Genomic DNA, 54,392 nt, shown 5'->3' with positions numbered 1-54,392 from the left:
GACCTCGTCGCTCTCCCGCCCCCGCTCCAGGAACCACGGGCTCCGCTCCCACCAGGGATGCTCCGACAGCCCGGTGTCGGGCAGGGCGACGGTCACGGCGTTTCCCGCGGGGCCGTCCGCGGCGGGAGCGGGCGCCGGGAGGGCGGCGCACGGGAAGGGGCGTGAGGCGGGGCCGCCGAAGTACAGCGGCTGGCCCCTCAGGACGTGGTTGGGGGAGGCCCGCAGGCCTCGCGCCCGCACCGAGGCCACCAGGTCGCAGACGTCCACGCCGGGGGAGAGCCGCACCCGGTAGATCCCCCCGGCCTCGGTGACGGCGTCGGCCCAGCGGGCGGTGGCCGCCAGGCCCGGGGCGTCGGTCAGCAACTGGCCCTTCCGGATCAGGGCGGGCGAACCAGGGATGGGTTCGACCCGTTCGATGCCGATATCCATGTGGTCCTCCGGAAACGATCGCCGAATGGCGGGGTTCTCTTCATTCCCGGGAAAGTCCCGGTCAAGTGCCCGCGCCGCAACATCTCGGTATGACCCCCCTCTGGTGCCAGGTCGCGACCGACGGTAGTCTCTCCTTCAGTCACTTGTGATCATCCTGGAACGAGGCCGTTGGGGAAGGCGCACCTCGTACCGAAACGGGAGGTCCGGTGTCTGCTCGTGGCGTGCTTTACGTCCACTCGACTCAGCCTGCGCTGTGCCCGCATATCGAATGGGCGGTCGCAGGTGTCCTTGGCGTACCCGTAGACCTGACCTGGACTCCACAGCCCGCCGCGCCCGGCCACGTGCGCGCACAGGCCGAGTGGGAGGCCCGCGTGGGTACGGCGGCGGCCATCACCTCGTCGCTGATGGGCTGGCAGCGCATACGCTTCGAGGTCACCGAGGACGCCTCGCCGGGCGCCGACGGGTCCCGGCACGCCTACACGCCCTCCCTGGGGGCCTTCACGGCGGTGATCGGCGCCTCCGGGGACATCCTGATCCCCGAGGACCGGCTGCGCTCGGCCATGCTGATGGCCCGCCAGGGCCGGGTGGTGCTGGAGGAGGAGCTGGACCGCATGCTGGGCAAGCAGTGGGACGCCGAGCTGGAGTCGTTCCGGTACGCCGGAGAGGGAGCCCCGGTCCGCTGGCTGCACGCCGCCGTCTGACCCCGCCGTCCGGCCCCGCCGTCCGATCCCGCCGTCCGATCCCGCCGGCTTCCTGCCGGTGAGAGGAGCGAGAAGACCGAAGGGCCCCGCCGACGAGGTCGGCGGGGCCCTGGGGCGCGTGCCCGTGCCGGCGTCGCCGAGGGCGTCGCCGGCACGGGCCTCCTGTCAGACGGTGGTGAACGCCACGGCGACGTCGTGCCCGCCGAACCCGAAGGAGTTGTTGATCGCGGCGATCTGGCCGCCGGGCAGGTCGCGGGGCTCATCGCGCACGATGTCGACCTCGACGCCGTCGTCCAGGTCGTCCAGGTTGATCGTTCCAGGCGCGCGCCGCTCGTGCAGCGCCAGGACGGTGAAGACGGACTCGATGCCACCGGCGCCGCCGAGCAGGTGCCCGGTCATCGACTTGGTGCCGCTGACCAGCGGGTGGTCGCCGATGACCTCCTTGATCGCGATCGTCTCCACCACGTCGCCGGCGGGGGTGGAGGTGGAGTGCGCGTTCACGTGCTTGATGTCGGCGCCGGTGAGACCGGAGTTCTCCAGGGCCCGGCGCATGGCCAGCATGACCCCGGCGCCGCTCGGCTCGGGCTGTGCGATGTGGTGGGCGTCGGCGGAGTACCCGACCCCGGCGGCGACCGCGTAGATCGTGGCGCCGCGGGCGCGGGCGTGCTCCTCGGACTCCAGCACGACGATGCCGGCGCCCTCACCCAGCACGAAGCCGTCGCGGCCCTTGTCCCACGGCCGGGAGGCGCGCTCGGGCTCGTCGTTGCGGGTGGACATGGCGCGCATGGCGGCGAAGGAGCCGATGTTCAGCGGGTGGATGGCCGCCTCGGTCCCGCCGGCCACGACCACGTCGGCCCGGCCCGAACGGATCATGTCGATGGCGTACCCGATGGACTCGGCGCCGGTGGCGCAGGCGCTCACGGTGGCGTGGACGCCGGCGCGGGCGCCGACCTCGATGCCGATCCAGCCCGCCGCGCCGTTCGGCATCAGCATGGGCACGGTGAACGGTGAGAGCCGCGTCCAGCCCTTCTCCTTGAAGGTGTCGTAGGCGGCGAGGATCGTGGTGATGCCCCCGATGCCGCTGCCCACGACGACGCCGAGCCGCTCGGGGTCGACCTTCTCGATCGCGGCGTGCGCCCAGGCCTCGCGGGCCGCGACCAGCGCGAACTGCTCGGCCCGGTCCAGCCGTCGCGACTCGGGCCGGGGCAGCACCTCGGTGGGGTCGACGGCCGCGAAGGCGGCGAACTTCACCGGGACGGAGTCGACCCACTCCTCGGTGATGGTGCGGACCCCGGACCGACCGGCGAGGAGCGCCGACCAGGTCGAGGCGACGTCTCCACCGAGGGGCGTCGTCGCGCCGAGCCCGGTGACGACGACACGTGCCTGGTCTGTACTCACTGCTGCGCTCCTTGTGTGTCGCTGGTCTGGCGGAAGGCCCGGACGTCTCAGTTCTGGATGAAGTTGATGACGTCCTTGACGGTCTTGAGGTGCTTGAGCTGGTCGTCGGGGATCTCGACGCCGAACTCGTCCTGGGCGGCGACGGCGATCTCCACCATGGAGAGCGAGTCGATGTCGAGGTCGTCGACGAAGCTCTTCTCCGGGGTGACCTCGGCGGCCGGGATTCCGGTGATCTCGTTGACGATCTTGCCGATGCCGGCGAGGATCTCCTGCTCGGTCAGAGCCATGTCGGTTATTCTCCTTGGATTCGTTTTCTTCTGGTTTCCCGCGCGGCGGAGCCACGCGGAAGTTTTAGGGAATCTCGATGATCTGGCCCGCGTAGGTCAGGCCCGCGCCGAAGCCCAGCAGCAGGGCGAGCCCGCCGGAGGGGACCTCACCCTGCTCGATCATCCTGGACAGGGCGAGCGGGATCGAGGCGGCCGAGGTGTTCCCGGCCAGCACGATGTCCTTGGCGATGACGGCGTTGTCGGCGCCGAGCTTGCGGGCGATGGTCTCGATGATGCGGAGGTTGGCCTGGTGGGGCACGAACGCGGCCAGGTCGGCCGGGTCGACCCCGGCCCGGTCGCAGATCTCCTTGGCCACGGGGTGCAGCGCGGTGGTCGCCCAGCGGAACACGGTCTGTCCCTCCTGGTGCAGGAAGGAGTCCCGGTCCTTGATGATGATCGCGTCGAACTTGTCGCCGGCGCTGCCCCAGACCACCGGGCTGATCCCCGGCGTCTCGGAGGGGCCGACGACCGCGGCGCCCGCCCCGTCGGCGAAGATCACCGCGGTGGCCCGGTCGGTCCAGTCGATCCACTGCGAGAGCTTCTCGGTGCCGACCACGAGCACGTGGGTGGCCGAGCCCGCGCGGACCGCGTCGTTGGCGACCGCGAGGGCGTAGCAGAAGCCCGAGCAGGCGGTGTTCACGTCGAACGCGCCCGGGGCGTCGATGCCCAGGCGGGTGGCGACCCGGCCGGCCGCGTTGGGGATCTGCGTCTCCAGCGTGCAGGTGGCGACGATCACCAGGTCGATGTCGGCGGCCGACAGGCCGCTGGCGGCCAGGGCCTTGCCCCCGGCCTGCACGGCCAGGTCGATCTCGGACTCGCCGTCGGGGGCGATCCGGCGCTCCTTGATGCCGACGCGGCTCTGGATCCAGGCGTCGTCGGTCTCCATGGTCGCCGACAGGTCGTCGTTGGTGACCACCTGGGAGGGCTGGTAGTGACCGAACGCCAGGATCCGCGCGCCCGGCGCGCCCTGAGAGATCTTCATGCGTCGATCACCGCTCCTCATCCGACCCGAGGGCGGCTCGCGCGGCCTCCAGGTCGTCGGGGGTCTTCAGGGCGACGGCCGTCACCCCGCGCAGGGCACGCTTGGCCAGGCCGGTCAGTGTGCCGCCGGGGACAAGCTCGATCATGGTGGTGACGCCGCGGCCGGCCATGGTGGCCATGCAGGCGTCCCAGCGCACCGGGCTGGCGACCTGGGCGACCAGGCGCTCCAGGAACTCGGCGCCGCTCGGCACCGCCTCGCCGTCGCGGTTGGACAGCAGCGTCACGGCCGGGTCGGCGGGGTCGAGGCCGGCGGCGGCCTCGCGCAGCCGGTCGACCGCGGAGGCCATGTGCTCGGTGTGGAAGGCGCCGGCGACCGCGAGCGGGATCACCCGTGCACGGGCGGGCGGCTCGGCCTTGAACGCGGCCAGCTGCTCCAGCGTGCCACCGGCCACGATCTGCCCGGCACCGTTGATGTTGGCGGGGGCGAGGCCCCTGGCGGCCATGGCCGCGAGCACCTCCTCCTCCACCCCGCCCAGCACGGCGGACATGCCGGTCTCGGTGACGGAGGCGGCCTTGGCCATGGCCAGGCCCCGTTCGCGGACGAGGACGAGGGCCTGCTCGGGGGTGAGCACCCCGGCCAGCGCGGCGGCGGTGAACTCGCCCACGCTGTGCCCGGCGACGATGCCGGGCGAGGCCCCGAGGACCTCGGCGACGGCCAGCCCGGCGGCCACGAGCAGTGGCTGGGCGACGGCGGTGTCACGGATCTCGTCCGCGTCCGCGGTGGTCCCGCAGGCGATCAGGTCAAGGTCGATCAGATCGGACCAGGCGGTCAGCCGGTCGGCCAGACCCGGGAGATCGAGCCATGGACCGAGGAATCCTGGGGTCTGGGCGCCTTGGCCCGGAGCGACGATGACGAGCACGAAATCCAGCCTGCCCTGTAGGAGTCCACTACTCGGATGGGGATCCGGACGAAGTTGGTCCCCAGTTCTTTGTAGGGTATCTACAACGGGAGTTTCACGGAGATTAAGTAAAGGACGCTAGATCGCGGTTGTTTCGGACAGTCGGCCCAGGATCAGTCCCACCTGGAGGGTGAACGCGGACCTGCCCTCGGTCGGCTGGTACCCGGTCAGTTCGGTGATCTTACGCAGACGGTAGCGCACCGTGTTGGGGTGGACGAACAGCAGCCGGGCGGTCGCCTCCAGGGAGGTGCCCTGTTCCAGGTAGGTGGCCAGGGTGTCCAGCAGCGGCGTGCCGATCAGGGGCAGGTAGACGTTCTCGACGAGCTGGGCCCTGGCGTCGCCGTCACCGTCGATGGCCCGCTCGGCGAGCAGGTCCTCGGCGTGCACCGGCCGGGGGGCGTCGGGCCACCCGGCCGCGGCCCGGAGCCCGGCCATCGCGGCCCGCGCCGATCTGGCGGCCGAGTGCAGGTCGGCCACCTCGGGCCCGATCACGACCGGGCCGGGACCGAAGCGCGGCACCACGTGCCTGGCCGCCGCGGTGACGCTGTCGGCGCCGCCGACGATCACGATCAGCCGGTCGCCCTGCACGCCGGCCAGCATGTCCAGCCCCGACCTGCGGCCCCGCTCGCGCAGTGCGTCGATCACCGCCTGCGGGTCGTCGCCGGGCGTCTGGCCCGCCAGCACCACGACGGGCGCGGAGGTCCAGCCGAGCGCCGCGGCCCAGGAGTGCAGGCCGTCGTCGACCTCCCCCCTGACCAGGGCGTCCACGATCAACGCCTCCAGCCGGGCGTCCCAGGCCCCCCGGGCCTCGGCCTCGCGGGCGTAGACCTGCGCGGCGGCGAACGCCACGTCGCGGGTGTAGCGGAGCATCGCCTGCTGGAGCTGGTCCTCCCCGCCGGGCGCCGCCAGCTCCCCGGACTGCGCCTCGACCACCTCGACCACGACCCGCACGATGTCGACGGTCTGCTGCAGCGAGATGGACCGCTTCAGCTCCCGGGGCGCGGTGCCGAAGAACTCGATGCTGGGGGTCGGGCGGCCCTCGCCGGCGTGCTGGAACCACTCCACGAACGCGGCGATCCCGGCCTGGGCGACCAGCCCGACCCAGGACCGGTCCTCGGCCGACAGGGCGCGGAACCACATCAGCCGGTCGTCCATCCGGGACATGGCGGCCGTGCCCAGCGTGCCCATGGCCCGCTCCAGCCGCCGCGTGGTGTCCTGCCGGACCCGGTCGGACTCGGGATCCCTCCCCGGCCCCGCCGCGACGCCGTCGTGTCCTGCCGCCTGCCTGCTCCGTTCCCTCACGTCACCAAGGGTGCCAGGTCGCGCGGGATGCGTCGGCCACGGTTCCGTACAACGCGCGGCCCCCGATCTTGTGGGACGCCACCGCCGTCCCCGTCACGCGGGCCGGCCCGCCGCCCGAGTGCCGCGGACCGTACGCGTTCCGTGGGTCGCACGCGTCCACGGGTCGCCCGTGTCCCGTCGGCCGTCCGTCGCTCCCGCGAACGGCGGGAGCGACGAGGACGGCGGGGACCGTGCTCAGACGACCGCGACGGCGGTGATCAGGCCGATGGCCAGGTGGGTGACCGCCAGCAGCCGGGCGCCGGGCTGCAGGTCCGGCTCGGAGACCAGCTGCCGTACGGAGATTCCCGCCACCTTGTCGAAGACGATCATCCCCACCGTCTGCATGGCGATGCCGAGCAGTCCGAAGACCGCGGTGGCGAGCAGGCCCTCGTGCAGCGCCCCGCCGGAGGACCAGATGGAGGCCGCGACGATCAGCCCCACCGCGGCCAGCCCCGAGCTGGTGAGCAGGGTGGCGTTGGGGTTGCGGGCATCCTTGATCAGGTGGCTGAGCTTGCCCGGGATGGCCAGGTCGATCACGTAGAAGCCGATGACCAGCAGGATCACCCCCAGGACGGCGTAGGCGGCGATCGCGAGCGCGCCGCGCCCGAGGTTCTCGGCGAGCGAGAGCGTCTCGGCCCCGGCGGGGGATGGGGACGTCAGGACCGACGCGATGGTGGGACTCATATGCCGTTTCTCTTTTCGGGACTCAGAGCTCGATGCGGTGCGGGACGAATGACGACGTGTCGTCGGTGATGAACCCCGAGGTCTCACGGATGCCGAGACCCGCGGCCTCGTCGTGGACGACCCAGGCGCCCAGGACCGGGCGCCAGCCGTCGAAGACGGGCAGTGCCTGGAACTCCTGGTAGACGTGACCCTCGGCGCCGTAGCCGCCCCCGGTCTCCAGGTGCTCGGCGGGAGTGACGATCCGCATGTTCGCGCCCTCCCGGCCCAGCAGCGGCTTGGAGATGTAGGAGGACATGCCGCGCGGATCGCCGAGGTAGGCGGGCAGCAGGTTCGGGTGCCCCGGGTACAGCTCCCAGAGCACCGCGAGCAGCGCCTTGTTCGACAGCAGCATCTTCCACAGCGGCTCGATCCAGGTCATCGAGACCTGCTGTCGCACCGCCCGGACGCCGAACGGATCGGCGATCGCCCACTCCCAGGGGTACAGCTTGCACAGGGTACGGATCACCCTGCGCTCCATGTCGACGAAGCGCAGGTTGAGGCCGTCCCAGCCGATGTCCTCCATGGCCACCGCGATGGTGGCCAGCCCGGCCTGGTCGGCGGTCTCCTGCAGGTAGGCCAGGGTCATGGCCTCCTCGCCGGAGGTGTCCATGTTGGTCCAGGCGAAGTGCGCGGGCCCGGTGGGCAGGCCGGCCGCGATCTGCTGCCACCTGGCGATCAGACGCTCGTGGATGGAGTTCCACTGGTCGTCGTCGGGGTAGCGGTCGCGCAGCCAGAACCACTGCACCACCGAGCTCTCCAGCAGGCTGGTGGGGGTGTCGGCGTTGTACTCCAGCAGCTTGGCCGGGCCGGTGCCGTCGTAGCGCAGGTCGAACCGGCCGAACAGGTACGGGTCGTTCCGCTCCCAGGAGGCCGCGATCTCCGGCGCCACCCAGTCGGGGATCGCGAACTCGGCGTACCGGCCCTTGGTGACGACGTGCTCCACGGCGTGCAGGCACATCCGGTGCAGCTCCTCGACCTGGTTCTCCAGATCGAGGACCTCGTCCATGGAGAAGACGTACTGGACGGCCTCGTCCCAGTACGGGCGGTCCAGTCCCTCGGGATGGGCCGAGCGATGGTAGGCCAGGCCGTGCCCCTCGATGATCCTCTCCCAGCCGTCACGGGGGAGCGAGGTCTCGCGTCTCATCTGCTGCTCATCCGCCGCTCATCTGCGCGGGCTCAGCTCCCGCTCGAGCCACGGCCGCCGAAACCGCCCCGCTGGATCACGGAGCCCTTGGGCGAGGTGATCCTGACGTCCGAGGGGCGGACGGTGGTGCCCTGCCGGATGCGCGCGCCGCTCCTGACGCCGCCGTAGTACCAGCCGTAGGCGCCCCGGGAGCCGTGGTAGTAGGTGCTGCGCCCGTCGTCGTCGCAGTAGTCCTCGTCGACGACCGCGTACGTGCCGTCGGGCAGGCGGCTGTTCATGTCGACGCACTCGGCGCCGACCTCCTCGTAGTCGTTCTGCGCCGAGCAGTAGCCGATCAGCAGCAACGAGACGACACCGATGCCGGTCAGGGTCACGACCTTGGACGCCATGCCCTTGGAGGACTTGGCGGGTGGTCTGGGCGGCAGGTTGCCCCCGGCGGCCAAAGGGTGTTTCGGTGGTCCGGACATCGAGCTCCAATGAGATGTGTCGCCATAGGCTATCGATGGGGTTTTGTCTGTTCAACAGCGCTATCCATCTTTGATGGTATGCACCGTCGTGACGGTGTGCGGCGTGGTGATCGCCGATCTTCGGACGAGCCCGTGGGCGCTTCGGCGGACGCGCCCCGGAGCGGCCCGGAGGGCGGGGCTCCGGGCGGTTTCGCGGGCGCCCTCGCCCGGGTCCTCGGGCAGGCCCCGGGCGGTTTCGCGGGCAGGCCTCAGGCGGGCCCGCGTGCGGGGCCGGAGCGGTCCCCGAGCGTGAGGAGCACCTCGCGCAGCAGGTCGGCCAGGGCCCGCGCGGTCTCGTCCGGGACCCCGGCGAGCAGCTCGGCGTGCGCCTCGCCGGTGGCCAGGGCCAGCTCCTCGGCCCGCCGCGCGCCCCGGTCGGTCAGCCGCACCCACGAGCTCCGGCCGTCGTCGGGGTCGGGCTCGCGCTCGACCAGCCCGGCCGCGGTGAGCCTCTGCAGGATGTTGCTCGTCCCCCCGGTGGTGAGGGAGGAGCGCGAGGCGAGCCTGCTGGGCTTCAGCCGGTAGGGGGCCCCGGCCCGGCGCAGCGTGGCCAGCACGTCGAACTCGGCGTAGGTCAGGCCGTACTCGCCGAGCACGCCCTGGGTGACCTCCTCGACCAGGGACTTCAGCCGGCCGGTGCGCTTGACGATCTCCAGGTGCACGGTGGCGGCCTCGGGCAGCTCCGCCCGCCAGCCGTCCATCACCTCGTCGACGCGGTCACGCCGCGCCGTCTCCCGTGCGCCCATGGGGTTGAGGGTACCTGCTCACGCTGATAGCTTTTCAGAAAGCTTTTTTAATTGCTTTATGAACGGAGACATCCCCGTGCGCATGCTCATCACCGGTGCGACCGTGATCGACACCGAGCCGCGGCCGCTCGTCCTGCGGGGCGCCGACGTGCTGGTGGAGGGGGGAGTGATCGCCGCGGTCGGGGGCGCCCTCCGCGCGGAGGGCGCCGAGGTCCTCGACGCGGCCGGCGGGATCCTGCTGCCCGGCTTCGTCGACACCCACCGGCACGTGTGGCAGAGCGTGCTGCGCTCGGTCGCGGCCGACGCCACGCTCGGCGGCTACCTCGACCTCGTGCTGGGCAGGCTCGCCCCCGCGTTCCGCGCCGAGGACGTCCACGCGGCGAACCTGTGGGGCGCGCTGGAGGCGCTCGACGCGGGCGTCACCACGCTGTACGACTGGTCGCACATCCAGCTCACCCCGGCCCACACCGACGCCGCCCTCGACGCCCTGCGCGAGGCCGGGATCCGCGCCGTGTTCGGCTACGCGCCCGCCTCGCCCGCGGACGGCGCGCGCCGCGAGGACGAGGTGCGCCGGGTGGCCTCCCTCGCCGGCGGCTCCGGCCTCCTGACCCCCGCCCTGGCCGCGTGGGGGCCCGTCTACGGTTCCGCCGCCGCCGCGGAGGCCGACTGGCGGCTGGCCCGCGAGCTGGGTCTGCCGATCAGCCTGCACGCGACCGGCGTCGGCGCGGTCGAGCGGCTGCACGCCGCCGGCCTGCTCGGGCCCGACGTCATGTTCGTGCACGGCAACGGCTTCTCCGACGAGGCGGTGAGGCTCCTGGCCGCGAGTGGCGGCACCGCCTCGGTCGCACCGGTCGTGGAGGCGCAGATGGGGCACGGGTACCCCGAGTCGGGCAGGTTCCGCGACGCCGGCGTCCCGGTCGGGCTGGGTGTGGACACCGTGACCGACGCGCCGGGGGACATGTTCACCGTGATGCGGGCCGCCTTCGCCGTCGAGCGCCTGCGCGGCGGGTCGCCGTCCGCCGCCGACATGCTGAGGATGGCCACGCTCGGGGGCGCCGAGGCCCTCGGCATGGCGGACCGGATCGGATCGCTGCGGCCGGGCCGGCAGGCCGACCTGGTGATCCTGCGGACCGGCTCCCCGGCCATGGCACCTGTCCACGACCCGATCGGCGCGGTGGTCACCGCGGCCGGCCCCGGCGACGTGGACACCGTGATCGTCGGGGGTCGCGTCGTGAAGCGCGGCGGACGCCTGCTGCACGCCGGCCTGCCGCGGGCCCTCGACCTGGTGTCCCGCTCGGCCGCCCGTCTCGCCCGCGCCGCCGGGCTCACGGTGGCGGGCTGACCGGCCGCCGCACCCCGGCGAGGACCCGCCTCGGCCGCCCGGATGTGTAATGATCTGGCAAAGCGCGCTGAACGAGGGGTCCGCGGTGCCGGAGATCAGACCGTTGCGGCCGGGGGATCCGCCGCGACTGGGGGAGTACTCGCTCCAGGGCAGGCCGGGGGAGGGCGGTCAGGGGGTCGTCTACCTGGGGGAGTCCGACGGCGGCGAGCGTGCCGCCGTCAAGCTGCTGCACGTGCGCTTCACCGGGGAGGCGCACGCGCGGGCCCGCTTCGCCCGGGAGCTGGCGGCGTCCCGCAGGGTGGCCGCCTTCTGCACCGCCAGGGTCCTCGACGCCGACCTCGACGGCGAGACCCCCTACATCGCGAGCGAGCTGATCGAGGGCCCCTCGCTGCGCCAGGTCGTCGAGCGCGACGGGCCGCTGTCGGGGGAGTCGCTCGAACGGCTCGCCGTCGGCACCGCCACCGCGCCGGCCGCGATCCACCACGCCGGGATCGCGCACCGCGACTTCAAGCCCGACAACGTCCTGCTCGCCGCCGACGGCCCCAGGGTCGTCGACTCCCCGTGATCGCCGGCCGGCGGCCTGGAGTTCGTGGACGTGGGTCTCAACAGGGAGGAGGCGATCGAGACGGGGAAGGTCGACCTGGTGATCTCCAACTTCTCGATCGAGAGCGCCGACCGCGAGCGGGTCGCCTTCGCCGGGCCGTACTACGTCGCCCACCGCGACGTGCTGGTCCGGGCCAGTTCGAGGATCGACACGCTGGGGGACCTGCGGGGCAAGGGGCTCTGCCTGCCGGGAGGCCAGACCACCGGACAGATGATCCGTGACCGGGGCGTCGCGTTCGTCCGCGTCGACGCGGACGACTCCTCCCAATGCGCCTCCCAGGTGGCCGACGCCATGCCCGGGGAGGACCTGCTGATCGCCGGTTTCGGAGCCCGCCTCCACGGCATCAAGCTGGAGATCGCCGGGCTCAGGCTCACCACCGAGCGGTACGGCGTGGCGATGAGGCACGGCGACCCGGTGGCCTGCCGCAGGATCAACGAGGTGATCGCCTCCATGTACGGGACCGGGAGCATGAAGCGCCTGCTCAAGAAACACCTGGGCAGGGTCGGTTTCCGCTTCGAGACCGCGCTACCCCGCCTGGAGGCCTGCCGGACGTCCGCGACCTCCGAGGAGCCCGCCGGGCCGGTGACCGGGACGCGTGAGCCGTGAGGACCCTCCCGGATCGGCGGCCGGGACGCGCGCGAGGGCCCGTACCGGCCGCGGGTCCGCCCGCCGCCTCACCGAGGGGCGGGCGAGGGCTCACGAACCGACGCAGGTGACGCCCTTCGCCGGGACCTTCCCGCCGATCAGGTAGTCCTCGGTCACCTTCTTCACGCACGCGTCCCCCGACAGGTAGGCGCCGTGTCCCTCGCCCTTGTAGGTGACCAGCACGCCCGTGCGCAGCTCGGTCGTGAGCTTCGGCGCCCACTCGTAGGGGGTGGCGGGGTCGCCGGTGCCGCCGATCACCATGATCGGCGCCGAGCCCGAGGCGTCGACCCGCCGGGCCGCGTCGCTCCCGGGGACCGGCCACATCGAGCAGATCAGCCCCATGCCGGAACCGCCGAAGAGCGGCGAGATCTTCAGCGTCTCGGTCTCGATCGCGGCGATCTGGCCCGGGGTGGGCCGCTCGGAGGTGTCCACGCAACTGATCGCCGGGAAGCTGCTCATCAGGGTGGTGTAGTTCCCGTCCGGCAGGCGGCCGTTGTAGCTGTCTGCCATCGCCAGCAGGATCCGCCCGTCACCCTTGCGCGCCTCGCTCAGCGCCTGGTCCAGCAACGGCCAGGTCAGCTCCGAGTACAGCGCCGCGGCGACGCCGACGCCCGCCAGCCCCTGCGTCAGTTGCCGGTCGCCGACCTTGAGCGGTTTGTCGTTGAGCTCGTCCATCAGCGCGGTGACGTTCTTGCCGGCGATGGTCGCGTCGGCGCCGATCTCGCACTCGCCGGGCCGTTTCACGCAGTCCCGCAGGAAGGACTCGTAGGCGTGCTGGAACCCCTTCGTCTGGACCCTGGAGCGCTCGGCCATGGAGACCCTCGGGTCCAGCGGGGCGTCCAGCACGAACCGGCCCACGTTGCGCGGGAACCTGGTCGCGTACACCGCGCCGAGCTGTGTCCCGTAGGAGATGCCGAAGTAGTGCAGTCTCTGCTCGCCCAGGGCCACGCGCAGGCGGTCCATGTCGGCGGCGGCGTTCACCGTGCCGACGTGGGGGAGGATCTTGCCCGAGCTCTGACGGCAGGCGGCCGTGAACCTCCCGATGATCTTCTGCATCTCGGCGCGCTCGGCGGCGTTCGCGGGCAGCGTGTCCATCGAGGTGTACTCGTCCATCACCGCCTTGTCGCCGCACCTGACGCCGGAGCTGCGGTCCACCCCGCGCGGGTCGAAGCTGACCAGGTCGTAGCGTTTGTTCAGGTCGGCGAAGGCCTTGGCGGCCTGGGCCAGGGTGTCGACGCCCGAGGCGCCGGGGCCGCCGAAGTTGAACACCAGCGAGCCGATCCGCGTCCCCGGCCCCTGGGCCTTGATCCGGATGACGGCGATGTCGATGGCCTCACCGGCGGGGGCGGCGTAGTCGAGCGGCACCCTCAGACTGCCGCACTGCTGGGCGGGGTCGGGCCTGGCGGGGGTCTGCTCGCCGGGCCGCTTGATGTCGGTGCACGGACCCCAGGTGATCGCCCCCGCGGGCACGGGCGTGGACGCCGCTGAGGACGGGGAGGACGATGGCGCCGAGGGGCTGGACGAGGCCGGGCCGACGGCCGGTCCCGCCGGGGCCGCGCCGTCCCCGCCCCCCTCGCCGCTGCAGGCGGCGAGCGCGGTGGACAGAACGGCGATCGTCGTGGCCGTCCTGAGGATTCTTGCCATGGAACAGCTCCCCTGGAGTCGTCTGCCGGGGGAAGCGATTCCACCCTAACCGGGCGGGCTCCCCAGGAAAAGGAGAACCCGCCCGGACAGGATCACACACCCATGGACTGGGTGTCGTTGCTCTCGGCGCCTCCGGCCTCGGTCACGCCGTTCTTCAGGTGGTACATGGCGATGGCGTCGCCCAGCACCTCCGGGTCGAGCTCGCCGCGCCCGACGAGCTGGGTGAGCACGGCCAGCGTGATCGACGCGGCGTCCACGTGGAAGTGGCGGCGCAGCGCCGAACGGGTGTCCGACAGGCCGAACCCGTCGGTGCCGAGCGAGCTCCAGTCGCCGGGCACCCACTGGGCGATCTGGTCCTGGACCGCCCGCATGTAGTCGCTGACGCCCACGAACGGCCCCTGGGCCTGCGAGAGCGCCTGGGTGACGTACGGCACCCGCTTCTCGGCGTCGGGGTTGAGCAGGTTGTGCTCCTCGGCGGCGAGCGCGTCGCGGCGCAGCTCCGCCCAGGAGGTCGCCGACCACACCTCGGCCGCCACGCCCCAGTCCTCGGCCAGCATCCGCTGGGCCTCCATGGCCCACGGCCCGGCCACGCCCGAGGACAGGATGTTGGCCTTCGGCGCCGATCCGGACACGGCCGGAGCCGCGGCGAACCGGTAGAGGCCCTTGAGCAGGCCCCGCACGTCCAGGCCCTCGGGCTCGGCGGGCTGGGGGTAGGGCTCGTTGTAGACGGTCAGGTAGTAGAAGATGTTCTCCGGCTGCTCGCCGTACATCCTCCGCAGGCCGTCCTTGACGATGTGGGCCACCTCGAACCCCCAGGAGGGGTCGTAGGAGACCGCGGCCGGGTTCGTCGAGGCGATCAGCGGGGTGTGACCGTCCTCGTGCTGCAGGCCCTCGCCGTTCAGCGTGGTACGGCCGGCCGTCGCGCCGAGCAGGAAGCCCCGGCCCATCTGGTCGGCCATCTGCCACATCTGGTCACCGGTGCGCTGCCAGCCGAACATCGAGTAGAAGATGTAGATCGGGATCATCTGCTCGCCGTGCGTGGCGTACGACGAGCCCACCGCGATCGCCGAGGCCATCGACCCGGCCTCGCTGATGCCCTCGTGCAGGATCTGACCCTCGGTCGACTCCTTGTACGACAGCAGCAGCTCGCGGTCGACCGCGTCGTAGGTCTGCCCGTGCGGCGAGTAGATCTTCGCCGTCGGGAAGATCGCGTCGAGACCGAAGGTGCGCGCCTCGTCCGGGATGATCGGCACGAACCGGTTGCCGATCTCCTTGTCGCGCATGAGGTCCTTGAGCAGGCGGACGAACGCCATCGTGGTGGCGACGTTCTGCTTGCCCGACCCCTTCTTCAGCTGCGCGTACGCGGCGTCGCCGGGCAGCGTGACCGGCTTGGCGCGCACCACCCGCTTGGGCAGGAAGCCACCCAGCGCGGCGCGGCGCTCCTTCATGTACTGGATCTCGGGGTCGTTCTCGCCCGGGTGGAAGTAGGGCGGGAGGTCGGCCTCGAGCGCGGAGTCGGGGATCGGCAGGTAGAGCCGGTCGCGGAACTCCTTCAGGTCGGCCTTGGACATCTTCTTCATCTGGTGCGTGGCGTTGCGCGCCTCGAAGTCCTTGCCCAGCGTCCAGCCCTTGATGGTCTGGGCGAGGATGACCGTCGGCTGGCCGACGTGCTCGCGGGCCGCCTTGTAGGCCGCGTACACCTTGCGGTAGTCGTGACCGCCGCGGGAGAGCTTGCGGATCTCCTCGTCGGACAGGTGCTCGACCATCTTGCGCAGGCGCGGGTCGTCACCGAAGAAGCTGTCCCGGATGTACGCGCCGTCCTCGACCGAGTAGGTCTGGAACTGCCCGTCCGGGACCGTGTTCATCTTGTTGACGAGCACGCCGTCGACGTCGGCCGCCAACAGCGGGTCCCAGTCGCGGCCCCAGACGACCTTGATGACGTTCCAGCCGGCGCCCCGGAAGTACGACTCCAGCTCCTGGATGATCTTCCCGTTGCCCCGCACCGGCCCGTCCAGGCGCTGCAGGTTGCAGTTGATCACGAAGGTGAGGTTGTCGAGCTCCTCGCGGGCGGCCACGCCGATCGCGCCGAGCGACTCGGGCTCGTCCATCTCGCCGTCGCCGAGGTAGCACCAGACGTGGCTGCGGCTGGTGTCCTTGATCTTCCGGTTCAGCAGGTAGCGGTTGAACCGGGCCTGGTAGATCGCCCCGATCGGGCCGAGGCCCATGGAGACCGTGGGGAACTCCCAGAAGTCGGGCATCAGGCGCGGGTGCGGGTAGGAGGGCAGGCCCTTGAACCCGTGCGAGAGCTCCTGACGGAAGGCGTCGAGCTGACCCTCGTTGAGACGGCCCTCCAGGAAGGCGCGGGCGTAGATGCCCGGCGCCGCGTGCCCCTGGAAGAAGACCTGGTCCCCGGACTCGCCGTGGTCCTTGCCGCGGAAGAAGTGGTTGAAGCCCACCTCGTAGAGCGAGGCCGCCGAGGCGTAGGTGGCGATGTGCCCGCCCACGTTGGTGCGGGCGTTGGCCCGGGTCACCATGACGGCCGCGTTCCAGCGCGTGTAGGCGCGGATCCGGCGCTCGACGTACTCGTCGCCGGGGAACCAGGGCTCGCGCTCCGGCGGGATGGTGTTGATGTAGTCGGTGCTGCGCAGGCCGGGCACGCCGACCTGGTGCTCACGGGCCCGTTCCAGCAGCCGGAGCATCAGATAACGGGCTCGAGTCCGGCCTTCCGTCTTGATGACGTTGTCGAGCGACTCGAGCCACTCCTGGGTCTCACTGGGATCGACATCAGGGAGCTGGCTGGGTAGGCCGTCACTGATGATCGAGAAACGCTGGCGTCCGGAAGCCACTGGGTCTCGCCTTCCGAGGATGGACTTTTGTCTGGTGTGGGTCGTCTTCCATCCTGGTCGCTTACCCCGGAAAGTGCATCTCTACTTGCCGGTAACCAGGAGATCCCTGCTGGCAGGGGTAGGAAAGTGGCCTAGACCACCGATGGTAGGACGAATTGCTACCAAAGGTTACATCGAGGTTCCCCCTTTTTTACAGGTCCCCTCCCTGGGAATCTGTCTCGCCCCGCCCGGCCCCCTTCCAAGGCGGCCCGCCGAAACGACCGGCCGGACCGGCCGGACCGGCCGGACGGCCGTCACGAGCGCCAAGGCCTCGCCCCGTTCTTTCCTTATATATGTAACGAACGACTCTCGGCCGTCGTGCCCGTCCGGACGCCTTCCCCGCCCGGACGGGGCCGGGAGCGGGCGGTACGTCGCCGTACGAGGGGATACGGCCGGTCGGGCGCGCCGGGAAGGAGGGCCCCGGCGCTCCCGTGCCGGGGCTCGGCCGTCACCGCAGCTCAGGATGGATCGTAGGATCGGTATGTGAGATCTCAGACGATCGAGGTGGTAACGGGTTCCCGCGAACGGGTGCACGACATCACCTCCGAGTGCGAGAGCTTCGTCCGGTCATGCGGGGGCGACGGGCTGCTGAACGTCTTCGTGCCCCACGCGACCGCCGGAGTCGCCCTGCTGGAGCTGGGCTCGGGCAGCGACGACGATCTGTTGGCGGCCCTGGGGGTCCTGCTCCCGGTCGACGACAGATACAGGCATGCGCACGGATCCAGGGGGCATGGACGGTCGCATGTCATGCCGGCCCTCATTCCGCCGTACGCCACCGTCCCCGTGCTGTCGGGACGGCTCGCGCTGGGAACCTGGCAGTCCATCGCGGTGGTGGACCTCAACGTCGACAACCCGGAACGCCAGGTCCGTTTGTCATTTTTGTCGGACTGATTCATACGTAGCCCAGTCGTTGCCGTGGCGACCGTTGACGACTGAGGGTCACAGCGTGTGGACTGTGCCGAAGCACTCTGAGCACCGTGTGAATGCGGGGCCATCCAAGCAGGAGGGACAAACGTGAGCGCGACCGCGGGTCAGGCGCAAGGCGAACGCGGCCTGGCCGAACGGCTCGGCCTCAAGCCGGGTCAGGTGGTGCAGGAGGTCGGATGGGATGAGGACGCCGACGACGATCTGCGCGACTCCATCGAGGAACTGACCGGCAACGAGCTGGTCGACGAAGACTTCGAGGACGTCGTCGACATCGTGCTGCTCTGGTGGCGCGACGGTGACGGCGATCTTTTCGACGCCCTGAGCAGCGTGGTGACCAACCTCACCGACGGAGGCCAGATCTGGCTGCTCACTCCCAAGGCCGGCCGGGACGGGCACGTGGAGCCGAGCGACATCGGGGAAGACGCCACCACTGCGGGTCTCTCGCAGACCAGCAGCATCAGTGCCGCCCCCGACTGGTCGGGGACGCGTCTGGCGACGCCCAAGGCGCGCCGCTAAGGGTCCGCCCTGCCGTACGGCTCGCATGGAGCCGTACGGCAGGATGATGACGCGCGCCTCGCGCCGTCGCCGTCGAAGGAGCCGTCGTCGTCGGAGGAAAGGACCCTGCCATGGTGATCGAGGTGGGGGCCCGGGCTCCGGACTTCGAACTGCGCGACCAGCACGGCACCCCGTTCAGGCTCTCCGCCCACCGAGGCGGGAGAGTCGTACTGATCTTCTATCCCCTCGCGTTCAGCGGGGTCTGTGGCGGCGAACTCGACGCCGTCAGGGACGAGTTCCTCCCCGCCCTGCCCGGTGACGTCACGGTGGCCACCGTCTCGGTCGACTCGATCTTCGCCCACCGTGCCTGGGCGGACCGGCAGGGTTACGACTTCCCGCTTCTCTCCGATTTCTGGCCACATGGACAGGCCGCTCGGGCATACGGTGTCCTCGACGAGGAGAACGGCGTCGCGGGACGCGGGACCTTCGTCGTCGACGGCGAGGGCGTGGTCCGCTGGCGTGTCGTGAACCCGGTCTCGAAGGCCCGCGACGTCGCCGAGTACCTCAGGGCGCTCGCCGAACTTCCCTAAGCGGTGATCCGGTGGCCGCCCGCGAGGCGCCCGCCGGTCCGACCTCTCGGAGGCGATCATGCCCTGCTTCTCCTGCGGGGCCAGGCAGACCGACCCCGTACGCGGCGCCAGCCCGTGGACGCGCGGGGTACGCGACGAGACCCAGGTGCTCGTCTGCCCGGACTGCCGGCACACCCACGACGTCGATCTCGACACGTGTGCCTCGTGCGGCTCGGCCGCGCTGATCTGCCGGCTCGGCGAGGTCGAATGCCGCTCCTGCGGCGCGGTACGGCTCGCCCGGAGCGGCGCCGGCGCCGGCCGGCCGGTCGCCTCCTGCGCCCCCGGCCTGGCCGACGAGGTCGAGGCGGCCCTGGCCCGGGTCCTGCGCCGCGTCCCCTGACCGCCCGCCGCTCCTTTCCTCGATCGGCCGGGGTCGTCATCTCCGTGAGAGGGCGACCCCGGCCGATCGAGGAAAAGGACATCCGGCCCCGGGTGGCCCGCCGGGGGTGCGCTAGGGTCGGGCTCGGTCCGCCCCTTCGACCCGCTGGATGGGTGCATGAGCTCCTTCGTCGTTGCCCTGGACGTCGGTGGGACGTCGATGAAGGGCGGCCTCGTCACCCGTTCCGGCGAGATCGTCCGTACGGGCCGCCGGGCGACCCCGCGGGACCGGGGCCCGGCCGCGGTCATCGCGGAGATCCGCTCCTTCATCTCCGACCTCGCCGCCTCGGGCGGCGGCACCCCCGCCGGGGTGGGACTCGCCGTCCCCGGCCTGGTGAACGCCGACACGGCCGTCTACTCCGCCAACATCGGCTGGCGCGACGTCCCCGCCACCGGCCTCGTGCCGCTGGACGTCCCCGTCCGGCTCGGCCACGACGTGCGCACCGGGGGCCTGGCCGAGAGCGTCCTGGGCGCGGGCCGGGAGCTCGGGGACTTCCTGTTCCTGCCCATCGGCACCGGCATCGCGGGAGCCACGATCCTGCGCGGCGAGCCGTACGGCGGGACCGCGGGCTGGGCCGGCGAGATCGGCCACATCCCGGTCCTGCCCACGGGGGAGCGGTGCGCGTGCGGCCAGATCGGCTGCCTGGAGACCTACGCCTCCGCCTCGGCCGTGGCCCGCCGCTACTCCGCGCGCCTGGCCGCGTCGCCACCCCGCCCGGACACCGTCCCCGTCCTCTCGCCCGTTCCGGGGGCGGTCGCGGCCACCGGCCCGGCCCCCGTCACCGCCGAGCGGGTCGCGGCCCTGACCGCCGCCGGGGATCCGCTCGCCACCGAGATCTGGGACGACGCGGTCGAGGCCCTCTCTCTGGCCCTGGCCACCTACACGCTCCTGCTGGATCCCTCGGCCATCGTCCTGGGCGGCGGCCTCGCCGAGGCGGGCCCGCTCCTGTCCGTCCCGCTGGCCGAACGGCTCGGTGCCCGCCTCGCCTTCCGGGACGCCCCGCCCCTGCGTCAGGCCGCCCTCGGGATGTCCGCCGGGATGCTCGGCGCCGCCCTCCTGGGCTGGCGCGCGGCCGGCGTCGCCGACGCCGGCGATAGGTGGTCCGTCGATGTGCTGAAGTCCCCTCCGGTGGCGTAAGGTGTTGTCCCGTCTATCCGATGGGACCCCCGGGGCGCTTAGCTCAGCGGTAGAGCGCTCGCCTTACAAGCGAGATGTCACTGGTTCGAACCCAGTAGTGCCCACCTGTAAGCAGTGCCCACCAGGAAAAACGTCTCCCCTCTCGCCTTGGAGACAGGGCGAGAGTGATTACCGGGTGACCAACTCCTGAAGGCTTCGCCTGACTCCTCCGTGCCTGTAGGTGCGCCAGTCTGATCTACATGCGAGATGTAGCTTCGTGATGGCCGCGTTGCGATGATCGACGAGGTGCGGGGTGTTCTCGACGGGACGCTGGGCCAAGCCGGGCTGAGCGAACACGGCGAAGGCGCACCCACAAGCGTTGTGATCGGTTGGCATGGAGGGGTCTCCGATCGCGTCCTCACCTGGGTACAGTCGGCCGCTCGGGCGACTCCCACAAGATTCCTTCTCTGGGCCACTCGTGATCCCTGCCTCGAGATCTTCACATCAAGAGGAGAGGAAGGTTTTGTGGCTCTGGCAATACGCTGAGTTGCCAAAGCTCCTCTTGGATCGACATAAGAAATTTATTATGCTTGAGTGAACTGGCAGATAGTGATCGTTCCAGAGGTCCGCGACTGGCTTCACGATCTACGGAGGGTAGATCGGCAGACACTCTTGTTGGTCGCTGCGGCCTTGGATCGGGTCGCCGAGGAAGGTCCCGGTCTGGGGCGGCCCTTGGTGGACACGCTTCATGGATCAACCATCCGTAACCTCAAGGAGCTGAGGCCTGGATCCAGCGGGCGGAGCGAGGTGCGCATGCTCTTCGTCTTCGACCCTTGGCGCCAAGCTGTGTTCCTGGTCGCTGGAGACAAATCCGGCGACTGGAGCGGTTGGTATGACGTGGCGATCAAAGCAGCAGAGGTGCGTTTTACCCGGTACCTCACGGAGAGGGAGCGATGAGCGATCAGGCGGTGACATGGGAGGAACTACGTGCCGAACTTGTTCAGCCCGGTGATGAGCAGGAGGTTGCCCAACTCCGCGATGGACTCGTAGCTCGCCAGCGTGCCTATCAACTCGCTGAAGCCAGACGCAAGCTCGGTCTACGGCAGGAGGATGTCGCTCAGGCGATGGGCGTGTCACAGGCTCGTATCTCACAGATCGAGAGCGGAGTGATCAGCGAAGTGGCCACTCTGGCTGCTTACGTGACGGCGCTCGGAGGTCAGCTCAAGATCGTGGCCGACTTCGGAGACTCGGCCATGGTGCTCGATACGCCTCGCGGCCGACGTACGGGGTGATCGTGCTCACGATGGATGCCGTGGTTCCGGTGTTCTTCTCTGCCCTGTGGGCTTTCACGTTGTTGCCGCGCCGCCTGGTCGCGCCTCATATCTGAGTGACCAACCGGGTGACAACGACCCCGCACGGGGCGGATGGGCTCGGCTGATCTCAGGCGACCTTGACGGAGTGTGGGCCGACACTGATCGTCACCTCGACGCGCCCACTTGCCTGTCTTGTCTCCGGCCACGAGGAAGACCGCTTCTCTGTCGGGATCGAAGATGAAGATGATTCTAATCTCTGGCCGCCCCCGCGAGCCTGGACGGAGCTCCTTCGGGTTGTTCAGGCCGTTCGTCCTCCAACGTGTCCGCCAAGGGGCGTCCAAGGACGGGGCCGACCTCGGCGAGCCGATCGATCGTCTTCTCGACGAGGGCCGCCGAGCCCGGATCGCTCTCACAGAGTTTGAGGAACCAGGACTCCACGGGTTCCAGTAGGACGATCTCCCACGCCATCTTCAGGATATAACCCCTGCCTCATATCCAGGGCGGGGCTTCAGCCGGACCGGAGAGCCTCGTTCACAAGGCCGACTGGTCCGTTTGCATTACGGGCGCCGAGGGAATTCGCCGACGATGCGCCTGAGCAGCCACCAGGACGACAGGCTGTTCAATCGGATCGGGTGTCACGCCTCCGCGCTGTGGAGCAACGGCCGGGACGTCTGGGCGGAGGAGCCTGTCATGCCTCGTGCGCCTCCTCGTCGGCGCCTTCGATGCGGTCGGGATCGCGGGGATGATCCAGTCGTCCCCGCGATCATGAGCGCCATGCCGGTCCAGGCGGAACTCGTTCCCTCAGGTGACGCCAGGTCTCGTACGAGGACCATCGTGACGCGGGCGGGGCTCCTCGGGGAGGGACGGCTCGGCGACGCAGGGAGGGAAGGGGAGCTGTGGCACCTGGCCGATCGATGGCCACAGTGGGCCGAACAGGTGTCACGGGCGGCCGCTGCAGGTGAGGGAGGGGGGCGACGGCGTACCGCCGGCCAGAAAGCCGAAGGTCGTCGTGCCGGACGCCGGGATCGAGCCGTTGTAAGAGGCGTTCGTCACCGTTACGGCGGGGCCGTCGGCGGCCAGCGTGCCGTTCCATACCTGGCTGACCGTCTGGCCGTTGCCCGGCGTCCATCCGACGGTCCACCCGCCGATCGCCGAGCCGCCCGCCGTCACCGTGACCTCACCCTGATAGCCGCCCGGCCAGGAGTTCGTGGTGCGGTAGCTCGCGGTGCAGGCGCCCGCGGGTGGAGTGACCGAAGGCGAGGGCGACGGGGTGACCGAAGGTGAGGGCGACGGGGTGACCGAAGGTGAGGGCGACGGGCCGCCTGGCGGCACGTAGGGGCACTTGCCGCGGTACATGGAGATGCCGGTGGAGTCCATCAACGGACACAGGAACTGGGTGTACCGGGTGTCGTTGTCAACAAAGATCTTCAACCACGGGATCAGCGTCCGCATCTCGGTCGTGTTCGCCCGCGTCGCGAACAGGTGGTCCGCGCCTGTTATCTCCACCCAGGCGCTCTGTGCCGTGGCCGGGAGAGTGCCGTACAAGCCGTTGAGGTAGGACGGCGTGACCACCGTGTCCCTCTGTCCGGAGATGAACATCGTGGGCACCCGGTTCTCGGCCAGGCTCAGGTTCCCCACGGGCGAGCCGGGCGCGAGTCCGACCGCGGCCTTCAGCGAGGGCCGCCGGAGCGCCGCGGTGAGGGCGCCGGCGCCACCCGCGGAGTGGCCGACCACCGACAACCGGCCGGGGTCGACGCGGTCGCGTACCGGGCTCCGCTGAGTGAGATAGTCCAGGGCGGTGAGCAACTGGGTCGCCCTGGCGTCGGCGCCGTCGGTGCGGCTGTTGGTCTCGATTCCGATGACGACGAAGCCGAAGGACGCGAGCCAGGGGCCCATCCAGGCCTCTTCGTCGGCGAACAGGGCGGAGTAGCCGGGCACGATCGCGACCGCGCCGAAAGTCCCCTGGCCGGTGTCCGTCGGATAGTAGATCACCCCACCGCCGAGACCGTTCCCGGGCGGCACGCCGATCTGCGCGGTGGCGAAGCTCCCCCTGGTGGCGGCCACACTGGCCGAGGTGGGATCGGGGCCTCGCTGATAGGGATTGTCGGCGGCCGACGCCGGCCGGGTCGCGACCGTCACCGCGAGCAGTCCGAGGACGACGACCGCCGCAGCCATCGCACGCTTCACCCACCCGCCCTGCGGCCCGGGCTCTGATCGGACCCTCCCGGCGGCACGAGGCGCCGGGGTCTCACTCACACGTCGTCGCACTGTGGTGTTCCTTCTCTCCCGGTCGGCCCCTCGTCGGGATCAGGGCGTGACGGCCGTCGCCGAGTGGTCCTCGGCGCGGAGGTTCCGCTCCACGCCGGTCGCCTCCTCGTCCCGGCACGGGAACACACGCCGTGAGGGCGTCGTGATCGGCGGCCCCTCCATCACCACCCGGCAGTGAGGACCGCTTCGGGGACTCAGTGTGGAAACATCTTTGAAACGTGTCAATATCTGTGTAAAAGTTTCGGCGGCTCTCTCCGGCATGTATGCGTCATGTGGTGTGTCGGGGCAGGACACCGACGATGAAAGCGCCTGAAACTTTCACCACGATCTTGGAGTCGTTCGGGTGCGGAACGCCGCCGGCCGAAGGCACGCACGGTGACCGGAGTTCTGTGAACCACGGAGCCGGGCCGCGTCCACGGAGGCGGTGTGCGGGTTTTCACGGACAGCGGGTGCGTCACCGCGAAACGAGGGCGCCCGTCGCGTGATCCCGCAGGCCGCCGGCCCAGGGCCGAAGGAGCACGGAACGGTGGCCGGACCGGCCGAGCGCGCGGGGCCGCTTCCCGGCGGGCGCGGCGTCACGTGGACGCGTCCGCCCATGGGTCAGCGAGGCCGGTTGCCCCGCTTTTTGCGGCCGGTCGGCGCGGCCCGGCGGCCGGAGCCGTTCTGCGCGGGTTTCTGTGCCCGCCGCTGCGCCGGTTTCTCCGCGGGGGCGGCGGGGGTACGGCCCCGCGAGCTGTTCACCGTCCGGCCGCGGACGATGCCGATGAAGTCCTCCACCAGGTCGGTGGTCGCGTCCGCGAGCCAGCTCAGCGCGACCTGGGACTGCGGCGCGTCCGTCACCGGCCGGTACGTGAGGTCCCTGCGGTCGTGGAGGCGTGCCAGCGACAAGGGGACCACGAGGATCCCGGTGCCGGTCGACACCAGCTCGACCGCGTCCGCCGTCGTGGCCGGGCGGGTGAACGCGGGCAGCCCGGGTCGGGCCGTCCACTCGACGACGTCGTCCAGGGGGTGGAACACCTCGTCGTCGGCGAGGTCGGCGACGGACACCTCGTCGACGGCGGCCACCGCGTGGTCCTTGGGCACCACGACCACCGTGGTCTCCACGTAGAGGGGGATCACGCTGAGCCCCTCCCGGTCGACCGGCAGCCTGACGAGTCCGGCGTCGGCGCCGCCGTTCCGCAGGAGTCCCACCGCCTCGGCGGCCGGAACCGCGGCCAGGACGACCGGCACGTCGGGCGTTCTCTCGGTCCAGACGCTGACCCACTTCGCGGGTGTCACCCCGGGCACGTAGGCCAGTCGGAACGTCCTGCCGGTCTCTCCGTCGGTCACCGCCTCAGAGTACCGATGTCAGGGGAACCGGTTCCGGCTGGCTACCCTTGACGCCATGACCTCGTCCAAACCGAAGACCATCCAGACGATGAAGCCCGCGACCGCGGCCAAGAAGCTGGGTGTCCCCCTCTCGGCCACTCCCGCCGAGTTCCAGGCGGGTGTCGTCTCCAGGGACGAGCTGAACGAGTTGCGGTCGACGCCACCCGCCTGGCTCGTCGACCTGCGCCGCGACGGCCCGCACACCAAGCAGGTCATCGCCGCGAAGCTCAGGGTCTCCATCGCCGGCCTGCTCAGGGGCGGGATCACCGGACCGCTCACCACCGCCGAGATCGACGCGCTGAAAGCGGAGAACCCGGAGTGGCTGATGCGCGAGCGGTCCCTGCACGCCGAACTGCGCAAGGAAGCGTCCCGTCCCAGGCAGGGCTGACGAGCGGAGCCGGCCGGCCGAGATCCCGCGCGTCTCCGGCCCCGGACGCGCCGGCCGGCCGCCGAAGAGGCCGACCGGGACTCCGCCCGGTAGCGATCAGGATTCCACGGCGTACCGGTTCCACCGCGGATCGATCAGTGCGACGGTCCCCTCGCCGGCCAGGTTCCGCAGCGCGGAAACGAGGGTCTCGCGAGACAGGTGTTCATGACCCATGGAGTCTGCGAACATTTCCACCCTCCATGGATCGAAGATGAGCGAGCCCGGTCGAGGACCGAGGTCGACGTCGATCACCGCCCGTTCGGGGAAAGCGGTCGTCATGCGACAGCCGATTCCGTGCACGTGATAGTGCACTCCATCGGGAAGCTGCCAGATCCTGGGAGCACGACGCTGAACGACGGCCCGATGAAGCGCCCACAGGTCGTCTCCACCGGTCTGGTCCGCCATGGCCGTTCCGACGTGCCGTGACAGCTCGTCGGCACGGACCGCGAACGCCCGTACCAGCTCGGCGGCGTCCACAAGCGATCTCCCTCGTCCTCCGGGAAGCGGTGTTCCATCCCGCCCCGTCCGCCGAACGTACGGCTTCTCCGGGAGACGTGGAAGGGTGCCCGCCGGAAGCAGCGGGCCGGCGGGTGCCCGGGAGCCCGGGTCCGGGCCCGGCCCTGGACCAGGTCTGGCGCGAGGACATCGAAGGAGCGGCGGCGCGTGCGATCACCCAGGCGGTGCCCGCCGGGCAGGATCACGGCAGGCCGCTCTTCACGACCGGTTCGGGGACGGTCTTCGTGCTCTCCTGGTGGTACCTGCTGCCCGGCGAAAGCGGGGGACGGCGACGTCCCCGGCCCGGTAACCCTCCGTGCGAAGTGAGCGATCATAGGGGGAGTGCGTTCCGTACGAGGGAGAGAGCGTGCGTGTCGAGGATCTGTCCGAGGCCGAGCGCCGGGTGTGGGAGGCGTTCCCGCACGGGGAGGAGGTCGACTTCACGACGGGAGGGCCGGACGGGGACGACGTGACGGCGGGTGCGGCCTGGGGAACGGAGCGGACGGTCCGCGCCCGGGTGATCGCCGCGCTGTTGATGAACGAGCAGGTGCCGCGATCACACCGGATCCCGGCCATCCGGATCAAAGGTGCCCGGATCACCGAACGGGTGGACCTGGCCTACTCCACCATCCACCACTCGGCGCGGTTCCTCGCCTGCTTCTTCGAGCGCGCGCCGAGCCTGTACTGGGTGCGATGCCCGCAGATGAGCTTCAGGAACTCCTTCCTGCCGGGCCTGTCGGCCTCCAACGTGCACATGGACGGGCATCTGCGGCTCGACGGGTGCGTGGCCACCGGCCTGCTGGAACTGCGCGGGGCCCAGCTCGCGGGAAGCCTCACGCTGAACCGCGCGCGGATCTCCGCACCCGATGTGGCGATCGACTGCGACCGGCTCCAGACCGGGCGAGGACTGTCCGCGAAAGGCCTCCGGGTCACGGGCCAGGTTCGGCTGTCCAGCGCCCGGGTGACCGGCACGATGATCCTGGACGAGGCCGACCTCGCCGATGAGGCCGGACTGCCGCTCGACCTGGACGACCTGGTCGCCGACGGGAACGTCTTCTGCCGGAGGACGGCCGTCGCCGGGATGGTGAGCCTGCGCAACACCCGGGTGGCGGGATCGCTCAGCTTCACCGGGACCACGATCGACCATCCGGGGCAGATGGCTTTCCGCGGTTCCCGGATCACCGCGGAGGGCGGGGTGTACCTGAGCAGCGGATTCACCGCGACCGGCACGGTACGACTGGCCGACTCGAGGATCGGCCGGGAACTCAGCCTGAAGGGCGCCCGCCTGTCCACCCCCGGCGGCCACGCGCTCCAGGCCGCGGAGCTGCAGGTCGAGGGGAGCATAGACGCGCGCGGGCTCATCGCCGAGGGGCGGGTGAAGCTCTCCCAGGCCCGCGTCGCGGGATCGCTGAACCTGGCCGGCGCGAGCCTGTCCGTCACGGACCCCGACGCGCCCGGCAGGGTCACCCTCGACGCCGGCGGCATGAGTCTCGGTGGCGGGCTGTCGTGCACCGAGGATTTCCGCGCCGACGGCGCGGTTCGTCTCGTCGACGCGCGGATCGGCACGTTCGCCGATTTCGGCGGCGCCCGCCTGAGCAACCCCGGTGGCCGGGCACTGGACCTCTCGGGGGCGAGTGTCGGCGGCGGACTGGAGTGTGGGCGCGGCTTCAGCGCGGAAGGCGAGCTCACCCTGAACGGGGCCCGTCTCGGACGGCATCTGGACCTCGACGACGCGACCCTGCGCGCACCCGGCGGTCAGGCGCTGGCCGCCAGGCAACTGGAGGCTCGCGAGCTGTACCTGCGGCCGAAACGGACGCCCGAAGGTGTCGTCGATCTGCGGTACGCCCGGATCGGCGTCCTCTACGACGCCCCCGCCACCTGGTCGCCACGCCGCCAGAACGGTCTCGTCTACGACGCGCTGGACCCGATGCTGCCCGTCGCCCAACGCCTGACCTGGCTGAAGAACGACCCCGACCGGTACGTGCCGCAGCCGTACGAGCAGCTCGCCGCCATCTACCGGCGGCTGGGGCACGACGTCGACGCCCGCACCGTCCTGCTCGTCAAGCAACGGCGGCAGCGCTCCAGGCTGCCGTGGTACGCCCGCGCCTGGGGCTGGCTGCAGGACGTCACGGTCGGTTACGGCTACCGTCCCGTCCGCGCCGCCCTGTGGTTCCTGGTCCTGCTCGTCACCGGCGCCGTCGTCTTCACCCTGAACAACCCGCCCCGCGCCGAACCCGGCAAGGGTCCTGTCTTCAACGCCTTCGTCTACGCCCTGGACCTGCTGTTCCCGCTGATCGACTTCGGCCAGGAGAAGGCGTACCAGCCCACCGGCGGCGGGCAGTGGGTCGCCTACGGCCTCGTCATCGCGGGCTGGGTGCTGGCGACCACCATCGCCGCCGGCATCACCCGCTCTCTCTCCCGTCAGTGATCCCGGGACAGGTCCCGGGACGCGGTATCGTCGGGCGCTCCTGATCCCGTCGAAGAGCCGCGTCGCTCCCGGACGCCCGGTTCGTGAGCCGCGCGGGCCGGGCCGAACGCCCGGGGAGGAGAGAGCGAATGTCCGAGGAGCCTGTGCGGTACACCTCCCCCGAGGAGGACAGCGCCCGATGGGACGGGTTCCCGTTCCGGCGGGGCGACATCGTGATCAGCACGCGTTCGAAGAGCGGTACGACGTGGATGCAGATGATCTGCGCGCTGCTGGTCTTCCAGACCCCTGAGCCGCCGGCACCCCTGCCGGAGCTGTCGCCGTGGCTGGACCACCTGATCGCCCCGAGGGACGAGGCGTACGCGCGGCTCGAGGCTCAGCGGCACCGCAGGTTCGTCAAGACGCACACGCCGCTCGACGGCATTCCGATCGACGAGCGGGCCACCTACATCGTCGTGGCCCGCCACCCGCTCGACATGGCCGTGTCGCTCTACCACCAGGGCGGCAACCTCGACCGCGAGCGCATCCGTGTGCTCACGAACGGGCCGGAGCCCTCCGGCCCGCCGTCGCCGGCGCCGCCGTTGCGCGAGTGGCTGCTCCGCTGGGTGGACAAGGACGTCTCGCACCTGGCGGAGATGGACTCGCTGCCGGGGGTGATGTGGCACCTGTCGGACGCCTGGTCGCGTCGTGCCCGGCAGCCGAACGTCGTCCTGACGCACTACGACGACCTGCTGGACGATCTGGACGGCGAGATGCGCAGGCTCGCCCGGGTGCTGGGCGTCAAGGTGCCGGAGGAGGACTGGCCGGCGCTGGTCGAGGCCGCGACCTTCGCCAGCATGCGCTCCCGTGCCGGTCGGCTCGCCCCCGACCCCGCAGGCATCCTCAAGGACACCGCCGCCTTCTTCCGCCGGGGCACGTCCGGGGCGGGCCGCGAGCTGCTCACCGGCGACGAACTGCTCCGCTACCACGAGCGAGTGGCCCGGCTTGCTCCACCGGATCTCCTGGAATGGCTGCACCGCCCCTGACACCGCCGCCCGGCCGGTCGCTCCCAAGGACGCCCGGCCGGTCGCTCCCGGCGCCGCCCGGCCGGTCGTCTGAAAAATCTTGACGTCACCTGTAGTGGAGAGCCCTCCCCGTTCGTCATCCGGGTGAAGAAAGGGAAAGAAGAGTGCTCACGGACATGATCACCGCGACGACCACCACCGGTTCCACGACGGGAGCGACCCGATGAGATACCCGATGCTGGTCTGCACCGACCCGGCGTACACGCCCGGCCAGGACGACGGCGTCCCGGACGTCGAGGCCATCGACGTCGCGTCCAGGCACCCGATGGCGTGGAGGGGGATGATCGAGCTGCGGCCGTTCTGGCCCGACGGCGAGGACTGACGGTCACGACGGGAGGCGGCCGAGGCCTACCGCGCCGCGCTCGACCTCGCGCCCACCGACGCCGAACGTCGCTTCCTGCGCGAGCGGTTACGGGCCTCCCGCTGACGGCACGCGCGGCCCCCGCCGTCCCGGTCGTCCGCGCCGTTCGCGCCGTTCAGCCGTTCGCGCCGTCCCCGCAGTCCGTGCCGTTCGCGATCGTGTGTCCGTGGCCGGCCCGAGGACGCACATCGCCGTACGGCCGCCCGGGAGGAATACCGGGCGGCCGTACGGGACAGGTCAGAGCGGGGCAGGGGGATCAGACGGGGTTGAGGTACCAGATCTGGTTGCCGGCGACGATGCCGAGACCGGAGTCGGTGTTGCCGGTGATGGTCTGCTGGTCAAGGGTGGTGCCGCTGCCGGGCGGCAGGTCGAGCACCTTGCTGCTGTGCCGGTTGACCAGGTAGAACGTCCCGTCGGCGACCCGTTTGAGGGTCCACTGCTGGCTGTTGGCGCTGCCGCAGGTCGCCTGCCTGATCTGGACGCCGTTGGAGGTGCTCGCCGTGACGAGGTCCAGGCACTTGGAGCTGTTGACGTTCAGCAGCTTCCAGTACGACCCGGTGGCCTGGAGCTGCCAGCGCTGGCTGGTGGCGGTGGTCGGCGTGCTGTGCGTGACCAGCGCGCCGGACGCGGTCGAACCGCCCACGGGCTCGGCGTTGTCGCGGCTGCCGAGGCCCTGCAGGTAGTAGACGCTGTTGTTGGTCGGCGTGATGCCGGTGACCTGGTTGAACACCCACTTCTGGTTGGCCGCGCCGGTGTAGGTCTCCTGGGTGACGGGCGCGGGGTGCGCGCCGCCCGCGGTCAGGGCCAGCCCGGACAGCCAGTCGAAGATCGCGAACGTGTTCCCGCCGGTCGGCAGGTAGGCGAAGCGCATGCCGTCCTGGCCGGCGCAGGGGTACTGCAGGAGCGGCGTGCCGGGCGTGGTGCCGCTGTAGGCGCTGTCGGCGCACAGGCGGCTGCCGACGTTGATGAACTGCAGGCCGGTCGTATAGCCCATCAGCCACTTCTGGCTGGGGGTGTCGACGCGGGTGCGCTGACTCAGCTCGGTCAGCGGCGCGGTCGAGCCGCTGATGGGCTCCAGCGCGCCTCCCGTGGAGGAGTTCGTGATGACGTAGGTGTTGCCGACCTTGGGATGCGGATCGCTGTCGGCGCTGCCGCCCGCGATGAGGTAGGCGCTGTTGGCGGTGTTCCAGTGGGTGGCCAGGTAGCTCCCGGCGGTGGGGGCGGCGTTGTAGTAGTCGTCCCGGTTGCAGTCGGGCAGCCGGTAGTCGTTCCACTGCAGGCAGCTCCACGAGGGCGTGCCGCCGTAGCACATGAGGTCCCACTGGTCGAGGCAGTGCCAGCTGCCGTCGGAGTGGGGTGCGCTGATCTGCACGGCCCCGAAGGTGTGCCCCAGCTCGTGGGTGATGGCGTTCGCGCCGAAACAGCCGGGGACGGCGTCCACGCGGGCGTAGGCGCGGCCGTTGTTGAGGTTGCCGGACCCGGTCGTCAGGTCGTCGCCCTGGATCTGGCCCACGCCGCAGACCGCCGTGCCCTCGGTGAGCATCAGGTAGTGCCGGTCGTTGCTGGTGTAGCCGAGGGCCTGCACGGCGCTGATGCTGGAGTTGAAGTCGGCCAGCGAACCGGCGGGGACCACCAGGTTGCGCACGACGGCGGCGCAGCCACCGGACACGGCCGTGGTGACGTACCGGATGTGCCTGCTGCGGTTGGAGGTGGCCGCGCCGTCGTTGAACGCGTCGTCGGCGTTGGCCAGCCAGGCGCGGAACATGGGCAGGAACTGCGTGTAGCGGTTCGGCATGGACGCCTCACGCACGTACAGCACCTCGACCCGCTTGCCGCTGGTGCCGTCACCGTCGCAGGCGACCACCTGCGGGCTGACCTTCGCCTCCGTCATGGCCTTGCTCGGCGCGAGGGCCTCGGGGCCGACGCGCTGGCCGAGCTTGGCGCCGGGGAAGACGTCGGACACGACGTGGGGGCCGCTCTTGTCGGGGGGTGGTTCGGCGGCCGACGCCACCGAGGGGGAGGCGACCAGGCCCGCCGCGATGAGGCACCACGCGGCGGCCAGGGACAGGTTTCGCCTGAGCTGCATTCCGATGAACTCCGATCGGTACGAATACGCCCGTACTGGACGACTCATCGGCAATGATCACATTATAAAGATGCGATTAAGGTGGATTGTAATATTTGTCACATAGCGTTGACCTTATGAATTGTGGGCGTTCTGTCAGGCGGGAGTTACCGGTTGTAATAAATGCAGTAAATACAAACAACTATCTTTATTGGTATTGCGCACTGGTTCTGCTGTCGCGCCGGTACCCTCGCCAGGGGCAGGAGGGCGGGGCCGGGTGGTATCGCCGGTCACCGTGAGATCGGTGTCCGGTCCGGCCGCTCGGAGCCCCGACACCGTGACGATCTTCGGCGGAGCACGAATTCCGCTTCGGTGCCCTCCTTAATTCCAGGATTCTGTTTGTTAAATGCTTTTGCGTCATTTTCGGACATCGTCCTGTCGGCCGGACGGTGGATGAGGACGGCTCGGCGACGGACGCGGCCCGGGGCGCCCCCGGAGCGCCGTGACCCGGGCGTGATCGCGGAGCCGTCGTCCGCGTCGCGCCCTCCGCCGCGCCCGGCGCTACCATCGACGGATGGTCGAGCCGCCGTCGGGGCCGTCGGGGAGGCGCCGGACGGCGCGGTGGGCGCGGTGGGCGCGGCGGTCGCTCGCCGTCGTGATCGGTCTCTGCGCGCTGGCGGGGGCGGTGCGGCTGGTCGTGCCCGCCACCGCCGGGACGACCGGCGAGCCGCCCGGGGTGTCGCGGCAGCTGGCGTTCCTGCGCTCGGCGCTGGACGGCGGCGCCGGGGACGAGGCGCAGCGGCTGTTCCCCGAGGGGTACTTCTTCCTGCACGCCCTGTACGGGCTGGCCTGGGTGGAGCTGGGGGCGCGCGAACCGGCCGGCGGGCGGTCGGCGGCGCTGCGGGAGGCGCGCTGGGCGCTGGAGCGGCTGGAGTCGCCCTCCGGCCGCGCCCCGTTCAGCCCGGACCTCGTCCCGCCGTACGGCGTCTTCCACCGTGGCTGGACCAACTGGCTGCGCGGCGGGGTGCTGAGCCTGCAGCCGGCCGGGCGGCGCGATCCGGCCGAGTCACGCCGGTTCGCCGACGACTCCGCCGCGCTCGCCGAGGCGTTCGACGCCTCGGCGTCGCCCTACCTGGCGGCCTACCCGGGCCAGGCGTGGCCGGTCGACTCGACCGTGGCGATGGCGTCGCTGCGGCTGCACGACACGCTGCTGCCGCCCCGGTTCGCCGGCACGGCCGAGCGGTGGCTGGCCGGGGTGCGGGGCCGGCTCGACCCGCGTACCGGGCTGATCCCGCACCGTGTCGATCCCGGCACCGGCGAGCCGGCCGAGGTGGCCAGGGGGACCTCGCAGAGCATCGTCCACCGGTTCCTGCCCGACATCGACCCGGCCTTCGCCGCCGAGCAGTACCTGCGTTTCCGGGACCGGTACGTCACCTTCCCCCTCGGCCTGGGGCCGGCCGTCCGGGAGTACCCCGAGGGCATGGACGGCCCGGCCGACGTCGACTCCGGACCGCTCCCGCTGGGGGTGAGCCTGTCGGCGACCGCGGTCACCCTCGGCGCGGCCCAGGTCCACGGCGACGCGCCGCTCGCCGGGGCGCTGGCCGGGTACGGCGAGCTGGCCGGCCTTCCGGTGGACACCCCGTGGACCAAGCGCTACGCCTTCGGCCTGCTCCCGGTCGGGGACGCGTTCCTGGCCTGGTCCAAGACGGCGCGGCCGTGGGTGGCGCGGCCGCCGGACCCGCCGCCGGCGAGCGTCTCACGGTGGTGGCGGGTGCCGTTGCTGTCGATCCTCGTCGCGGCCGGCGTCGCGCCGTGGCTGCCCGCGCCGGTACGCCTCCACCGGCGCCGCCGGACCCGGTGAGTCACGGGGCCGTCTCCCTCCGGCCCTCGCGGGCCGCCAGCGAGAGCACGTCGGCGACCGACCACTGGTCGTAGGCGTGCTCGCCGTACCCGCACGCGATCACCCGGCCGTCGGGGGCGATCAGGAAGTCGGCGGGCAGGCCGAGCCGCCCGCCGTGCACCCGGCGGGCCGGTAGGCGCTCCCGCCCGCGGGCGACCGTCCACAGGCCGCGCGCGATGGCCCTGACGATCGCTCCCCACACCCGGGGGTCGAGCAGCGAGCGGGGGGCCGACTCCACGCCGAACTCCGCGTACAGCCTCTTGCCGGGGTCGGCGACGACGGCGAACGGCAGGCCGGTGACGTGCCCGGCCAGTTCCTCGGCCGGGGAGTGGAAGACCACCACCTCGCGGACGCCGGCCGCCTCGATCGCGGCGTTCCCGGTGACGAAGGAGCGCAGGTGCAGGTTGCAGATCGGGCACCCGGCGAAGCGCCGGAACTGCAGGTGGACCAGGCGCGTGCGGTCCGGCAGGGAGACGGCGGGGCCGGTGACGGCGGGCAGTTCGCGAAGGGGGACGACGGAGCCGGGCTGGAGACGCATGGGGACTCCCTTTTAGGTGTACGGCATACGCTTACCATTGTAGGCGTATGTCGTACACTTTCAGCCGTCATGCCACGACCACGTTCGCTCACCCGGGACCGGATCGCCGGTGCCGCCCTCGCCGTCATCGACCGCGACGGCCTCGCCGCGCTGTCGATGCGCGCGGTCGCGGCGGAGCTCGCGATGAGCACGATGGCGCTCTACCGCTATGTCGACGACCGCCAGGAGCTGGAGGGCCTCGTCGTGGAGCTGGTGCTCGGCGGTGTCGACGTCTCGCCGCCGCCCGGGGCGTCGTGGCGTGAACGGGTCGCGGTGCTGGTCGGCAGGGTGCGCGACCACGTGGGCGCCCACCCGGGCGTCGTGCCGCTGACGATGACCCACCGGCATCGCTCCACCGGGATACTCCGCTGGTCGGAGGCGGTGCTCGGCGTCCTCGCGGAGGCGGGTGTGGACGGCCGTGCCCGGGTCGTCGCGCTTCGCGGCCTGCTGGCCTACGTGGTCGGGGCGATCCAGCTCGAACACCTGGCCTCGCTCTCGGGGCCCGGCACGGCCACCCTGGCGGGACTGCCCCGCGAGGAGTTCCCGTACATGGCCGAGACCGCGGCTCACGCGCGCCTCGTCGACGCCGACGAGGAGTTCCGCGGCGGCCTCGACCTCGTGCTGCGCGGGATCCGCGGGAGCCGCGGGGCCTGACCGGCCAGGTGTACCGCGACGAGGCCGGCCGGCTCAGAGGAGCAGGCATACCGCGGCGAGACCGGCCGGGTGTGCCGCGGCGAGGCCGATCGGCTCAGAGGAGCAGGCGAACCGCGGCGAGCACGGTGAGGCCCAGCGTGATCCGTTCGAAGAGGGTCCGGTCGATGCGGCCGATGACGGCGCGTCCCGCCGCGGCCCCGGCCAGGACGACCGGGGCGCCCAGTGCGGCGAAGACCATGGTGGAGGGCGTGATCAGCCCCAGGGCGACGCTGAACGGCACCTTGAAGGCGTTGACGGTCAGGAAGAACCAGGCGCCGGTGCCCAGCAGGCCCAGCACGGGCAGGCCCGCCGCCAGCAGGTAGACCGACATGATGGGGCCCGCGGCGTTGGCCGTCATGGTGGCGAAACCGGCGAGCACCCCCGCGAGCGCCGCCACCGGGCGGTGGTTGGCGAGCGAGTCCTCCGGCGCCCGGCGCCGGTTCCACAGGTGCACGGCGACGATCACCAGCAGGATCGTCCCGAGCAGCCGTCTCATCTGCGCGTCGTCGACCTGGCGTACCACGCCGGCACCGATCACCACCCCCACGGCGACCCACGGGAAGAGCCTGACCAGCCGGGGCCAGTCGGCGTGACGCCGGTAGGAGACCACGGCGGCCAGGTCGCCGACGAGCAGCAGCGGCAGCAGCATGCCGGTGGACTCCCTGGTCGGCAGCACCAGCGCGAACAGGGCGATCCCGACCGTCCCGGCACCGGAGACGCCGGTCTTGGAGAAGCCCACCAGGAACAGGGCGACGGCCAGCACGACCCACTGGAGGACGTCCAGGGAGGGCATCAACGGTGCCGGCGGGAGAGGGGGAGAGCGCGCGTGGCGGGAGAGGTCACAGACGACGGTACATGATGTGCAGGCCCACGAATCCCCTGGCCGGGTGCTCGAAACCCTCCGGCAGGGTGGCCACCACCTCGAACCCCAGCGCGGTCCACAGCGCCACCGCCCGGGTGTTGGTCTCCACGACCGCGTTGAACTGCATCGCCCGGTAGCCCTGGGCGCGCGCCCAGTCCAGCGCGTGCTCGCCGAGGGCCCGCCCGACGCCGCGGCCGGAGTGGACGGGGTCGACCATGAAGCTCGCGCTGGAGATGTGCGACGCGCCGCCCATGTGGTTGGGGTTCATCTTGGCGCTGCCCAGCACGGTCCCGGCGGCGTCGACCGCGACGACCGTGTGCCCCGGAGGGGCCTGCAGCCACATCCCGCGGGCCCGCTCCTCGCCGGTGTCGCGATCCCAGGTGAAGGTCTCGCCCGCCGCGACGATCTCGCGCAGAAAGGGCCAGATCGCCGGCCAGTCGTCCGCGGTGGCCGTCCTGATCATCACGCGGCCAGCATCACAGCACCGGCTCGCGGACCGCAAATCCTTTTCCGCGGGTGGTCACGCGCCGCCCCCGGTGACCGGACGGGGACGGGCCGCCAGACGGGCGTCGGCCTGGTCGGGGGCGTACACGTGCTCGACCACCGTCGTGGCGGCCCCGGCGAGCGCGGCGTGCCCGCCCAGGCCGGAGGTGACGATCTGGAGGTCGCGGGTGACCCGGGGCGGCGCCCGCCGGTACAGCAGCTCGCGGACCCCGGTGACGAAGTGCGTCTCGGCCAGGTCCCCGGCGATCATCAGGACGCCCGGGTTGAGCAGGGTGACCACGGTGACGAGCACCTCGCCGCAGCGCCGCCCGGCCTCGCGGGCCAGGCGCCCGGCGTCCGGGCAGCCCGCGTCGAGCCGGGCGCGGACGTCCGCGCCGGACGCGGCCGGCACGCCGATCGCGCTGAGCCGCCCGGCCAGGGCGCGGCCACCGGCGACCGCGGCCAGGCAGCCGTACGAGCCGCACGCGCAGCGCACGTCCGGCCGGTCGTGCAGCCGGATGTGGCCCAGGTCCCCGGCGCCGCCGTCGACCCCCCGGAAGATCCGGCCCTCCACGACGACGCCCGCGCCGATCCCGTCGGAGACCTTGACCAGCACGAACGCCGGGCAGTCCGGGAACGACGCGCGCTGCTCACCCAGGGCCGCCAGGTCGGCGCCGTTGCCGGGCAGGACCGGGACGGCGGCGTCCACGCCGGCGCGCAGGTTCAGGCGGTGCCGCATCCGCTCCGGGATCGGGTGGCCGTCCCAGCCGGGCATGACCGGCGGGCGCACGACCCTCCCCGAGGAGGTGTCCACCGGTCCCGGCAGCGCCAGGCCCACCCCGCAGACCGCCTCGGGAACGGTCCCGGCCGTCTCCAGCAGGCCGGCGAACCGGACGGCCAGCCGGTCCAGGACGCGTTCGGGGCCCTCCTCGACCGGCAGGTCCTCGGAGTGCCCGGCCAGCACGCCGCCGGCCAGGTCCAGGACGGCGGCGCGGGCCCGGGTGGCGTCCAGGTCGGCGGCGAGGACCACCGCGTGCCGGTCGTCGAACTCCAGCAGGGCGGACGGGCGGCCCCCGTCGGAGTGGCTGCCAGGGACGGCGCGCAGCCAGCCGGCGGCGAAGAGCTGGTCCAGCCGCTGGCCGACCGTGGACCGGGACAGGCCGGTCACGCGCTGGAGCTCCCCCCGGGTCCGCGCCCGCCCCGTGCGGATCAGTTCCAGGAGATGGCCCGCGCTGCTCCGGGGGGTTGCCATCCGCTACGTCCCTCCCAGCCTCAGCTCTTGTCCGCCCCGCTGGTGAGGCCCTCGGTGAGGAGCCGTTCGGCGGCGTAGAAAAGAAGTACCACGGGGATGGTGAGGACCACCGACCCGGCCATCAGCACCGTCTTGGGCACCTCGATGCCGTTGGCGAGCTGCTGCAGGCCCAGCGAGACCGTCCAGCTGTCGGGGACGGCGGCCAGGAAGAGCAGGGCGAACAGGAACTCGTTCCAGGCGATCATGAAGACGTACAGGCCGGTCGCCATGAGGGAGGGCGCGGCGAGCGGCAGCACGATCCTGCGCACGGTCTGCAGCCGCGAGCAGCCGTCCAGCGCGGCGGCCTCCTCGACGCTTCTCGGGATGGTGACGAAGTAGTTCTTCAGCATGTAGATGGAGACCGGCACGGTCTGCGCGATGTAGACGATGACCAGCCCGAACAGGCTGCCCTGCAGGCCCATCTTCGCGAACATCACGAACAGCGGGACAGCCAGCAGGGTGGCCGGGAACAGGTAGACGGCCAGGAACACCGCGCTGACCTGGCGCCCGCCGAAGAACCGCATCCGGCTGACGGCGTAGGCGCCGGGGATCGACGCCAGCAGCGTCAGCGCCACGGTCGCCACGGCCACGAGCGCGGAGTTGCCGAGCATCCTCAAAAACCCCTGGCCGCCCTCCTCGACCGACCGCAGGACGTCCTGGTACGTGCTGAACGTGAGCTCGGACAGGTTCACCCAGACGCGGCCCGGGTCGAGCAGCAGCTCGTCGATCGGCTTCACCGAGAGCACGAGCATGTAGTAGAAGGGGAACAGGGTGACGACCGCGAGGACGGCGATCACGATCCAGCGCAGGACGCCGAAGATCCTCTGCTCGGTCCGTGCGCGGCTCATGACGCCTCCTCCTGAACCCTCTTGGCGAAGAATGTGAAGTAGATGCCGAGCAGTCCGGCGAGGATGACCGCCAGGACCAGGGCCTGCGCGGCCGCCGCCCCCACGTCGTAGCGGGCAGTGAGGAAGTCGTAGACCCGCACCGCGACGACGTCGGTGCCCGAACCGCCGCCGGTGAGGAGGTAGACGTCGTCGAACTTGTTGAACGTCATGATGAAGCGCAACACCGACAGCAGCGCGATCACCGGCATGAGCTGCGGCAGCAGGATGTGCCGGAAGCGCTGGGTGTGCGTGGCGCCGTCCACGGTGGCGGCCTCCTCCAGCCCGGCGGGCACGGCCTGCAGCCGGGCCAGCAGGAACAGGAAGGCGAACGGGAAGTAGCGCCAGATCTCGAAGGCGATGACGGTCAGCAGCGCGAGCGGGACCTCGAACTGCCAGCCCAGGACGGAGACCTCGTGCGAGCGGGTCGACAGGAAGGCCAGCGGCTCGTCCCAGCCGAAGAGCCTGGTGCCCCACTCGTTGACGATGCCGAACTGCGGGCTGAGCGCGATCTCCCAGACGAACGTCACCGCCACCACGGGCGCGACGTAGGGCAGCAGCATCGAGCCGCGGAACAGGGCCCGGCCGCGGAAGGGCCGCCGCAGGGCCAGGGCGGCGACCAGCCCGACCAGGATCGAGCCGGCGGTGCTGCCCACCGTGTAGACCAGGGTGGTCCACAGCGAGGTCCAGAAGCCGGGCGAGGTGAAGACCTCGGCGAAGTTGTCCAGGGTCCAGTTGGACAGCAGTCCCATGCCCTGGATGTCGACCAGCCGCGCGCGCTGGAAGGCGAGCAGCACGGTCCAGGCGATGGGCAGGATGACCACGACCGCGACCACCAGGACGGTGGGGGAGACGAAGGTCATCCCGGCCCGGTTCTCACGCTGGGCGAGGGTGAGGACCCGGCGCGGCCCGGGCCGCGGGACGGGGTCCGGCGCGGGGGAGGGACGCTGCTCGGCGTCGTGCACGGTGCTCATCACGGCTTCCTAGGGGGACAGGGCCGGGGACGGCTCACTGGAGGGACTTCTGCAGGGCCCTGACTTCCTCGGCGGCCTCCTTGGCGGCCTCGCCGGGGGAGGTCTGGCCGGAGGTCATGGCGCCGACCGCCTTGGGGATGGGCAGCTCGCCGATGGTCGCGCCGACCAGCGCGCCCTGACCCTCGGTGATGCCCCACCGCTTCATGTCGCTGACGCCGGCGGCGAGCGCGTCGAGGAGCTCGGCCGGGAAGACCGACTCCATGGGCTTCTTGGTGTCGACGCCGATGTCGCTGGCCCGCCAGGCCTTGCGGTACCTGTCGGGCTCCTCGGCGGTGCCGTTGCGGACCGGGATCTTGCCCTCGGCGGCCATGCCGAACCAGTCCTCGTACCCGCCGCTCATCATGTACGAGACGAACCTCTCCGCGGGGGCGGTCTCGGCGGTGCGGGTGACCACCCAGGAGGAGATCTCCCCGAACTGCGCGGGCTGCGCGCCGGCCGAGCCCTTCAGGGCGGTGACGATCCCGCTGTTGGCGGACAGGAACCGCGGGTCGGCGCCGCACTGCTCGCAGCTGGGCAGGGCGTCGGCGCGCAGGCCGGCCAGCTCGTCCAGCAGGAACGTGGACCAGACGATCATCGCCGACCGGCCGGCGAAGTAGGTGGCGCGGGTGGAGTCCACGCTCTGGGTGCCGGGGGCGCCGTAGTCGGCGGCGAGCTGGTGGTAGGCGGTGAAGGCCTGGACACACTGCGGGCTGTCCAGGCCGATCCTCCCGTCGGCGCCGACGAGGCGGCAGTCGTTGGCCAGGGCCAGGTCCTCGAAGCTCTGCTGGGTGAAGACGTCGCTCGGGTCGGTGGCGAGCGACATGCCGGTGGTCGTGCCGCCGTGCAGGGCCTTGGCGGCCTTGAGCATGGTGTCGTAGGAGTCGGGGGCGGCGAGCCCGGCCTTGGCGAACAGGTCCTTGCGGTAGACGAGGATCTGCATCCAGGCGTCGCTGGGGACGCTGAGCCGGTTCGTCTTGTCGCCGGTCAGCTCCAGCGCGTTGCGGTTGAAGGTCCCGGCGCCGAGCCCCTCGACGATCCTGCCCGCGGCGGCGGTGTCGAGCAGGCCGTTGGTGTACATCTGCCAGACCGGGGCGAGCGGGACGCTGCCGATGACGTCGGGCAGGGTCCCCGCCGCGGCCGCGGACATGATCAGCTGGGGGAGCTGGCCCTCGTCGATCCCGACCAGCTCGACCTGGACACCGGTCTCCCGCTGGAACGCCGCGACGATCTTCTTGGTCACCTCCATGCGCGGGGTGAGGTTCTCCAGGCTCCAGACCGTGATCCGGTTGTCCGGAGCACTTCTGCCCTGGGCGCCGCAGCCGGACACCAGTCCCGCCGCCAGCGTGACGGCCACGCAGGCCGCCACCGCCCTCGCCCTTCCCGTCCACCGTCGCATGGATCTTCCTAACTGCCGCCGCGTGTTACGTACGCGATGCATCAGAACACCACTTCTGTATGTTCACAAGACCTAACTTTGGTATGTCTTAGACATAAATCGGCGTAATTTGCTTTACATTCACGCCAAAGCGATCCCCGGAGTTCACTGGGGCACGCATCGTCCAGATTCATGAGCCACCGCCGAGTGAAGATCGCCAAAGGCGAGTCCCGTCCCCCTCCCCGCCCGCGACGGGCTCCCCGTCCACGACAGGTCAACGACGCGTTCGGACCTGCCGCTCCGGCATGTCAGCGGGCACCGAACCGACCGATCGCCGAGGCCTTCACCCCTGCCCGGCGCGTATTCGGAGCCCCCTGCCGCCCACCCGGAACCCCCCGGATCCGGTTCTTCGGCGACGCCGGAGGCGGGACCTCCTACCCGATCACGAGCCGGAGATGCCCAAGATCGACGGGATATGTGAAATCTTTTCCGACCCGTTCTTCTGCGCCGCGTGATTCCATCGTTCCGCGCACTTCGCGGAGGAGTGACCGCCGCACGTCCTCGACGAGAACGCCCGGTCGCAGCCCTCATGGATGCAGGAATGGGCGGGTGCGGGGTCGTTGCGCGAGAGGTACGGGGCGCATGGGAACGGATACCGGCTGGACGGTCCGGCGGCGACACCGGTGGTGTGGGGTTTCCCCGGAGCCGATGCGGTCTTCACCTGATCACAACGGGCAAGAAGCCCGGTCGGACGAGCTCTACCACGACAGGCTCCGGCTCACCGGCCGCGAGCGGTGCGCGAAGCCCGAACCCGGCGACGAGGAGAACCGACTCCTCACTCGACGACGGCCTGTTCCCCGGCGACGCTCTCTTCTGACGTCTTGCTCCGATGCCTCCGGCCGGGACGAGCGACCATTGTCACGTCGAACGTCCCGGTCGCCGGCTCACAGCCTGGAGACGCGACACTTAATGAACCGGGGTAAAAGGTCAGGTCAGGAAGTCGAACTCGCCGGTCTTGACGCCGCCGATGAACGACTTCCACTCGGCCGGGGCGAAGAGCAGCTGGGCTCCATCCGGGTTCTTGCTGTCACGAACGGCGATCACCCCGGGCAGGTTGGCAGCCACCTCGACACACTGGCCGCCGTTCCCACCGGAGCGCGATGACTTTCGCCATATCGCAGCGCTCAGGTCCATTCCTGCCTCACATCCTCGATCATTTTGAGGGACATGTGCTCAGGATAGGCCCAGAGTCGGATCATCTCATAGCGCTTCCAAATCGCGGTCACAGACTTACGATCGGTCGTGACATGTCCTGCGTCTGATGAGTCCACGTGGACAGCGTCTGGTTGCTCATGAGGAAGCTCTGCGATCATGAATGCGCCCATCAGGCCGGTAAGGCATTCCGGGCTGACGATCTGGACGGATACGGTTGGCCTCTGGGTGATTTCCAGTAGATAACCGAGTTGTTCGTACATCACCTTGGCTTCGCCAACCTTGCGGCGTAGCACACCTGCGTCGATAAGCATGAGGAGTGAGAAGGGGGTGTCCCGATCAAGGATTTGCTGCCGCTGTATGCGGTTTTGGACTCTTCTCTCAATCTCCTCCGAGGTCGCCTGGGGCTCCTGGCTGAAGATGTGCCGAGCATAGGACTCTGTCTGGAGAAGGCCAGGGATGAGGAGGGGGTCCCAGGAGCGTAGGACGAGGGCGGTCGGCTCGATCTCCTCGACCCAGCTCTGGAACCATATCGGGCCACCGGGCTGGGCGAGGATGCGTTCCCGAAGACGGGTGAAGGCATTGCCGTTGGCCGTCTTGAACAACCGGTCCAGCCTCTCGGCGTCGGACTTCGACGGTGTGCGGCTGGCACCCTCCAGGCGGCTGACCTGCGTCTGCGTGCACCCCAGTCGGGCGGCCACGGAGGACTGCGAGAGCTGCGCCGCCTCTCGAAGTCGGCGCATCTCGGCACCGAATCGCATACGGGGAGAGCCGGGATCGAGAGGCGTCACCTCGTCCATCTCATTTCCTCCTGAATTAGGAAAAGCGGACATTTCTTTCAATCGGCGTCGTGTAACCGGGCGGTCATACCGGCGACTGTCATAGCCCGCCCTGACCTGGATTGTCGAACCCGTCACCGACCAACTTCCGGGAAGGCATTCTAAGCACAGGAATTCCCGTCATGGCGGTGCGACAAAGAAAGAAACCTATAACCTGCTCAGGTGGAGATGCTGGCTCGTTTATGAATACGGCGTCGTTGTTTCGTTCCTCAACCACGAATGTCGAAAATCAGCCACAGGTCATCCTCGTGGCGACGAAAACACCGTCCCTGTCGGACGTTCGGACTCCACTCGCCGACGGCACGCTCAGCCCGAGGGGGCCGACCTCTCGGACGCGGGAAGGCTTTGTCAGCCGAATCGATGCATCGGCTCCGGTGCCGATCACCGGTCACAGACAGATATGGAAAGGATGTGGCGGCGACGTGCCGAGTGGGTAAGGATTAACACGTCTCGCGGTCCACCGCCACTCTCGGAGGTTCTGAATGCGCTCCACTCGGTTGCTTGCCGTCGGTCTGGCACTGATGGTGGGATCATCGGGATGTGCTTCCGAGCCCTCCTTGAAAGACGCGGTGGCGGAGCTGCAGAAAGACACGCAGCGGCTGGAAAGCGACGACGTATTTAAGAGTCCTTCAAATAAGCTAAGCATCCTGCAGCGTCCAGACAAAGATATTTCCTGTGCCAAAGACGGCTTCAAGCGAGTGTTGCGGGCAACGGCTGACTATCAACGTGGCAAGGAAGAAGAGCTGGACTCTCACTTGGACGGAGCCCAGAGGATTATGGAAAACACCCTTTCCAAGATTCTGGGTTACAGGATGGAATACGACATCAGTCAGGCGGATGCCCCGGAGGGGCGGTTCATGTATGGAAGTAAGGAGCTAGGAATTATTGTGAACGTGTATGTAGCGCCAGAGGCTCCGACCTGGCGGTTGCATGCGCAGACCGCCTGCCTGCCACGTTGAGAAACCTGGCGTTGCTATTCCCGGGATCGGGCTTTCAGGAGATTTTCGGCCAGGTCGCTTGTCTGGACCCGTGAAGAGTTTTCGATCTTCGAATCAAGCTTCTCGTTGCTGTCCATCCAGTTTTCGTAGACGTCCAGCTTCTTCTGAAGTACCTGTTCCCACTTCTTGTCTCCGGCGGCCTCGCGCTTGGCTTCAGCCACGAACTCGTCATACGTCTTGAGGACGCCGGTGGCCGTACTGACGAGCTCCTCAGGCGGTTCGCTAGCTGGGTAGCCGCCACCGTGAAGAAGGGATGCCATCTCATACTTCATGCGTTTGACAAGATCAATACGTTCCTCGGTGACCGCCTCGACCTGCGTCTTGAAACTGTCGGCCCAGAGGTCCGAGGCAGAGCTGAAAATGTATGCCTGCGCGAGTTCCCAGCCCATATCGGCGGCTGGCTGCACGAAGGCAACTCCGCCGAGCATGAGGCCTGCGGTGTTCTTAGTGAAGTCACGGGCCAGATCGGCGATAGCGTCCTTCTCGCCGAGCACGTCTACAGTCGCTCTGAACGCGATACTGCTGAAGTCACCGAACATCATCGAGATGTCACGGAAGTGGTTGTCATCGCTCCGGGCGTCCAGACGAGCGGTGCTCAGCAAGGTGTCATGGCGGAACCGTGCCACCGCCGAGTTGAACGCGTTGGAGGCCTTGTCTTCGCCGACAAAGGTTTTCGTGAATTGAGAGGTGTCTTCAGGGCTGAGATAGAACGCGGGAGTAACGCCGGGAAGGGATTTCCAGTGCTCAGGAGGGCTCATGCTAGAGACACGGTCGGCGGCTCTGTCGAAGCGCCCGCCCGAGACCACCTCGTGGACGTACGACTGCGCGATCACTCCCATAGAATCCTTCGCCGGTATCGGCAAATCGGTGCCGAAGGCGGCGGCGGTGCGGATGGCGTCGAAGGCGAAGGCTGCGGCCTCCTGGCTGTGCTGTCCGGCCTTCTCGGTCGTGGCCTCGGTGCCCGCCTCCAGCGCCCGGCCGAAGGCGCCGGCCACCTCGTCCCCGGTTCCTGCCCGTTTGGCGTGGTCGAGGAACAGCTTCATCTTGTCGGCCTGGCTGAGCGTGACGCCGGCCCCGCCCATTTTGGAGAACGCGTCCCGCACGGCGGCGCCGTCCCCGTCGAGCACCTCCAGGCCCATGGCGACCAGGTCGGTGGGCAGGCCGTACTTCTTCGTCTCGGCGGGGCCGCCGGCCCGCCAGTCCTGCCGGGGATTCTTCGCGAAGTCGTCCAGGACCAGTGTGCGGGCCGCCGCGCTGCGGACGGAGGAGGGAGCGTTCGCGGCCTTGAGCAGCGCGAGCCGATTCCACGCGGCGGGCTTGTTGTCGGCCGGTCTCACCAGATCGTCCCTGACCTTGGCGAAGGCCGGGACGAGGGCGGGGGCGCGCAGGGCCGCGCCGAGGGCCTTGCCGAAGGCGGCCAGGTCCTGCTTGGCGGTCTTGCTGCCGGTGTTCGCGATCAGGTTGGGCAGGCCGTCGCGGACCTTGGGGGAGAGGAGCACGAAGAAGGCGGCGGCGGCCTGGGGGTTGCCGGCGAGCTCGGCGACCTCCTCGGCGTACGAGTGGGCGCGCCTGGCCTGCGGGTCGCCGTGGTGGCTCACGAGGAGCGCCTCGTTGTACAGCTTGACCAGCTCCTGGGCTCTGTCGAAGTCCTTCAGCTCGTCGGGGAGGCGGACGAGCCCCTGTCCGCCCGCCGCCGTCGAGGTCGTACCGGCCGTTCCGCCCAGCTCCGGGGCGCCCGCGCCCAGGGCGTTGATCAGCTCGATCCGGCGGCGGAGCATGGAGACCTGGAGCCCGCCCCAGTGCGCGATCTCCCTGATCTCCCGGAGCGCGGGGGTATCGATCCCGTTCTGGCGGAGCCTTCCCTCGAACTCCCGGCTGAAGGCGGTCAGCCGGTCGGCCGCGCCGCGCAGGGAGGTGGCGAGCGCACCCATCCCGTCGGGGGCGATGCCGCAGAACTCGGGGGTGGGTGCCATGGAGCGTTCCCCTTCACGGTCGTGACGGTCACGTGCGCCCGGCCATCTCCCGGCGCACGGCGTTCGCCTCGGTCTCGGTCACCAGCGGAGGCTGGCGGCGCAACTCCTCCTCGACCGCGTCCACCACGCTCTGGGCGAGCCATCCCAGCCGGTGGTGCCGGTCCTCCAGGTCGGTGGTCCAGGTGGTTGCCGTCGGCCCCGTCCAGACCTGTCCCGACCGCATCGCCGAGAAGGCGCCCTGGTATGCCTGCCGCACCTCGTGAGCCCTGTCGACGGCCTCGGCGAGCAATTGCCTCAGCCGCTCGTGCCGGGGATTGGGTACCATCCGCTCGGCCACGCAACCCCCGTCCTTTCCAGGACCCCGCGATGAAGGAAAAAGTCGCATACCAGAGTAGGTATTGATCGTCTGAATCGGCAAGCCCCGTACCCGCCCGGCATCACGCCTCCACCGTCACGTTCCCGGCCACACGAGCGGAGGAAACTTATATTCCGGTCGTTCCCCTCATATTTGAACGGCCACTTCACCCGCGAGCATCGGAGTAACGGATGTCGCTGTTCGAAAAACACATCGAAGTGATAGAAATCGCCGCCAAGACCGTGTTCTGGATGTGTTTCGTCATCGGGTTCGTGCTGCTGTTCTCCGGCCACATGACCGTGCCCATGGCCGTCGCGATCGGCCTGATGGGGGTCTCCCGCGTCGTCCTGCACGAGGTCCGCAGGATCCAGACCCGCTGGGACGAGGAGGCCGCCGAGGAGGCGGAACTACGCCATCGGCAGCGGCGCCTGAAGCGCGAACGAGAATTGCACCTTCAGCTCCGGCGCCTTCAGTGTCCGGACCGCTGACCGCATATCGTCGCCCCGGTCTTGTCGTCATCGGGATCCCGAAGCAGGTCTCGCGGCGGCGAGCTCGAGGCGTGATACGACGAGCAACGGCTGATATCAGGCGAAGGCTTCTGATGTAAGATCATTTTCCAGAAATGCGATGCGATCGGTGATCATTCGTTTCGTTCGACGGTCACCTTTGACGTCCGATATCTCGCAATTGGAGCATTGTGGCAAGTTGTAATAAATTCGACCAGTGGTCGTACTTCGAGGAACGAGGCCTGGCAGACAAGTTCGCATGCTCATGGGTTGAGGCCCCTGACCTGAGGACGGTGGTCACCGCGCTGAGAGTGGAGGAGGAGACGCTCGCCTGTGACCTGAACCACGCGGGGCGATGGCATATCCCCTACGCGGCAGAGGACATCGTGTGGGTGGCCGAGCAGGACCCTGGCTGGGTCAGGGTGTTCACGTTATCTGGATGGTCCATGTGGTGGCCCGCTCTCTACGCGCTCCCGGAGCCGGGTGGCCGGGTCTTCAGCCTGTCCTGTGACACCACGGTCGGCGAGGTCGAGTGGGAGGAGCTCCCCGTGGATCATTGGGAGCGTCTCAGGCAGGAGGGGGCGGATCTCGTGGGTTCCTCCGACAAGGCCCAGGAGATGAACTTCTACCTCGCCGCCTTGGCATACACGACCGGCAGGTTCATCGACGACACCTGGTTCACCACACCAGGGTTGCTCTGCCGCATTCCGGAAGGGGCGTGGAGCCATGAATGAGGAGTGGGAACTCCTGCTCGAAGCGGGAATGGGACGCGGGTTCACCGGTACCTGGGTGGAATCGGGCGACACCGATGCCGTGGCCACCCTGCTCGGCGCGGATCTCGCCTCCCGCCAGGACTGCGACCTCGCAACCGCCATGATTCACTACCGGCCGATGGCCTTCACCGAACGCGTCTGGGCCGGCCCCCACTCCGATGGCTGGACTCATGTCCTGAGCATCAGCGGCCCGCCCCCGGTGACCACCGGCCTGACGGAGGCGGGCCTGCGTTTCCTCCAGATCCGCACCGTGGACGCCAACGTCTACGATCTCTTCTACGGCGACGGCTTCACGACCGGCTGGGTGACCCAACGGTGGTACGGGGAGGTCATCGCCGAACCCGGTTCCATGCTCGATCCCTACCTTCGGGAAGTCGGCCGACCGGAATGCCCGGAGGCTGTGCGCTCCGGATCCTGGGACGTCGAACCCGACTACCACGGACGGGTCTGCCTGGAGACCTACCTCCTCCTCGCCGGGCGTGTGAGCGGACGGTTCATCGACCGCGAATGGCTGGGTGAGAAAAGGACCCTCCACGCGATCCCGCCGCCGCTCCGGACGGATGCCGGTCCTTGACCCGCACCACACGGCCCACCCTGGCGGAGTGGGCAACCGCCGGGCGTCAGGGCGGGGAGGTCACGATCGGCGGCCATGGGTGAGAAGCCCGGCGCGTCAGGCCACGATCTCTCCATTCATGGTCGAGCCGATTCCTCCGGGTCTCCCGGTGCAGGTACGCGCACGTCATAGGAGGAACGCGTCCACGCCGTCGTCGCCGTTCCGGACGGCGATCGGCGGGCGATCGAGCGGGGAGACGGGTGGACGGGTGGACGGGTGGACGGGTGGACGGGTGGACGGGTGGACGGCGGAAAATGTCGGGGCGTCCTGGTAGAAGTTGGCCATGGCTGTGAGTGTCGGTGAGTTCCTGGAGATGCTGGACACGCTCCCCGAGGTCGTGCAGAGCGACGGGGGTGAGTGGGTCTCCCTGAAGGTGCACGACAAGGGCTTCGGCTACCTGTGGGAGAAGACCGAGACGGTCGGGCTCAAGGCGACGATCCAGGAGCAGGTCGCGCTGGTCGCGGAGCGGCCCGAGGTGTTCGAGGCCCAGTTCACCGCGGGCCAGTTCGGCTGGGTCGTGGTGCACCTTGAGAAGATCGACGCGGACGAGCTGCTGGAGCTCGTCACCGAGGCCTGGTGCCTGACGGCGCCCAAGCGGCTGGTCGACGCCCACGAGGCCGGTTCTCCCCTGCTTCGGTGACGGACCGGACGACGGCTTCGTGACGGACGGGCCGGATCGTGGCTCCGCGCCATACCGGGGCGCGCGGTGCTCCGTCCGGCCACCGTTTCGCCGGGCACCCGCACGGGTGCCCGGCGAAACGATGATTCCGCCGCCGGAACTCTCCGCCGTGCCAGGACCCGGAACTGCCGGGCCGCGCGACGGCGATTTCCACGGCCGGGACCTGTCTCTCCTGATCCGGGCCCGTCGCGGTTGCGCGAACGGGCAAGTGGGACCCGGACTTCAGGCACGGCGAGAGGTACTCCACCCGGGCCGGCGGCGCCAGGACGGTCCTGAACGGCTGGAATCGAATCGTCGCCGCGTACGACGGAAAGGCCGCACCGAGGCGGGCATCCTGGTCGTCAGCCGCCGAGGATCAGCCCGCCCAGTGCGGTGACGGCCTCGACCAGCCCGGTCACCGCCGCCACGCGGACGGTCAGCCGTTCCAGCGTCTCGGACAGTACGGTCCGGTCCGGCCTCTCGGAGTGGATCTGGGCCTCGATCGCGGCGGTGTCGCGCAGGATCGGGGCGGGGTCACCGAGCACGTCGTCGTGCCGCCGGGCAAGCTCCCGGATCGACGCGAGCAGTTCGTCGGCGTGGTCGCGGTCCATGGTGGCGACCGGTGTGCCGATGTTCTGCACGGCCCGCGATCCCGTACCCACCGCCATCGGCCCGTTGACGGTGCCGCCGCTGATGTTGATGCTCTGGCCGGGGACGTTCACTGGCTCTCTCCTTTTCGATTCTGGGTGGCCTTGGCGCTGTCGCCCATGGCGACCGGCCCGTTGATGCTGCTGCCGTTGTCGAGTTTGATGCTCTGGTTGATCACGGATGCGGCCTGCCGCCGGTAGCCACCGGTGTCGACGCCGAGCGAATCCAGGTAGTCGACGACCGCCTCGGTCAGGCGTTGCTCGATGATCCTGGAGTACTTGACGGTGTCGAGCAGCTGCATGAACCGGTCGGTGCGGTGGGAGGCACCGAGTTCCCGCACGCTGAGGCGGGTGCCGAACGGATAGAGCAGGAAGGTCGCGGGATTGGTCGCGACGCGGTCGCGACGCGTGGCCTGGTAGATCGACCGGGCCAGCCGGCCGGGGGCGAACATCACGTCGGCCACCAGCTTCAGCCCGGCGTGCTTGAACACCGCCGCGACCAGCGCGGAGTCGCTGAGGAAGAAGAGGCGGTCGATCTGGAAGTCGTCCCTCACCGGCGGGAGCACGGTCACCACGCACTGGGTGTAGAGCATTCGTCCCTCCACGGCCAGGTGGATGAAGGCCGAGACGACCACCTCCTGGTCCTCGGCGGGCGCGAGCTGGAAATCGCCGTTGCGGATCTCCGGGGCCTCAGCGGTCACCGTGACCCGCTGGTAGTGCCGGATCCCGCCCTGGGGGTTCCTGATGACCGTGTTCACCGTCTCCTCGTCCGCGCTGAACCGCGGCAGCCCGGTGCCGGGGTCGATGAGCGGGTGGCCCTGGTCCTTCCAGCTGCGAGGACCGCTGGCGTTCGGCCACTCGGTGCGGGTGAAGACGCCGCGGGCGGCGAGCTGGTCGCTGATGTGCAGCCGTTCGACGCGCTCGCCGGGGAACTCGACGGCGTCGCGCATCTCCAGCAACCGTGTCCTCACGAACGCGTGCAGGTCGACCGGGTCCAGGTCGGCGCGGGGGCGTGTTCCCCGGCGCGGATCGGCCTTCTCGCTCTTGAGCCGGTCCAGTTCGACCACGATCGACCATGATTGATGTACGTCGCCCGCGCCTATGAAGGGATATTCGTTCCCGTAGAGCGTGATGTTGCCCCGCTGTGCCCGGTCGGCGTAGGCCAGCCGGTCGGCGAACCGGGGCGCGTCCTCGATATTGCCGGCGGTGGCACCGGGCCTGAGCGTGACACGCAGTGTGAGGTACCACGACACTCGGTACCCCAGGGCGGCGGCGAAGGCGCACAGGAGCAGCAGCAGGGACAACCGGGGTTCGCCGATGATCTGCGTGCCCGTGTCATCTCCGGTCGGGCCGCGCCCGAAAAGGGTGGAGATGGATTGGTCGATCGCCATGATGGAGAACACCAGGGTCAGTGGCACGAAGGTGAGGAAACAAAGGCAGAACGCGGACATCACACGCTGTACCAGCGGCATCCGGCGGATCCGGGAGTGGGTGAACGGGGCCGCCAGCAGCGACAGGATCAGCATGATGCCGCCGACGAGCGGGGACAGCAGGCAGATGCCCGCCAGCAGGATGGAGATGGCCGCGTTGCGGATCTGCAGCAGGCGCTCGGCCCGAAGGCAGTGCAACACCACCGGGAGCAGGTCGAACCCGCCGTGCGAGGGCGCGACCGCCCGGTAGGGGTCGTCGAGGATCTCGCGCAGCACGCGGTGACGAAATCGGTCGTCGAGATAGGCGCCCGCGCACAGGTAGCGGGTGGAGTTGTTCATGGGGGGGCGGGAACGAGAGGGCTGGTCGGCCGGGTCGTTCGGGACATCGGGGGGATGCATGGGCTCTCCGGGAGAACGAGCGGTTCCGTGCCGGAAGAAGGACACGAGCCTCACACGGTAGCCGGATGCATTGCGTATTTCCGGAAAAAGGTGCATAACGAGAAAAGTTGCGCACGGGCTCTTCCGAGCGCTATTCGGTAAGGCCTTAAATTCCCGATAGGCGCTATTTGGTGACGTATGCGGCAATCTCTCATCGGGCAGTTTCGCCTTTATGGCTTATTGGCTATTTTGGCATAAAAAGAGATATTGTGTCGTCTTTTGGGTACTCGCCTCCGCGCGAACATTGTTCGGGCCCGAAGACGCGGTGACTCGCAGGGTGGGCCGGGGACGTGGCGGGCCCGGCCGGACCGGCCGGGCCCCGGCCTCCGTCAGTTGTTGATCCCCCCGGCCGGACCGCGGCCGGGCGTGATGCCGTCGCTGATGCCACCGGCGCCGATGCCGGTTCCCGTGCCGCTCCCGGGTCCCGTGCCACGACGGCCACCGCCGCCGCCACCGTCCTGGCCGCGCTTGGCGCGGCACTTGGCGGGGTTCTTCTTCTTGCTGCACGGCTTCTGGGCGGAGACCGGTGCGGAGGAGTCGGTCACGGCCACGGTGTCCGCGACGGCGGGTGAGGCCGGCAGGGTGACGGGCGCGACGAGGGCGGAGGCCGTCATCATCCCGGCGGCGAGGACGTTGCTGAGTCTGGTCATGGCGGACCACCCCATGTCGAATCGGTGGCGCCCCGGGCTGGTGGCCCGAGCCGACGGAGCGCCGTACCGGCATCGAGGATGGCGCGAGTACGGCGCGGGACCTGTCTCCACGGTAGGCACGAGGGCCGGTCGGAGTCGGCCATCGGACCCCAAAGCCTCGGGGGAGGGGGATGACCGGCCGGTGACGGAGGGGAGCGGTCGGTGACCCGGCGTCACCGGTCCCTGTCGCAGGCTCGTCCGCCGACACGGTCGCGCGGGGGAGGGGCTCGCAAAGTTCCCACAGATCACTGGGGGGCGCGTGCGGCCCGGGGCTCCCGATCCGCGGCGATCTCCTCCACCCCCGCCCCCCGCCCTTGCGGTGCGGGTGTGCCCTCCTGTCGTGTCCCGCGGGGGTCTGCCGTCCCCTCGGCTCCGTCACGGAGGCGGTGTTGACGATGAGCCTCTTCGCTCCTATGGTTCATTACAAGAGTAATGAACCAGCTAAGCGGGTGTTCATGTTCGATGATCAGAGCCCGATCTATCGGCAGATCGCCGATCGCATCAAGACAGAGGTGCTGAACGGCACGCTGAACGGCGACGACCAGGTCATGTCGACCAACCGGTACGCCGTCTTCTACCGGATCAATCCGGCCACGGCGGCCAAGGCGTTCCAGCAACTGGTCGACGAGGGCGTTCTCTACAAGAAACGAGGCATCGGCATGTTCGTCAGTCCGGACGCCCCGGAGGCGCTCAGGACCCAGCGGCGGGAGAGCTTCTTCGCCGAGGTGGTCGCACCGATGGTCGCCGAGGCGAGGGTGATCGGCATCCCCCTGACCGACATCGTCAAGAAGATCAACGAGCTCGAGGAGCAGGCATGAACATCGTGGCCGACGGCCTGCGAGTGAACTACGGAACCGTCAGGGCGGTCGACGACGTCACGTTCTCCCTCGACGGCGGCAAGATCTACGGACTCCTGGGACGCAACGGATCGGGCAAGACCAGCCTGCTGTCGGTGCTGGCCGCCTTCCGCAAGGAGTCGGGCGGAACGGTGCGGATCGGTGGCCGCCCGGTGTTCGAGAACGCGGCCGTCACCCGTGACGTCTGCCTGATCCGCGACGCGGGCGAGACGGTCGACATCGGCACCGCCGCGGACGCGCTCGACTTCGCCGAGTGGCTCCGCCCGAACTGGGACGCCGAGTACGCCGGCACGCTGATGGACAGGTTCAAGCTGAAGCGGAGCGCGAACGTCAAGGCCATGTCCAAGGGGCAGCGGTCGGCGCTGGGAGTGGTGGTGGGGCTGGCCGCACGGGCGCCGCTGACCATGTTCGACGAGTCCTACATCGGGATGGACGCCCCCTCCCGCTACGCCTTCTACGACGCCCTGCTCGCCGACTACATGGAGCACCCGCGCACGATCATCCTCTCCACCCACCTGATCGAGGAGGTCGGCTCGCTGTTCGAGGAGGTCCTGATCATCAAGCAGGGCAGGCTGCTCCTGCACGAGCAGAGCGAGACGCTGCTCGCGCGCGGCACCTCGGTCACCGGGCCGGTCGCCCGGGTCGACGCCTTCACCTCCGGTCTCACGGTGCTGAACACCAGCACCCTGGGCCCGACCAAGGCCGCCATGGTCTACGGCGATCTCGACGCCGCCTCGCGCGCGGGGGCCCGTGAGGCCGGGCTCGAACTCGGCCCGATCGCCATGCAGGACCTGTTCGTCCACCTCACCGACCCCGACTCCGACCCCGTACTCCCCGCCCCCGTCCCCGCCGAGCCCGCCGGAGAGGTCCGATGAGATTCCCGAGCCGCCTTCTGGGCGCCCCCCTGATCTACACCGCCCTCATGTGGGCGGGGTTCTACGTGTTCGTCGCCCTGCTCACGACCGGCGTGGCGTTGTTCGGAACGCTGAGGATCAGCGGGTGGGAGGTCGCCGCGCAGATCCCCCGCTGGCTCGCCCTGTTCGTCGGGGTCTCCCTCATCAAGGAGTTCCTCCCGCTCTACATCGCGCACGGGCAGACCCGACGGGAGTTCGGCGCGCAGGCCGCAGTGACCGTCGCGCTGTACGCGCCGGGGTTCTCCGCCCTGATGACCCTGGGCTATCTGCTGGAGTCCCTGCTGTACAACCTGCTCGACCGGCCGCAGACGCTGATGAACACCCACCTGTTCTCCTCGCCGACACAGGTGCCGCTGATCTTCACCGAGTACCTCGTCCAGGGGCTGGCCTGGATGTCCGCCGGGGTCTTCATGGCGGCGGCGTTCTACCGCTGGCAGGCCGGCGGGATTGTCTCCCTGCCGCTCGGCGTCGCGCTGGTCGTGCTGGGCGAGTCGGCCATCGGCGGGAACCTGAGGCTGCCGTTCTTCAGCTCGGCACTGGACTTCGGCCTCGCTCCGAGCGTCCCGACAGCCCTGCTGGCCGGCCTCGGCTGTCTCGTGCTCGGCCTGGCGATGACCTGGCCGCTCATCCGCAACGTCCCGCTCCGCAACAGGGTCTCCTGAGCGCGGGTCGCCGTCCGGCGGGCCTCGGCGCGCGCTCCCGGCCG

At 69.9% G+C, this 54,392-nt stretch carries 58 protein-coding genes and 1 tRNA gene (1 of these 59 running past the window's edge); 27 read left to right on the top strand and 32 right to left on the bottom strand.

Features of this window, described 5'->3' with window-relative positions; translation table 11 throughout:
* Window positions 1-429, bottom strand: the start of a protein-coding gene (locus AB0G16_RS19380) for a S8/S53 family peptidase (RefSeq protein WP_362806384.1). 639 nt of this gene lie to the left of the window's left edge; the window shows 429 of its 1,068 coding nt (coding positions 1-429); the start codon lies at window positions 427-429; its stop codon lies beyond the left edge, outside the window.
* 206 nt (window positions 430-635) lie between these two features.
* Here AB0G16_RS19380 and AB0G16_RS19375 point away from each other — a divergent pair, with 206 nt between their 5' ends.
* Window positions 636-1,130 carry a DUF3145 domain-containing protein gene (locus tag AB0G16_RS19375; RefSeq protein WP_344896133.1) on the top strand — a complete coding sequence of 165 codons (495 nt, stop codon included), beginning with the start codon at window positions 636-638 and terminating at the stop codon, window positions 1,128-1,130.
* A 165-nt stretch (window positions 1,131-1,295) separates the two neighbouring features.
* Here the strand turns inward: AB0G16_RS19375 and fabF are convergent, their stop codons facing one another.
* The 9 genes from fabF to AB0G16_RS19330 all read right to left on the bottom strand — a co-directional run bounded on the left by fabF (window position 1,296) and on the right by AB0G16_RS19330 (window position 9,254).
* Window positions 1,296-2,528, bottom strand: coding sequence for a beta-ketoacyl-ACP synthase II (gene fabF, locus AB0G16_RS19370; RefSeq protein ID WP_362806381.1), 1,233 nt, complete (start codon window positions 2,526-2,528; stop codon window positions 1,296-1,298).
* 47 nt (window positions 2,529-2,575) lie between these two features.
* Window positions 2,576-2,815 (bottom strand): acyl carrier protein, encoded by a 240-nt coding sequence (locus tag AB0G16_RS19365; RefSeq protein WP_362806380.1) that lies wholly within the window; start codon window positions 2,813-2,815, stop codon window positions 2,576-2,578.
* Window positions 2,816-2,879: 64 nt separating this feature from the next.
* The gene (locus AB0G16_RS19360) at window positions 2,880-3,836 is read right to left on the bottom strand and encodes a beta-ketoacyl-ACP synthase III (RefSeq protein WP_362806378.1); all 957 of its coding nucleotides are present in this window, start codon (window positions 3,834-3,836) and stop codon (window positions 2,880-2,882) included.
* Between the two features lie 7 nt (window positions 3,837-3,843).
* Complete coding sequence (locus AB0G16_RS19355) at window positions 3,844-4,755, bottom strand: ACP S-malonyltransferase (protein ID WP_362806376.1); 912 nt, start codon at window positions 4,753-4,755, stop codon at window positions 3,844-3,846.
* A gap of 117 nt (window positions 4,756-4,872) precedes the next feature.
* A complete protein-coding gene (locus tag AB0G16_RS19350) occupies window positions 4,873-5,982 on the bottom strand; it encodes a helix-turn-helix domain-containing protein (protein ID WP_362806451.1) in 1,110 nt (369 codons plus the stop codon).
* Window positions 5,983-6,330: 348 nt separating this feature from the next.
* Complete coding sequence (locus tag AB0G16_RS19345; RefSeq protein ID WP_362806374.1) at window positions 6,331-6,819, bottom strand: DUF350 domain-containing protein; 489 nt, start codon at window positions 6,817-6,819, stop codon at window positions 6,331-6,333.
* A gap of 22 nt (window positions 6,820-6,841) precedes the next feature.
* The gene (locus AB0G16_RS19340; protein WP_362806372.1) at window positions 6,842-8,002 is read right to left on the bottom strand and encodes a glutathionylspermidine synthase family protein; all 1,161 of its coding nucleotides are present in this window, start codon (window positions 8,000-8,002) and stop codon (window positions 6,842-6,844) included.
* Between the two features lie 32 nt (window positions 8,003-8,034).
* The gene (locus AB0G16_RS19335) at window positions 8,035-8,469 is read right to left on the bottom strand and encodes a hypothetical protein (protein ID WP_362806370.1); all 435 of its coding nucleotides are present in this window, start codon (window positions 8,467-8,469) and stop codon (window positions 8,035-8,037) included.
* Window positions 8,470-8,717: 248 nt separating this feature from the next.
* Window positions 8,718-9,254 carry a MarR family transcriptional regulator gene (locus tag AB0G16_RS19330; RefSeq protein ID WP_362806368.1) on the bottom strand — a complete coding sequence of 179 codons (537 nt, stop codon included), beginning with the start codon at window positions 9,252-9,254 and terminating at the stop codon, window positions 8,718-8,720.
* Window positions 9,255-9,312: 58 nt separating this feature from the next.
* Here AB0G16_RS19330 and AB0G16_RS19325 point away from each other — a divergent pair, with 58 nt between their 5' ends.
* Genes AB0G16_RS19325 through AB0G16_RS19315 form a run of 3 tightly spaced genes read left to right on the top strand, consistent with a single transcriptional unit; the run spans window position 9,313 to window position 11,806 of the window.
* A complete protein-coding gene (locus AB0G16_RS19325) occupies window positions 9,313-10,596 on the top strand; it encodes an amidohydrolase family protein (RefSeq protein ID WP_362806366.1) in 1,284 nt (427 codons plus the stop codon).
* A 49-nt stretch (window positions 10,597-10,645) separates the two neighbouring features.
* On the top strand, window positions 10,646-11,161 hold the full coding sequence (locus AB0G16_RS19320; RefSeq protein ID WP_362806364.1) for a protein kinase: 516 nt from the start codon (window positions 10,646-10,648) through the stop codon (window positions 11,159-11,161).
* Window positions 11,162-11,191: 30 nt separating this feature from the next.
* Window positions 11,192-11,806 carry a transporter substrate-binding domain-containing protein gene (locus tag AB0G16_RS19315; RefSeq protein WP_362806362.1) on the top strand — a complete coding sequence of 205 codons (615 nt, stop codon included), beginning with the start codon at window positions 11,192-11,194 and terminating at the stop codon, window positions 11,804-11,806.
* A gap of 90 nt (window positions 11,807-11,896) precedes the next feature.
* Here AB0G16_RS19315 and AB0G16_RS19310 read toward each other — a convergent pair whose 3' ends face one another.
* Together AB0G16_RS19310 and aceE are read right to left on the bottom strand one after the other, a co-directional pair.
* Window positions 11,897-13,489 (bottom strand): alpha/beta hydrolase, encoded by a 1,593-nt coding sequence (locus AB0G16_RS19310; protein WP_362806360.1) that lies wholly within the window; start codon window positions 13,487-13,489, stop codon window positions 11,897-11,899.
* A 92-nt stretch (window positions 13,490-13,581) separates the two neighbouring features.
* Window positions 13,582-16,335, bottom strand: coding sequence for a pyruvate dehydrogenase (acetyl-transferring), homodimeric type (gene aceE, locus AB0G16_RS19305; protein WP_362806358.1), 2,754 nt, complete (start codon window positions 16,333-16,335; stop codon window positions 13,582-13,584).
* 522 nt (window positions 16,336-16,857) lie between these two features.
* On the opposite strand from aceE, the gene AB0G16_RS19300 reads away from it, so the two are divergent.
* From AB0G16_RS19300 to AB0G16_RS19265, 8 genes are all read left to right on the top strand, one after another.
* On the top strand, window positions 16,858-17,265 hold the full coding sequence (locus AB0G16_RS19300) for a secondary thiamine-phosphate synthase enzyme YjbQ (protein WP_362806356.1): 408 nt from the start codon (window positions 16,858-16,860) through the stop codon (window positions 17,263-17,265).
* Window positions 17,266-17,388: 123 nt separating this feature from the next.
* The gene (locus AB0G16_RS19295) at window positions 17,389-17,817 is read left to right on the top strand and encodes a DUF3052 domain-containing protein (protein WP_362806354.1); all 429 of its coding nucleotides are present in this window, start codon (window positions 17,389-17,391) and stop codon (window positions 17,815-17,817) included.
* Between the two features lie 110 nt (window positions 17,818-17,927).
* Window positions 17,928-18,386 (top strand): peroxiredoxin, encoded by a 459-nt coding sequence (locus AB0G16_RS19290; RefSeq protein WP_362806352.1) that lies wholly within the window; start codon window positions 17,928-17,930, stop codon window positions 18,384-18,386.
* Window positions 18,387-18,444: 58 nt separating this feature from the next.
* On the top strand, window positions 18,445-18,765 hold the full coding sequence (locus tag AB0G16_RS19285; protein WP_362806350.1) for a hypothetical protein: 321 nt from the start codon (window positions 18,445-18,447) through the stop codon (window positions 18,763-18,765).
* 156 nt (window positions 18,766-18,921) lie between these two features.
* Window positions 18,922-19,941: an ROK family protein gene (locus AB0G16_RS19280; RefSeq protein ID WP_362806348.1), complete on the top strand. Its 1,020-nt coding sequence runs from the start codon at window positions 18,922-18,924 to the stop codon at window positions 19,939-19,941.
* 32 nt (window positions 19,942-19,973) lie between these two features.
* Window positions 19,974-20,045 (top strand) — tRNA-Val (locus AB0G16_RS19275).
* Window positions 20,046-20,514: 469 nt separating this feature from the next.
* The gene (locus AB0G16_RS19270; RefSeq protein WP_362806346.1) at window positions 20,515-20,877 is read left to right on the top strand and encodes a type II toxin-antitoxin system RelE/ParE family toxin; all 363 of its coding nucleotides are present in this window, start codon (window positions 20,515-20,517) and stop codon (window positions 20,875-20,877) included.
* Entirely contained in the window at window positions 20,874-21,212 is a 339-nt protein-coding gene (locus tag AB0G16_RS19265) for a helix-turn-helix transcriptional regulator (RefSeq protein ID WP_362806344.1), read from the top strand. Before AB0G16_RS19270 ends, AB0G16_RS19265 begins: the two co-directional genes overlap by 4 nt.
* On the opposite strand, the gene AB0G16_RS19260 is transcribed toward AB0G16_RS19265, so the two are convergent.
* Entirely contained in the window at window positions 21,137-21,646 is a 510-nt protein-coding gene (locus AB0G16_RS19260; RefSeq protein ID WP_362806342.1) for a type II toxin-antitoxin system RelE/ParE family toxin, read from the bottom strand. The genes AB0G16_RS19265 and AB0G16_RS19260 overlap by 76 nt on opposite strands.
* A gap of 526 nt (window positions 21,647-22,172) precedes the next feature.
* Entirely contained in the window at window positions 22,173-23,408 is a 1,236-nt protein-coding gene (locus AB0G16_RS19255) for a cellulose binding domain-containing protein (protein WP_362806340.1), read from the bottom strand.
* A gap of 139 nt (window positions 23,409-23,547) precedes the next feature.
* On the opposite strand from AB0G16_RS19255, the gene AB0G16_RS19250 reads away from it, so the two are divergent.
* Window positions 23,548-23,679, top strand: coding sequence for a hypothetical protein (locus AB0G16_RS19250; RefSeq protein ID WP_362806338.1), 132 nt, complete (start codon window positions 23,548-23,550; stop codon window positions 23,677-23,679).
* Between the two features lie 422 nt (window positions 23,680-24,101).
* Here AB0G16_RS19250 and AB0G16_RS19245 read toward each other — a convergent pair whose 3' ends face one another.
* Window positions 24,102-24,830, bottom strand: a complete 729-nt coding sequence (locus AB0G16_RS19245) for a LysR family substrate-binding domain-containing protein (protein ID WP_362806336.1) — start codon at window positions 24,828-24,830, stop codon at window positions 24,102-24,104.
* Window positions 24,831-24,885: 55 nt separating this feature from the next.
* Between AB0G16_RS19245 and AB0G16_RS19240 the strand changes: the two genes are divergently transcribed.
* Entirely contained in the window at window positions 24,886-25,257 is a 372-nt protein-coding gene (locus AB0G16_RS19240; protein WP_362806334.1) for a DUF5997 family protein, read from the top strand.
* A gap of 96 nt (window positions 25,258-25,353) precedes the next feature.
* On the opposite strand, the gene AB0G16_RS19235 is transcribed toward AB0G16_RS19240, so the two are convergent.
* Window positions 25,354-25,773, bottom strand: a complete 420-nt coding sequence (locus AB0G16_RS19235; protein WP_362806332.1) for a hypothetical protein — start codon at window positions 25,771-25,773, stop codon at window positions 25,354-25,356.
* Window positions 25,774-26,158: 385 nt separating this feature from the next.
* Between AB0G16_RS19235 and AB0G16_RS19230 the strand changes: the two genes are divergently transcribed.
* The 3 genes from AB0G16_RS19230 (at window position 26,159) to AB0G16_RS19220 (ending at window position 29,602) form a co-directional block, all read left to right on the top strand.
* Complete coding sequence (locus AB0G16_RS19230) at window positions 26,159-28,219, top strand: hypothetical protein (RefSeq protein ID WP_362806330.1); 2,061 nt, start codon at window positions 26,159-26,161, stop codon at window positions 28,217-28,219.
* A gap of 128 nt (window positions 28,220-28,347) precedes the next feature.
* On the top strand, window positions 28,348-29,241 hold the full coding sequence (locus AB0G16_RS19225) for a sulfotransferase domain-containing protein (RefSeq protein WP_362806328.1): 894 nt from the start codon (window positions 28,348-28,350) through the stop codon (window positions 29,239-29,241).
* 202 nt (window positions 29,242-29,443) lie between these two features.
* Window positions 29,444-29,602 (top strand): hypothetical protein, encoded by a 159-nt coding sequence (locus AB0G16_RS19220; RefSeq protein WP_362806326.1) that lies wholly within the window; start codon window positions 29,444-29,446, stop codon window positions 29,600-29,602.
* A 295-nt stretch (window positions 29,603-29,897) separates the two neighbouring features.
* Here AB0G16_RS19220 and AB0G16_RS19215 read toward each other — a convergent pair whose 3' ends face one another.
* Window positions 29,898-31,727, bottom strand: coding sequence for an RICIN domain-containing protein (locus AB0G16_RS19215; RefSeq protein ID WP_362806324.1), 1,830 nt, complete (start codon window positions 31,725-31,727; stop codon window positions 29,898-29,900).
* Window positions 31,728-32,280: 553 nt separating this feature from the next.
* Between AB0G16_RS19215 and AB0G16_RS19210 the strand changes: the two genes are divergently transcribed.
* Window positions 32,281-33,567: a hypothetical protein gene (locus AB0G16_RS19210; protein ID WP_362806322.1), complete on the top strand. Its 1,287-nt coding sequence runs from the start codon at window positions 32,281-32,283 to the stop codon at window positions 33,565-33,567.
* A 1-nt stretch (window position 33,568) separates the two neighbouring features.
* On the opposite strand, the gene AB0G16_RS19205 is transcribed toward AB0G16_RS19210, so the two are convergent.
* Entirely contained in the window at window positions 33,569-34,144 is a 576-nt protein-coding gene (locus AB0G16_RS19205) for a peroxiredoxin-like family protein (RefSeq protein ID WP_362806320.1), read from the bottom strand.
* A gap of 69 nt (window positions 34,145-34,213) precedes the next feature.
* Here AB0G16_RS19205 and AB0G16_RS19200 point away from each other — a divergent pair, with 69 nt between their 5' ends.
* Window positions 34,214-34,837, top strand: coding sequence for a TetR/AcrR family transcriptional regulator C-terminal domain-containing protein (locus AB0G16_RS19200; RefSeq protein ID WP_362806318.1), 624 nt, complete (start codon window positions 34,214-34,216; stop codon window positions 34,835-34,837).
* Window positions 34,838-34,931: 94 nt separating this feature from the next.
* Here AB0G16_RS19200 and AB0G16_RS19195 read toward each other — a convergent pair whose 3' ends face one another.
* The 8 genes from AB0G16_RS19195 to AB0G16_RS19160 form a co-directional block, all read right to left on the bottom strand.
* A complete protein-coding gene (locus AB0G16_RS19195) occupies window positions 34,932-35,669 on the bottom strand; it encodes a sulfite exporter TauE/SafE family protein (protein ID WP_362806316.1) in 738 nt (245 codons plus the stop codon).
* A 46-nt stretch (window positions 35,670-35,715) separates the two neighbouring features.
* A complete protein-coding gene (locus AB0G16_RS19190) occupies window positions 35,716-36,201 on the bottom strand; it encodes a GNAT family N-acetyltransferase (protein ID WP_362806449.1) in 486 nt (161 codons plus the stop codon).
* A gap of 57 nt (window positions 36,202-36,258) precedes the next feature.
* On the bottom strand, window positions 36,259-37,473 hold the full coding sequence (locus AB0G16_RS19185; RefSeq protein ID WP_362806314.1) for an ROK family protein: 1,215 nt from the start codon (window positions 37,471-37,473) through the stop codon (window positions 36,259-36,261).
* Window positions 37,474-37,493: 20 nt separating this feature from the next.
* The gene (locus tag AB0G16_RS19180) at window positions 37,494-38,360 is read right to left on the bottom strand and encodes a carbohydrate ABC transporter permease (RefSeq protein ID WP_362806312.1); all 867 of its coding nucleotides are present in this window, start codon (window positions 38,358-38,360) and stop codon (window positions 37,494-37,496) included.
* Complete coding sequence (locus AB0G16_RS19175; RefSeq protein ID WP_362806310.1) at window positions 38,357-39,370, bottom strand: sugar ABC transporter permease; 1,014 nt, start codon at window positions 39,368-39,370, stop codon at window positions 38,357-38,359. The genes AB0G16_RS19180 and AB0G16_RS19175 overlap by 4 nt, the downstream gene beginning before the upstream one ends.
* Before the next feature lie 34 nt (window positions 39,371-39,404).
* Window positions 39,405-40,805, bottom strand: a complete 1,401-nt coding sequence (locus AB0G16_RS19170; RefSeq protein WP_362806308.1) for an extracellular solute-binding protein — start codon at window positions 40,803-40,805, stop codon at window positions 39,405-39,407.
* Window positions 40,806-41,771: 966 nt separating this feature from the next.
* Window positions 41,772-41,978, bottom strand: coding sequence for a DUF397 domain-containing protein (locus AB0G16_RS19165; RefSeq protein WP_362806306.1), 207 nt, complete (start codon window positions 41,976-41,978; stop codon window positions 41,772-41,774).
* A complete protein-coding gene (locus tag AB0G16_RS19160; RefSeq protein ID WP_362806304.1) occupies window positions 41,969-42,796 on the bottom strand; it encodes a helix-turn-helix transcriptional regulator in 828 nt (275 codons plus the stop codon). The genes AB0G16_RS19165 and AB0G16_RS19160 overlap by 10 nt, the downstream gene beginning before the upstream one ends.
* A gap of 521 nt (window positions 42,797-43,317) precedes the next feature.
* Between AB0G16_RS19160 and AB0G16_RS19155 the strand changes: the two genes are divergently transcribed.
* Window positions 43,318-43,794, top strand: a complete 477-nt coding sequence (locus AB0G16_RS19155) for a hypothetical protein (protein ID WP_362806302.1) — start codon at window positions 43,318-43,320, stop codon at window positions 43,792-43,794.
* Between the two features lie 14 nt (window positions 43,795-43,808).
* On the opposite strand, the gene AB0G16_RS19150 is transcribed toward AB0G16_RS19155, so the two are convergent.
* Window positions 43,809-45,806 (bottom strand): hypothetical protein, encoded by a 1,998-nt coding sequence (locus AB0G16_RS19150; RefSeq protein WP_362806300.1) that lies wholly within the window; start codon window positions 45,804-45,806, stop codon window positions 43,809-43,811.
* Window positions 45,807-45,834: 28 nt separating this feature from the next.
* A complete protein-coding gene (locus AB0G16_RS19145; protein ID WP_362806298.1) occupies window positions 45,835-46,143 on the bottom strand; it encodes a hypothetical protein in 309 nt (102 codons plus the stop codon).
* Window positions 46,144-46,352: 209 nt separating this feature from the next.
* Here AB0G16_RS19145 and AB0G16_RS19140 point away from each other — a divergent pair, with 209 nt between their 5' ends.
* From AB0G16_RS19140 to AB0G16_RS19130, 3 genes are all read left to right on the top strand, one after another.
* The gene (locus AB0G16_RS19140; protein ID WP_362806296.1) at window positions 46,353-46,649 is read left to right on the top strand and encodes a hypothetical protein; all 297 of its coding nucleotides are present in this window, start codon (window positions 46,353-46,355) and stop codon (window positions 46,647-46,649) included.
* A 311-nt stretch (window positions 46,650-46,960) separates the two neighbouring features.
* Entirely contained in the window at window positions 46,961-47,401 is a 441-nt protein-coding gene (locus tag AB0G16_RS19135) for a hypothetical protein (protein WP_362806294.1), read from the top strand.
* Window positions 47,394-48,014 (top strand): hypothetical protein, encoded by a 621-nt coding sequence (locus AB0G16_RS19130; RefSeq protein WP_362806292.1) that lies wholly within the window; start codon window positions 47,394-47,396, stop codon window positions 48,012-48,014. The genes AB0G16_RS19135 and AB0G16_RS19130 overlap by 8 nt, the downstream gene beginning before the upstream one ends.
* A gap of 165 nt (window positions 48,015-48,179) precedes the next feature.
* On the opposite strand, the gene AB0G16_RS19125 is transcribed toward AB0G16_RS19130, so the two are convergent.
* On the bottom strand, window positions 48,180-48,338 hold the full coding sequence (locus tag AB0G16_RS19125) for a hypothetical protein (RefSeq protein WP_362806290.1): 159 nt from the start codon (window positions 48,336-48,338) through the stop codon (window positions 48,180-48,182).
* Between AB0G16_RS19125 and AB0G16_RS19120 the strand changes: the two genes are divergently transcribed.
* The gene (locus AB0G16_RS19120) at window positions 48,337-48,693 is read left to right on the top strand and encodes an MmcQ/YjbR family DNA-binding protein (protein ID WP_362806288.1); all 357 of its coding nucleotides are present in this window, start codon (window positions 48,337-48,339) and stop codon (window positions 48,691-48,693) included. The two genes, AB0G16_RS19125 and AB0G16_RS19120, sit on opposite strands and share 2 nt — an antisense overlap.
* A gap of 380 nt (window positions 48,694-49,073) precedes the next feature.
* Here AB0G16_RS19120 and AB0G16_RS19115 read toward each other — a convergent pair whose 3' ends face one another.
* The 3 genes from AB0G16_RS19115 to AB0G16_RS19105 form a co-directional block, all read right to left on the bottom strand.
* Window positions 49,074-49,433 (bottom strand): hypothetical protein, encoded by a 360-nt coding sequence (locus AB0G16_RS19115; protein ID WP_362806286.1) that lies wholly within the window; start codon window positions 49,431-49,433, stop codon window positions 49,074-49,076.
* Complete coding sequence (locus AB0G16_RS19110; protein WP_362806284.1) at window positions 49,430-51,187, bottom strand: hypothetical protein; 1,758 nt, start codon at window positions 51,185-51,187, stop codon at window positions 49,430-49,432. The genes AB0G16_RS19115 and AB0G16_RS19110 overlap by 4 nt, the downstream gene beginning before the upstream one ends.
* Window positions 51,188-51,555: 368 nt before the next feature.
* Window positions 51,556-51,876 carry a hypothetical protein gene (locus tag AB0G16_RS19105; RefSeq protein ID WP_362806282.1) on the bottom strand — a complete coding sequence of 107 codons (321 nt, stop codon included), beginning with the start codon at window positions 51,874-51,876 and terminating at the stop codon, window positions 51,556-51,558.
* A gap of 494 nt (window positions 51,877-52,370) precedes the next feature.
* Here AB0G16_RS19105 and AB0G16_RS19100 point away from each other — a divergent pair, with 494 nt between their 5' ends.
* From AB0G16_RS19100 to AB0G16_RS19090, 3 genes are read left to right on the top strand one after another with little or no spacing between them, the layout of a single operon-like run.
* On the top strand, window positions 52,371-52,733 hold the full coding sequence (locus tag AB0G16_RS19100) for a GntR family transcriptional regulator (RefSeq protein WP_362806280.1): 363 nt from the start codon (window positions 52,371-52,373) through the stop codon (window positions 52,731-52,733).
* Complete coding sequence (locus AB0G16_RS19095; RefSeq protein WP_362806278.1) at window positions 52,730-53,647, top strand: ABC transporter ATP-binding protein; 918 nt, start codon at window positions 52,730-52,732, stop codon at window positions 53,645-53,647. Before AB0G16_RS19100 ends, AB0G16_RS19095 begins: the two co-directional genes overlap by 4 nt.
* Window positions 53,644-54,348 (top strand): hypothetical protein, encoded by a 705-nt coding sequence (locus AB0G16_RS19090; protein ID WP_362806276.1) that lies wholly within the window; start codon window positions 53,644-53,646, stop codon window positions 54,346-54,348. The genes AB0G16_RS19095 and AB0G16_RS19090 overlap by 4 nt, the downstream gene beginning before the upstream one ends.
* Window positions 54,349-54,392: the final 44 nt, after the last annotated feature.

It is taken from the genome of Streptosporangium sp. NPDC023615 (assembly GCF_040640155.1).
Taxonomy (GTDB): Bacteria; Actinomycetota; Actinomycetes; order Streptosporangiales; family Streptosporangiaceae; genus Streptosporangium.
Note: the sequence above shows the minus strand (reverse complement) of the source record. Positions and strands in the feature narration are given on the sequence as shown.

What these genes read in the sequence shown, in the direction of transcription:
- AB0G16_RS19365 (WP_362806380.1), bottom strand. Translation starts at nt 2,815, where the DNA reads ATGGCTCTGACCGAGCAGGAGATCCTCGCCGGCATCGGCAAGATCGTC.
- AB0G16_RS19360 (WP_362806378.1), bottom strand. Translation starts at nt 3,836, where the DNA reads ATGAAGATCTCTCAGGGCGCGCCGGGCGCGCGGATCCTGGCGTTCGGT.
- AB0G16_RS19350 (WP_362806451.1), bottom strand. Translation starts at nt 5,982, where the DNA reads ATGGGCACGCTGGGCACGGCCGCCATGTCCCGGATGGACGACCGGCTG.
- AB0G16_RS19345 (WP_362806374.1), bottom strand. Translation starts at nt 6,819, where the DNA reads ATGAGTCCCACCATCGCGTCGGTCCTGACGTCCCCATCCCCCGCCGGG.
- AB0G16_RS19340 (WP_362806372.1), bottom strand. Translation starts at nt 8,002, where the DNA reads ATGAGACGCGAGACCTCGCTCCCCCGTGACGGCTGGGAGAGGATCATC.
- AB0G16_RS19335 (WP_362806370.1), bottom strand. Translation starts at nt 8,469, where the DNA reads ATGTCCGGACCACCGAAACACCCTTTGGCCGCCGGGGGCAACCTGCCG.
- AB0G16_RS19330 (WP_362806368.1), bottom strand. Translation starts at nt 9,254, where the DNA reads ATGGGCGCACGGGAGACGGCGCGGCGTGACCGCGTCGACGAGGTGATG.
- AB0G16_RS19325 (WP_362806366.1), top strand. Translation starts at nt 9,313, where the DNA reads ATGAACGGAGACATCCCCGTGCGCATGCTCATCACCGGTGCGACCGTG.
- AB0G16_RS19320 (WP_362806364.1), top strand. Translation starts at nt 10,646, where the DNA reads ATGATCTGGCAAAGCGCGCTGAACGAGGGGTCCGCGGTGCCGGAGATC.
- AB0G16_RS19310 (WP_362806360.1), bottom strand. Translation starts at nt 13,489, where the DNA reads ATGGCAAGAATCCTCAGGACGGCCACGACGATCGCCGTTCTGTCCACC.
- AB0G16_RS19290 (WP_362806352.1), top strand. Translation starts at nt 17,928, where the DNA reads ATGGTGATCGAGGTGGGGGCCCGGGCTCCGGACTTCGAACTGCGCGAC.
- AB0G16_RS19285 (WP_362806350.1), top strand. Translation starts at nt 18,445, where the DNA reads ATGCCCTGCTTCTCCTGCGGGGCCAGGCAGACCGACCCCGTACGCGGC.
- AB0G16_RS19280 (WP_362806348.1), top strand. Translation starts at nt 18,922, where the DNA reads ATGAGCTCCTTCGTCGTTGCCCTGGACGTCGGTGGGACGTCGATGAAG.
- AB0G16_RS19265 (WP_362806344.1), top strand. Translation starts at nt 20,874, where the DNA reads ATGAGCGATCAGGCGGTGACATGGGAGGAACTACGTGCCGAACTTGTT.
- AB0G16_RS19255 (WP_362806340.1), bottom strand. Translation starts at nt 23,408, where the DNA reads ATGGCTGCGGCGGTCGTCGTCCTCGGACTGCTCGCGGTGACGGTCGCG.
- AB0G16_RS19240 (WP_362806334.1), top strand. Translation starts at nt 24,886, where the DNA reads ATGACCTCGTCCAAACCGAAGACCATCCAGACGATGAAGCCCGCGACC.
- AB0G16_RS19225 (WP_362806328.1), top strand. Translation starts at nt 28,348, where the DNA reads ATGTCCGAGGAGCCTGTGCGGTACACCTCCCCCGAGGAGGACAGCGCC.
- AB0G16_RS19220 (WP_362806326.1), top strand. Translation starts at nt 29,444, where the DNA reads ATGAGATACCCGATGCTGGTCTGCACCGACCCGGCGTACACGCCCGGC.
- AB0G16_RS19215 (WP_362806324.1), bottom strand. Translation starts at nt 31,727, where the DNA reads ATGCAGCTCAGGCGAAACCTGTCCCTGGCCGCCGCGTGGTGCCTCATC.
- AB0G16_RS19210 (WP_362806322.1), top strand. Translation starts at nt 32,281, where the DNA reads ATGGTCGAGCCGCCGTCGGGGCCGTCGGGGAGGCGCCGGACGGCGCGG.
- AB0G16_RS19205 (WP_362806320.1), bottom strand. Translation starts at nt 34,144, where the DNA reads ATGCGTCTCCAGCCCGGCTCCGTCGTCCCCCTTCGCGAACTGCCCGCC.
- AB0G16_RS19200 (WP_362806318.1), top strand. Translation starts at nt 34,214, where the DNA reads ATGCCACGACCACGTTCGCTCACCCGGGACCGGATCGCCGGTGCCGCC.
- AB0G16_RS19195 (WP_362806316.1), bottom strand. Translation starts at nt 35,669, where the DNA reads ATGCCCTCCCTGGACGTCCTCCAGTGGGTCGTGCTGGCCGTCGCCCTG.
- AB0G16_RS19190 (WP_362806449.1), bottom strand. Translation starts at nt 36,201, where the DNA reads ATGATCAGGACGGCCACCGCGGACGACTGGCCGGCGATCTGGCCCTTT.
- AB0G16_RS19185 (WP_362806314.1), bottom strand. Translation starts at nt 37,473, where the DNA reads ATGGCAACCCCCCGGAGCAGCGCGGGCCATCTCCTGGAACTGATCCGC.
- AB0G16_RS19180 (WP_362806312.1), bottom strand. Translation starts at nt 38,360, where the DNA reads ATGAGCCGCGCACGGACCGAGCAGAGGATCTTCGGCGTCCTGCGCTGG.
- AB0G16_RS19175 (WP_362806310.1), bottom strand. Translation starts at nt 39,370, where the DNA reads ATGAGCACCGTGCACGACGCCGAGCAGCGTCCCTCCCCCGCGCCGGAC.
- AB0G16_RS19170 (WP_362806308.1), bottom strand. Translation starts at nt 40,805, where the DNA reads ATGCGACGGTGGACGGGAAGGGCGAGGGCGGTGGCGGCCTGCGTGGCC.
- AB0G16_RS19165 (WP_362806306.1), bottom strand. Translation starts at nt 41,978, where the DNA reads ATGGACCTGAGCGCTGCGATATGGCGAAAGTCATCGCGCTCCGGTGGG.
- AB0G16_RS19160 (WP_362806304.1), bottom strand. Translation starts at nt 42,796, where the DNA reads ATGGACGAGGTGACGCCTCTCGATCCCGGCTCTCCCCGTATGCGATTC.
- AB0G16_RS19155 (WP_362806302.1), top strand. Translation starts at nt 43,318, where the DNA reads ATGCGCTCCACTCGGTTGCTTGCCGTCGGTCTGGCACTGATGGTGGGA.
- AB0G16_RS19150 (WP_362806300.1), bottom strand. Translation starts at nt 45,806, where the DNA reads ATGGCACCCACCCCCGAGTTCTGCGGCATCGCCCCCGACGGGATGGGT.
- AB0G16_RS19140 (WP_362806296.1), top strand. Translation starts at nt 46,353, where the DNA reads ATGTCGCTGTTCGAAAAACACATCGAAGTGATAGAAATCGCCGCCAAG.
- AB0G16_RS19130 (WP_362806292.1), top strand. Translation starts at nt 47,394, where the DNA reads ATGAATGAGGAGTGGGAACTCCTGCTCGAAGCGGGAATGGGACGCGGG.
- AB0G16_RS19120 (WP_362806288.1), top strand. Translation starts at nt 48,337, where the DNA reads ATGGCTGTGAGTGTCGGTGAGTTCCTGGAGATGCTGGACACGCTCCCC.
- AB0G16_RS19125 (WP_362806290.1), bottom strand. Translation starts at nt 48,338, where the DNA reads ATGGCCAACTTCTACCAGGACGCCCCGACATTTTCCGCCGTCCACCCG.
- AB0G16_RS19110 (WP_362806284.1), bottom strand. Translation starts at nt 51,187, where the DNA reads ATGCATCCCCCCGATGTCCCGAACGACCCGGCCGACCAGCCCTCTCGT.
- AB0G16_RS19105 (WP_362806282.1), bottom strand. Translation starts at nt 51,876, where the DNA reads ATGACCAGACTCAGCAACGTCCTCGCCGCCGGGATGATGACGGCCTCC.
- AB0G16_RS19100 (WP_362806280.1), top strand. Translation starts at nt 52,371, where the DNA reads ATGTTCGATGATCAGAGCCCGATCTATCGGCAGATCGCCGATCGCATC.
- AB0G16_RS19095 (WP_362806278.1), top strand. Translation starts at nt 52,730, where the DNA reads ATGAACATCGTGGCCGACGGCCTGCGAGTGAACTACGGAACCGTCAGG.
- AB0G16_RS19090 (WP_362806276.1), top strand. Translation starts at nt 53,644, where the DNA reads ATGAGATTCCCGAGCCGCCTTCTGGGCGCCCCCCTGATCTACACCGCC.